Source organism: Exiguobacterium sp. UBA3968 (genome assembly GCF_002385115.1).
Lineage (GTDB): Bacteria > Bacillota > Bacilli > Exiguobacteriales > Exiguobacteriaceae > Exiguobacterium_A.
Map to the genome: position 1 here is coordinate 1 of NZ_DGCW01000008.1, position 57,671 is coordinate 57,671.

General features: G+C 46.6%; 55 protein-coding genes and 1 pseudogene (1 of these 56 running past the window's edge). 29 read left to right on the forward strand and 27 right to left on the reverse strand.

Annotated elements, in window-relative coordinates; all coding sequences use genetic code 11:
- Positions 1-255 precede the first annotated feature (255 nt).
- Positions 256-1,125, reverse strand: coding sequence for a nucleotidyltransferase-like protein (locus B3S86_RS13935; RefSeq protein ID WP_290753860.1), 870 nt, complete (start codon positions 1,123-1,125; stop codon positions 256-258).
- A gap of 114 nt (positions 1,126-1,239) precedes the next feature.
- On the opposite strand from B3S86_RS13935, the gene B3S86_RS13940 reads away from it, so the two are divergent.
- Positions 1,240-1,602: a DUF2614 family zinc ribbon-containing protein gene (locus B3S86_RS13940; RefSeq protein ID WP_029340912.1), complete on the forward strand. Its 363-nt coding sequence runs from the start codon at positions 1,240-1,242 to the stop codon at positions 1,600-1,602.
- Between the two features lie 14 nt (positions 1,603-1,616).
- On the opposite strand, the gene perR is transcribed toward B3S86_RS13940, so the two are convergent.
- Entirely contained in the window at positions 1,617-2,039 is a 423-nt protein-coding gene (gene perR, locus B3S86_RS13945; protein ID WP_369792039.1) for a peroxide-responsive transcriptional repressor PerR, read from the reverse strand.
- Between the two features lie 175 nt (positions 2,040-2,214).
- On the opposite strand from perR, the gene B3S86_RS13950 reads away from it, so the two are divergent.
- Positions 2,215-3,513, forward strand: a complete 1,299-nt coding sequence (locus B3S86_RS13950; protein WP_056063679.1) for a glutamate-1-semialdehyde 2,1-aminomutase — start codon at positions 2,215-2,217, stop codon at positions 3,511-3,513.
- 48 nt (positions 3,514-3,561) lie between these two features.
- Here B3S86_RS13950 and B3S86_RS13955 read toward each other — a convergent pair whose 3' ends face one another.
- The 4 genes from B3S86_RS13955 to mutY form a co-directional block, all read right to left on the reverse strand.
- Positions 3,562-5,295 carry an ABC transporter ATP-binding protein gene (locus B3S86_RS13955; protein ID WP_290754231.1) on the reverse strand — a complete coding sequence of 578 codons (1,734 nt, stop codon included), beginning with the start codon at positions 5,293-5,295 and terminating at the stop codon, positions 3,562-3,564.
- Positions 5,296-5,385: 90 nt separating this feature from the next.
- The gene (ntdP, locus tag B3S86_RS13960; protein ID WP_023467311.1) at positions 5,386-5,928 is read right to left on the reverse strand and encodes a nucleoside tri-diphosphate phosphatase; all 543 of its coding nucleotides are present in this window, start codon (positions 5,926-5,928) and stop codon (positions 5,386-5,388) included.
- A gap of 116 nt (positions 5,929-6,044) precedes the next feature.
- Positions 6,045-6,470 (reverse strand): hypothetical protein, encoded by a 426-nt coding sequence (locus tag B3S86_RS13965; RefSeq protein ID WP_290753867.1) that lies wholly within the window; start codon positions 6,468-6,470, stop codon positions 6,045-6,047.
- Complete coding sequence (mutY, locus tag B3S86_RS13970) at positions 6,470-7,486, reverse strand: A/G-specific adenine glycosylase (RefSeq protein WP_290753871.1); 1,017 nt, start codon at positions 7,484-7,486, stop codon at positions 6,470-6,472. The genes B3S86_RS13965 and mutY overlap by 1 nt, the downstream gene beginning before the upstream one ends.
- A gap of 103 nt (positions 7,487-7,589) precedes the next feature.
- Between mutY and B3S86_RS13975 the strand changes: the two genes are divergently transcribed.
- Complete coding sequence (locus tag B3S86_RS13975) at positions 7,590-8,573, forward strand: metal-dependent hydrolase (protein ID WP_035412727.1); 984 nt, start codon at positions 7,590-7,592, stop codon at positions 8,571-8,573.
- 45 nt (positions 8,574-8,618) lie between these two features.
- Here B3S86_RS13975 and B3S86_RS13980 read toward each other — a convergent pair whose 3' ends face one another.
- From B3S86_RS13980 to B3S86_RS14000, 5 genes are all read right to left on the reverse strand, one after another.
- Entirely contained in the window at positions 8,619-8,891 is a 273-nt protein-coding gene (locus tag B3S86_RS13980; protein WP_023467307.1) for a YfhJ family protein, read from the reverse strand.
- Positions 8,888-9,208, reverse strand: a complete 321-nt coding sequence (locus B3S86_RS13985; RefSeq protein ID WP_023467306.1) for a DUF1811 family protein — start codon at positions 9,206-9,208, stop codon at positions 8,888-8,890. Before B3S86_RS13985 ends, B3S86_RS13980 begins: the two co-directional genes overlap by 4 nt.
- 60 nt (positions 9,209-9,268) lie before the next feature.
- Positions 9,269-11,329, reverse strand: coding sequence for an ABC transporter ATP-binding protein (locus B3S86_RS13990; RefSeq protein WP_290753877.1), 2,061 nt, complete (start codon positions 11,327-11,329; stop codon positions 9,269-9,271).
- A gap of 14 nt (positions 11,330-11,343) precedes the next feature.
- A complete protein-coding gene (locus B3S86_RS13995; RefSeq protein WP_290753880.1) occupies positions 11,344-13,071 on the reverse strand; it encodes an ABC transporter ATP-binding protein in 1,728 nt (575 codons plus the stop codon).
- Positions 13,072-13,392: 321 nt separating this feature from the next.
- Positions 13,393-14,211, reverse strand: coding sequence for a RecX family transcriptional regulator (locus tag B3S86_RS14000; RefSeq protein ID WP_290753883.1), 819 nt, complete (start codon positions 14,209-14,211; stop codon positions 13,393-13,395).
- Positions 14,212-14,344: 133 nt separating this feature from the next.
- On the opposite strand from B3S86_RS14000, the gene B3S86_RS14005 reads away from it, so the two are divergent.
- The 7 genes from B3S86_RS14005 to B3S86_RS14035 all read left to right on the forward strand — a co-directional run bounded on the left by B3S86_RS14005 (position 14,345) and on the right by B3S86_RS14035 (position 20,876).
- Entirely contained in the window at positions 14,345-15,253 is a 909-nt protein-coding gene (locus B3S86_RS14005; RefSeq protein ID WP_290753886.1) for a TIGR01777 family oxidoreductase, read from the forward strand.
- Between the two features lie 18 nt (positions 15,254-15,271).
- Positions 15,272-16,411 (forward strand): amidohydrolase, encoded by a 1,140-nt coding sequence (locus tag B3S86_RS14010; RefSeq protein ID WP_290753889.1) that lies wholly within the window; start codon positions 15,272-15,274, stop codon positions 16,409-16,411.
- 230 nt (positions 16,412-16,641) lie between these two features.
- The gene (locus tag B3S86_RS14015; protein WP_023467300.1) at positions 16,642-17,202 is read left to right on the forward strand and encodes a GNAT family N-acetyltransferase; all 561 of its coding nucleotides are present in this window, start codon (positions 16,642-16,644) and stop codon (positions 17,200-17,202) included.
- 126 nt (positions 17,203-17,328) lie between these two features.
- A complete protein-coding gene (locus B3S86_RS14020; RefSeq protein ID WP_023467299.1) occupies positions 17,329-18,012 on the forward strand; it encodes a response regulator transcription factor in 684 nt (227 codons plus the stop codon).
- On the forward strand, positions 18,009-19,403 hold the full coding sequence (locus B3S86_RS14025) for a sensor histidine kinase (protein WP_290753892.1): 1,395 nt from the start codon (positions 18,009-18,011) through the stop codon (positions 19,401-19,403). The genes B3S86_RS14020 and B3S86_RS14025 overlap by 4 nt, the downstream gene beginning before the upstream one ends.
- On the forward strand, positions 19,403-19,966 hold the full coding sequence (locus B3S86_RS14030; RefSeq protein WP_290753895.1) for a TVP38/TMEM64 family protein: 564 nt from the start codon (positions 19,403-19,405) through the stop codon (positions 19,964-19,966). Before B3S86_RS14025 ends, B3S86_RS14030 begins: the two co-directional genes overlap by 1 nt.
- A gap of 31 nt (positions 19,967-19,997) precedes the next feature.
- A complete protein-coding gene (locus B3S86_RS14035) occupies positions 19,998-20,876 on the forward strand; it encodes an aldo/keto reductase (protein WP_290753899.1) in 879 nt (292 codons plus the stop codon).
- A 69-nt stretch (positions 20,877-20,945) separates the two neighbouring features.
- On the opposite strand, the gene rlmD is transcribed toward B3S86_RS14035, so the two are convergent.
- Positions 20,946-22,331, reverse strand: a complete 1,386-nt coding sequence (rlmD, locus tag B3S86_RS14040; protein ID WP_056063648.1) for a 23S rRNA (uracil(1939)-C(5))-methyltransferase RlmD — start codon at positions 22,329-22,331, stop codon at positions 20,946-20,948.
- 40 nt (positions 22,332-22,371) lie between these two features.
- Positions 22,372-22,584: an SE1561 family protein gene (locus tag B3S86_RS14045; protein ID WP_023467294.1), complete on the reverse strand. Its 213-nt coding sequence runs from the start codon at positions 22,582-22,584 to the stop codon at positions 22,372-22,374.
- A gap of 84 nt (positions 22,585-22,668) precedes the next feature.
- Between B3S86_RS14045 and yfkAB the strand changes: the two genes are divergently transcribed.
- From yfkAB to B3S86_RS14060, 3 genes and pseudogenes are all read left to right on the forward strand, one after another.
- A complete protein-coding gene (gene yfkAB / locus B3S86_RS14050; RefSeq protein ID WP_056063645.1) occupies positions 22,669-23,781 on the forward strand; it encodes a radical SAM/CxCxxxxC motif protein YfkAB in 1,113 nt (370 codons plus the stop codon).
- Between the two features lie 87 nt (positions 23,782-23,868).
- Positions 23,869-24,051 (forward strand): hypothetical protein, encoded by a 183-nt coding sequence (locus tag B3S86_RS14055; RefSeq protein WP_023467292.1) that lies wholly within the window; start codon positions 23,869-23,871, stop codon positions 24,049-24,051.
- Between the two features lie 71 nt (positions 24,052-24,122).
- Positions 24,123-25,274, forward strand: a pseudogene (locus B3S86_RS14060) (MFS transporter); the annotation flags it as partial.
- Between the two features lie 252 nt (positions 25,275-25,526).
- Here B3S86_RS14060 and B3S86_RS14065 read toward each other — a convergent pair.
- Both B3S86_RS14065 and B3S86_RS14070 read right to left on the reverse strand, forming a co-directional pair.
- Positions 25,527-25,814, reverse strand: coding sequence for a hypothetical protein (locus tag B3S86_RS14065; RefSeq protein ID WP_023467290.1), 288 nt, complete (start codon positions 25,812-25,814; stop codon positions 25,527-25,529).
- 163 nt (positions 25,815-25,977) lie between these two features.
- Positions 25,978-26,907, reverse strand: coding sequence for a DMT family transporter (locus B3S86_RS14070; RefSeq protein WP_290753907.1), 930 nt, complete (start codon positions 26,905-26,907; stop codon positions 25,978-25,980).
- Between the two features lie 188 nt (positions 26,908-27,095).
- Here B3S86_RS14070 and B3S86_RS14075 point away from each other — a divergent pair, with 188 nt between their 5' ends.
- Positions 27,096-29,042 (forward strand): heavy metal translocating P-type ATPase, encoded by a 1,947-nt coding sequence (locus tag B3S86_RS14075; RefSeq protein WP_396216272.1) that lies wholly within the window; start codon positions 27,096-27,098, stop codon positions 29,040-29,042.
- A gap of 52 nt (positions 29,043-29,094) precedes the next feature.
- On the opposite strand, the gene B3S86_RS14080 is transcribed toward B3S86_RS14075, so the two are convergent.
- The 4 genes from B3S86_RS14080 to B3S86_RS14095 all read right to left on the reverse strand — a co-directional run bounded on the left by B3S86_RS14080 (position 29,095) and on the right by B3S86_RS14095 (position 32,527).
- Entirely contained in the window at positions 29,095-30,003 is a 909-nt protein-coding gene (locus B3S86_RS14080) for a YihY/virulence factor BrkB family protein (protein WP_035412690.1), read from the reverse strand.
- Between the two features lie 86 nt (positions 30,004-30,089).
- Positions 30,090-30,518, reverse strand: coding sequence for an NUDIX hydrolase (locus B3S86_RS14085; protein WP_035412687.1), 429 nt, complete (start codon positions 30,516-30,518; stop codon positions 30,090-30,092).
- A gap of 25 nt (positions 30,519-30,543) precedes the next feature.
- Complete coding sequence (locus B3S86_RS14090; RefSeq protein ID WP_035412684.1) at positions 30,544-31,455, reverse strand: PfkB family carbohydrate kinase; 912 nt, start codon at positions 31,453-31,455, stop codon at positions 30,544-30,546.
- Between the two features lie 178 nt (positions 31,456-31,633).
- Positions 31,634-32,527: a 1,4-dihydroxy-2-naphthoate polyprenyltransferase gene (locus B3S86_RS14095; RefSeq protein ID WP_056063630.1), complete on the reverse strand. Its 894-nt coding sequence runs from the start codon at positions 32,525-32,527 to the stop codon at positions 31,634-31,636.
- Between the two features lie 159 nt (positions 32,528-32,686).
- On the opposite strand from B3S86_RS14095, the gene B3S86_RS14100 reads away from it, so the two are divergent.
- The 6 genes from B3S86_RS14100 (at position 32,687) to menC (ending at position 39,833) form a co-directional block, all read left to right on the forward strand.
- Entirely contained in the window at positions 32,687-34,072 is a 1,386-nt protein-coding gene (locus B3S86_RS14100) for an isochorismate synthase (protein WP_035412678.1), read from the forward strand.
- A complete protein-coding gene (gene menD / locus B3S86_RS14105) occupies positions 34,062-35,705 on the forward strand; it encodes a 2-succinyl-5-enolpyruvyl-6-hydroxy-3-cyclohexene-1-carboxylic-acid synthase (RefSeq protein WP_290753915.1) in 1,644 nt (547 codons plus the stop codon). Before B3S86_RS14100 ends, menD begins: the two co-directional genes overlap by 11 nt.
- Positions 35,702-36,478, forward strand: a complete 777-nt coding sequence (gene menH, locus B3S86_RS14110; protein WP_035412672.1) for a 2-succinyl-6-hydroxy-2,4-cyclohexadiene-1-carboxylate synthase — start codon at positions 35,702-35,704, stop codon at positions 36,476-36,478. The genes menD and menH overlap by 4 nt, the downstream gene beginning before the upstream one ends.
- An 18-nt stretch (positions 36,479-36,496) precedes the next feature.
- Positions 36,497-37,321 carry a 1,4-dihydroxy-2-naphthoyl-CoA synthase gene (menB, locus tag B3S86_RS14115; protein ID WP_023469886.1) on the forward strand — a complete coding sequence of 275 codons (825 nt, stop codon included), beginning with the start codon at positions 36,497-36,499 and terminating at the stop codon, positions 37,319-37,321.
- A gap of 62 nt (positions 37,322-37,383) precedes the next feature.
- Positions 37,384-38,766 carry an o-succinylbenzoate--CoA ligase gene (gene menE, locus B3S86_RS14120; RefSeq protein WP_290753918.1) on the forward strand — a complete coding sequence of 461 codons (1,383 nt, stop codon included), beginning with the start codon at positions 37,384-37,386 and terminating at the stop codon, positions 38,764-38,766.
- Positions 38,763-39,833: an o-succinylbenzoate synthase gene (gene menC, locus B3S86_RS14125; protein ID WP_290753920.1), complete on the forward strand. Its 1,071-nt coding sequence runs from the start codon at positions 38,763-38,765 to the stop codon at positions 39,831-39,833. The genes menE and menC overlap by 4 nt, the downstream gene beginning before the upstream one ends.
- A 76-nt stretch (positions 39,834-39,909) precedes the next feature.
- Here menC and map read toward each other — a convergent pair whose 3' ends face one another.
- The 5 genes from map to B3S86_RS14150 form a co-directional block, all read right to left on the reverse strand.
- On the reverse strand, positions 39,910-40,671 hold the full coding sequence (map, locus tag B3S86_RS14130; protein WP_023467279.1) for a type I methionyl aminopeptidase: 762 nt from the start codon (positions 40,669-40,671) through the stop codon (positions 39,910-39,912).
- 13 nt (positions 40,672-40,684) lie between these two features.
- Entirely contained in the window at positions 40,685-41,875 is a 1,191-nt protein-coding gene (locus B3S86_RS14135; protein ID WP_056063615.1) for an EAL-associated domain-containing protein, read from the reverse strand.
- Positions 41,876-41,947: 72 nt separating this feature from the next.
- Positions 41,948-42,214: a hypothetical protein gene (locus tag B3S86_RS14140; protein ID WP_035412663.1), complete on the reverse strand. Its 267-nt coding sequence runs from the start codon at positions 42,212-42,214 to the stop codon at positions 41,948-41,950.
- Positions 42,215-42,320: 106 nt separating this feature from the next.
- Positions 42,321-43,880, reverse strand: coding sequence for a DEAD/DEAH box helicase (locus B3S86_RS14145; RefSeq protein ID WP_035412660.1), 1,560 nt, complete (start codon positions 43,878-43,880; stop codon positions 42,321-42,323).
- Between the two features lie 332 nt (positions 43,881-44,212).
- The gene (locus B3S86_RS14150) at positions 44,213-45,067 is read right to left on the reverse strand and encodes a CvfB family protein (protein WP_214856486.1); all 855 of its coding nucleotides are present in this window, start codon (positions 45,065-45,067) and stop codon (positions 44,213-44,215) included.
- Positions 45,068-45,300: 233 nt separating this feature from the next.
- On the opposite strand from B3S86_RS14150, the gene B3S86_RS14155 reads away from it, so the two are divergent.
- The 7 genes from B3S86_RS14155 to B3S86_RS14185 all read left to right on the forward strand — a co-directional run bounded on the left by B3S86_RS14155 (position 45,301) and on the right by B3S86_RS14185 (position 52,687).
- Positions 45,301-45,468, forward strand: a complete 168-nt coding sequence (locus tag B3S86_RS14155) for a hypothetical protein (protein ID WP_023467274.1) — start codon at positions 45,301-45,303, stop codon at positions 45,466-45,468.
- Between the two features lie 125 nt (positions 45,469-45,593).
- Positions 45,594-45,899, forward strand: coding sequence for a hypothetical protein (locus B3S86_RS14160; protein ID WP_035412654.1), 306 nt, complete (start codon positions 45,594-45,596; stop codon positions 45,897-45,899).
- 38 nt (positions 45,900-45,937) lie between these two features.
- Positions 45,938-46,195: a hypothetical protein gene (locus B3S86_RS14165; RefSeq protein WP_023467272.1), complete on the forward strand. Its 258-nt coding sequence runs from the start codon at positions 45,938-45,940 to the stop codon at positions 46,193-46,195.
- A 78-nt stretch (positions 46,196-46,273) separates the two neighbouring features.
- Positions 46,274-46,972, forward strand: coding sequence for a lysophospholipid acyltransferase family protein (locus B3S86_RS14170; RefSeq protein WP_290753926.1), 699 nt, complete (start codon positions 46,274-46,276; stop codon positions 46,970-46,972).
- A 1-nt stretch (position 46,973) separates the two neighbouring features.
- Positions 46,974-48,875 (forward strand): ABC-F family ATP-binding cassette domain-containing protein, encoded by a 1,902-nt coding sequence (locus B3S86_RS14175; RefSeq protein ID WP_290753929.1) that lies wholly within the window; start codon positions 46,974-46,976, stop codon positions 48,873-48,875.
- Between the two features lie 181 nt (positions 48,876-49,056).
- Entirely contained in the window at positions 49,057-50,889 is a 1,833-nt protein-coding gene (locus B3S86_RS14180; protein ID WP_290754233.1) for a GGDEF domain-containing protein, read from the forward strand.
- Between the two features lie 10 nt (positions 50,890-50,899).
- Positions 50,900-52,687, forward strand: coding sequence for a GGDEF domain-containing protein (locus tag B3S86_RS14185; protein ID WP_290753932.1), 1,788 nt, complete (start codon positions 50,900-50,902; stop codon positions 52,685-52,687).
- A gap of 54 nt (positions 52,688-52,741) precedes the next feature.
- Here B3S86_RS14185 and B3S86_RS14190 read toward each other — a convergent pair whose 3' ends face one another.
- The 3 genes from B3S86_RS14190 to B3S86_RS14200 are packed head-to-tail and all read right to left on the reverse strand — an operon-like array spanning position 52,742 to position 55,012.
- The gene (locus tag B3S86_RS14190) at positions 52,742-53,386 is read right to left on the reverse strand and encodes a hypothetical protein (protein WP_035412639.1); all 645 of its coding nucleotides are present in this window, start codon (positions 53,384-53,386) and stop codon (positions 52,742-52,744) included.
- A complete protein-coding gene (locus B3S86_RS14195) occupies positions 53,383-54,555 on the reverse strand; it encodes a DEAD/DEAH box helicase (RefSeq protein WP_035412637.1) in 1,173 nt (390 codons plus the stop codon). The genes B3S86_RS14190 and B3S86_RS14195 overlap by 4 nt, the downstream gene beginning before the upstream one ends.
- A 28-nt stretch (positions 54,556-54,583) precedes the next feature.
- Positions 54,584-55,012, reverse strand: a complete 429-nt coding sequence (locus tag B3S86_RS14200; protein ID WP_035412635.1) for a hypothetical protein — start codon at positions 55,010-55,012, stop codon at positions 54,584-54,586.
- Between the two features lie 339 nt (positions 55,013-55,351).
- Between B3S86_RS14200 and pflB the strand changes: the two genes are divergently transcribed.
- Positions 55,352-57,601 (forward strand): formate C-acetyltransferase, encoded by a 2,250-nt coding sequence (pflB, locus tag B3S86_RS14205; protein ID WP_290753938.1) that lies wholly within the window; start codon positions 55,352-55,354, stop codon positions 57,599-57,601.
- Positions 57,602-57,635: 34 nt separating this feature from the next.
- On the forward strand, positions 57,636-57,671 hold the start of the coding sequence (pflA, locus tag B3S86_RS14210) for a pyruvate formate-lyase-activating protein (RefSeq protein ID WP_035412629.1). Its footprint extends 684 nt past the window's final position; 36 of the gene's 720 nt are visible here — the first part of the coding sequence; the start codon lies at positions 57,636-57,638; the stop codon falls past the right edge of the window.

Consider the following 57,671-nt stretch of genomic DNA (forward strand, 5'->3'; position numbering starts at 1 on the left):
TCATCGTTCAGTTTTCAAAGTTCGTCGTGTCGTTTTCAGCGACTTTAATAAGATATCATGGAATAACTTAAGCGTCAATCCTTTTTTGAAATCTTTTTTTCTTTCCTGTCACCGTCCAGCGCGTGTTGCCCTGTCGACATGTATTAATATACTATCTCGGTATAATACCGTCAATAGTTTTTCTAAAAAAACTTTTGAAATCTTTTTTCTTCTATATATAGCAAAAACAATTCTAAGAAAAAGTAAAGCCGATCGTCATACGACCGGCTCATACGTCACGAGTTCGACTCCCGCCCCTTTAGTCGTTTGATATGAGATACGAATCAAACCTTTTCGCATGAAGAAATCGATTAAGCTGCTCAAATCTACTTTAACTTCTTGCAATCGTTCTTCTTCCATCAATTCATACATCGTCCAAGGATCCGTCCGTTCACGCATAATTTCGAATAAATAGCGTCCTCCCGATAAAACCTTGGACTGCAAAAGGTGCTCAAGCCCAATCAAAGCAAGATGAATACGTTGATCTAGTGTCTCTTCACTCATCAATAATTGCTCGTATAGTTTATAGACATCCGGGTCATCGAGTCGCGCCTGTTCCCAAACGACCGTTTCAGGATGTTTTCCTTTTTCGAGGACGGATAACCGTGCCAGGTGATGCAACGCATGATGGACATGTGTATAGGCATCATAATGATGTCCGCGACTAAACAAGTTTCTTCCATCTTGGAAACGACGCAACAATTTAGCAAAGGAAATCGTCATCTGTAAATGTCGTTCCTCATCAGGAAAATCGAGTAGTTGTCTTTTTAAGTCAACTAAGTAATCGTTTCGTTCGAATACGATCGTCCCTTCAGCAATCCAGTGAATCGCGCGTCGATTGGCATTTAATAAAATCCAGCGTGATAACACATCTTCATGTACGAGGTGTAACGACACCTTTAGTATATTCAGTCGATAATGTTTGATCGTCCACTCGACTTCTGGGTCTCTCGTGATGACGACAAGAAGTGTATCAAATTGATCCGTCAGGGAATCCCGTGGTTGCCGTTTCTCAACAGCAATGATCCCTTGTGTTTCACGATAAGCCGCGTACTCCGAATAAATCGTTCGTGTTGCTTGTTCCATGTACTTCTCACCCTTCTATACGAACTCGTCGTTACCATTTTCGACAAAAAAACAAGCTTTCCTTCTTCAGGCAATCCCACTTCTTATGCTAGACTGACAACAGGGGGAATTCACTTGAAAAAACAACGTAAAAATAAAATAAACCGCGCGCGAAACTTAGCTATGTTTCTCGTCTTCGGTGGGATGCTCGTCATGTATGGCGGTCTATTACTCAAACAATTCGAGATCATCATGGTCTTACTCATGCTTCTCGGTTTCGTCATGGTTCTCGCCAGTACGGCACTCTATTTCTTGATTGGTCTGACATCAACGAAGGCAGCTGTCGTCACTTGTCCGAACTGTGGAAAAGAAACAAAAGTCCTTGGTCGCGTCGACTTATGTATGCATTGCGATGAACCACTGACGATGGATCCATCTCTTGAAGGTAAAGAATTCGATGAAAAATATAATAAACACAATAAACGAGCTCCCCGCTAAGGCAGCTCGTTTTTTTATTGGACATTCGATTGACAGTCCGGGCAAGTTCCGTACACTTCTAATCGGTGACGATCGACTTTAAAGCCTGTTAAGTGCGCCGCAACCGTTTCGACATCATCGAGCACAGGATAGTTGAAGTCAACGATCTTTCCGCAATTTTCACAGATCATGTGGTAATGGCGTGTCGTAACGAAGTCGAAGCGACTTGAAGCGTCTCCGTAATTCATTTCCTCAACGATTCCTTTTTCTCGAAACACGCGTAAGTTATTATATACAGTCGCCACACTCATGTTTGGAAAACGATGTTCGAGTGCACGATAAATCTCATCCGCTGTCGGATGCGTGTGTCCCGTCGTTAAATATTCCAAAATCGCGTGACGTTGTGGTGTCATTCGAACGCCTGATTCCCGAAGTGACTTCACGGCGTCATCCAGCATTTCGTTAGCCACGTCCATCCCCTCATTTCTATCTTTCATTGATTATCAGATTGTAATCTTTATAATTAGTCTACCTACAAATAGGCATTCCGTCAACGGCTCTGCACCGGATTTGACGTCCATGATACAATCATATCGTGATATTTTTCACGAATCATCGATTGGAGGAATCCTCATGTCTACCCACACTACTCGCCCTACTTCAGAGGCGTTATATGAAATCGCACAAGAGTGTATCGTTGGTGGCGTCAACAGTCCATCCCGTTCATTCAAAGCCGTCGGCGGTGGTGCACCTGTCTATATGGAAAGCGGAAAAGGTGCTTACTTTTATGATGTCGATGGCAATCGCTACATTGATTACTTAGCGGCCTACGGTCCGATCATCACAGGACACGGTCACCCCCACATTACGGAAGCGATCACACACGCTGCCCAGAACGGTCTTCTTTATGGCACGCCACACCGTCTAGAAATCGACTTTGCACATAAACTACAAAAAGCGATTCCTTCGCTTGAAAAAGTACGTTTTACGAACTCCGGAACGGAAGCCGTCATGACGACGATTCGCGTCGCACGAGCATATACAGGTCGTGAGCTTGTCGTGAAGTTCAGTGGCTGTTACCACGGTCACTCGGATTTGATGCTGATCGCAGCAGGAAGTGGTCCAGCGACACTTGGTTCTCCCGATTCAGCAGGTGTCACGAAAGCGACGGCAAAAGAAGTCATCACGACACCGTTCAATGATATTGAATCGTACCGTCAAATCATGGAGCAATGGGGCGATCAAGTCGCTTGTGTACTCGTTGAACCGATCGTCGGAAACTTCGGTATCGTCGAACCGCAACCTGGATTCCTTGCTGCAGTTAACGAAATTACGCATGCTCACGATGCACTTGTTATTTACGATGAAGTCATCACTGCATTCCGTTTCACGTACGGCAGTGCACAAGAGTTACTCGATATCCGCCCCGATATGACGGCGCTCGGCAAAATCATCGGTGGTGGTTTACCGATTGGTGCTTATGGCGGTCGCAAGGAAATCATGGAACACGTCGCGCCACTCGGTCCGGCTTATCAAGCGGGAACGATGGCAGGTAACCCAGCATCCATGGCTGCCGGTATCGCTTGTCTTGAATTACTTGAGCAGCCTGGTGTCTATGAAAAACTTGATCACCTCGGTGCCTTACTCGAACAAGGTGTACTGGAAGCAGCAAAACGTCATGACGTCACGATTACGATCAACCGTCTAAAAGGTGCCATGACGGTCTACTTCACGGATGAAACAGTCATCGATTACGATGGTGCAGAACGTGCAGATAGCGAGATGTTCGGACGTTTCTTCAAATTGATGCTAGAAGAAGGCGTCAACCTCGCTCCTTCGAAATACGAAGCGTGGTTCCTGACGACAGAACATACGGAAGCCGACATCAAGGAGACGATCGCAGCAGTCAATCGTGCCTTTGCTCGACTTTAAGTCTCTTCACTAAAAAAGCAGCGCCCTCGCAAGGGGCGCTGTTTTTTGTTATTCGACGAGTTCCAGATTTTGAATGGCATACAGTTCAAAATAAGCGCCTCGTTTTTGCATGAGAACTTCGTGTGTGCCAATTTCCGTAATCTGACCATTTTCAATGACGACGATCTTATCGGCATCGGTAATCGTTGATAAACGGTGCGCGACAGTAAACGTTGTCCGCCCTTTTGCAAGACGCGCTAACGAATCTTGAATCATCGCTTCGCTCTCTAAATCGAGCGCACTCGTCGCCTCATCCAAGATTAGAATCGGCGGATTCTTCAAGAAGACCCGCGCAATCGCAAGACGTTGTTTTTGACCACCCGATAGCTTAACGCCTCGTTCACCGACCGGCGTATGATAACCGTTCGGTAATCGTTCGATGAATTCGTGGGCATTCGCTGCTTTTGCTGCTGCGATGACTTCCTCGTCCGTCGCGTCCGGATTCCCCATCTTGATGTTCATTTGGACCGACTCACTAAATAGAATCGATTCCTGCATGACCATCCCGATCTGATCGCGAAGACCTCGCAACTTCAAGTCACGAATATCAACACCGTCAAGCGTGATCCGACCGGCAGACACATCATAAAAACGCGGAATCAAACTGACGAGCGTTGATTTCCCGCCACCCGACATCCCGACGAAAGCAATCCGTTCGCCTGCCTGAACGTCAAGCGTCAAGCGATCGATCGCCAGCTCGCCGCCTTCTTCATAAGCGAAACTGATGTTTTCAAATTGAACGTTTCCGCGGACATCTTTCGGTTCACGCGCATTCGGTTTTTCCGTGATGTCGTACGGCTCATCTAAAAACTCGAACATCCGGTCCATCGAGGCGATCGACTGTGTCAACGTCGTTGAGGAGTTGACGAGACGACCGAGCGGTGCATACAGACGGTCGATATAACCAATGAACGCGACCATCGTCCCAAGTGTCACATGTCCGTTCAAGACGAAGAACGCCGCCGTTCCGAAGATCAGGATTGGTGCGAAGTCCGTAATTGTCGAGACGACGACGTATGTCCGCGCATTCCAGTTCGTTTGACGAAGCGCTGCTTTTAAGAACCCATCATTTTGATGTTTGAACGCTTTGTTCTCGTGTGGTTCGAGTGCAAAACTACGAATGACTGCCATCCCATTGACCCGTTCCGTCAAATGACCTTGTAGTTCCGCAAGGGCTGCCGAACGTTCCCGTGTCAATCCGCGTAAACGCCCGTAAAAGAACTTAACGGCGAGAGCATAGAATGGTAATGGAATGATCGCGACGAGTGTCAACTGCGGATCAATCGTCCACATGATGGCGATCGCGATGAAAATCGTGATCATATCGAGCCACAGATTCATTAATCCCGTGACGACGAAGTCTTTCGTCTGCTCGACATCATTGATGATTCGCGAAATGACTTCCCCCGTTTTTGTGTTCGAATAAAAACGAAGCGATAATTTCTGAACATGATCAAATAATCGGTTCCGTACGTCAAATAAAATCTTCGACGCAGACCATTGCGCGAGGTACTGGCGAACATATTCGAGCGGCGGCTTGACGATCAAGAAGATGAAGACACCTGCTCCAATCAAATACGCCAATTGTTTACTTTTTTCCGCCATCGGCATCGTGTTTCCGGTTAGGATATGGTCGATGATGTACTTATACAACAACGGAAGTCCAAGTGGGATCGAGAACTTGATGATCCCGACGAAAACCGTCAGGAGAATCTGTTTTTGATATGGCTTGACGAACGCCATATAGCGGCGAATCGAGCCTTGTTTCTTACGTTTTGCTTGTGTTGCCACGTGTTTCACTTCCTTCAATTAAAAAAAGACGATGGCGAACCATCATCTCCGATATCTTGTTTCATATTCACGATACCACATATCCACGAAAGCCGGGTTAAATGGACCCTTGCGACTACGAATCCACTGAATCAGGATTTGAACATTATCCTTTAAAATACGATCAATCGCCTTCGGATAGTTCATTTCACGGCGATGTTTCTCATATTCGTCCTCATCGAGGATCATATAGGACATGTCCGGATACACTTTGATATCTAAATCATAATCAATGTACTTGACTGCTCGATCTTTCTCATCGAACGTAGAAGGTGACCCGAGGTTACAGTAGTAGTAAATGCCATCCTCCCGAATCATACAAATGACATTGAACCAGAGTTCTGTTGAAAAATAACAGATTGCAGGCTCTCGCGTTCGCCACTGACGACCATCCGATTCACTGACCATGATACGGTCATTGAACCCAATCAATTCTTCTTCCGTCGATTTCAGCACGAGCGTTTCTTCCCAAACTCTGTGTAAGCTCCCGTTATGTTTGAAACTTTGAATCTCAATCTTGCTACTTTCTTTTGGGAATCGACTCATGTGCTACTCCTTTCTAAAGCGTTTTTCTTCCATTCTGTTATACTCTCGTGCTTATTATACCCATTTTCAGAACGCATGAAAAACGAAAGGGTATTTTTTCAGAAAAATGACGGAATTCAGCCTTGAAAGTGATTTAAAATCGCATTTTTTCGCTGTTTGAACATCGGTTTCAAGATGAATGCTTCGATGACGAAGGCAGGTAAGAAGGATGCATACGTCACTTCATCCACAAAATAGACACCCGACGGACGTTCTTCGACCCGGTGGACATGACACCATGCGCGAAACGGATACGGGACTTTTGTGCCGACATCAACGAAGACATATTCTTCTACGAAAGGAATCCAAGACGTCCATGAGACAAATAGTGGAGAAACTCCGACACGTAGACGAATCGTATTTCCCGCTCGCGTCCGTGTATCACCCGACGTTTTCACTTGCGGAAATACCGTCAATCGACTCAATGCCTTGGCGTCACTTAAAAAATCCCACGCTTGCTTCTTTGATGCATCAACACGTGTCTCAAAACGAAAAGTACGCATTAAATCTCCCCCTTCAATAATCGATCAATCTTCATTTGCGCGACAGAAATCGGATGCGTCGCATACGTTTTCTGATCGACGAGTATTGTCTGATCCGGCTGTTCCGTCACGCGATAGACGGCGATCTCCCAAATCCGGTGTGAGAAGATATGTCGGACGTGCCCGACAAGCGTTCCCTCACGCTCTTCTTCCGCTTCTCGAAGTGGATATTGCCACATACCTGCAAGCAAACCGGTCTCCCCCCGTTGTTCAATTGCGATTTTTCCGTCTGCTTCATAAACAAGAGCGTCATAAGGAATTATTTGCGTCTTCCCTTTCTTCGTCTTCACAGGCAGTTCTTCCTGTGCGTTTCGGTCATATGCAAAACAAACGTCTTGAACAGGACAAAGTCCACACATCGGTGACTTCGGCGTACAGACCATCGCGCCAAGTTCCATCAACCCCTGATTGAAACTGGACGGATCAGCCGGATCAATCAATTGATGCACCGCCGCTTCAAACAATTTCCGCGTCTTCGGTGCAGCGATATCCTCATAGATTCCAAGCACACGCGAAAGAACGCGCATCACATTTCCGTCTACTGCTGGTTCTGCTTGTCCATAAGCAATCGATAGAACCGCTCCTGTCGTGTATGGACCGACGCCTTTCAGCTGACTGAACAATTCCTTTTCATCGGGCACGATTCCATCATATTTTTCAACAACTTCCTGAACCGCGATTTGAAGGTTCTTGACACGGGAATAGTACCCTAAGCCCTCCCAGTGCTTCAGGACTTCACTTTGATCCGCTTCTGCTAAGTCATGCGGTGTCGGAAAACGTTTCGTGAAGCGCTCATAATACGGAATGACTGTATCGACGCGCGTTTGTTGGAGCATGATTTCACTAATCCAGATATGATACGGGTTTTTGGTTCTTCGCCACGGGAGATCCCGCTGTTCACGAAGGAACCAGGCAATCAGTTCTGTGGTAAATTGTGTTTTATTAAAGTTTGTGAAATATTCTTGAACGACAGTCAAAAGGTTACCTCTTTTCTCTTAAATACGATATATTAATTAAAAATTACTCGGCAGAACCACGATGGATTCACCATCACGATTTCATAGAAGGAGCGAATTCGCATTGGATACTGGTACGCATATCGGCATGGGACTTTGTCTCGCCGCCATCTCGACGCTACACCCTGACGTCGCAGCGAGCACGACGCTGTTTGCTGCCGTGACGACGACAGCGCTCGTCGGCTCACACGCACCGGACTTCGATACTGTCTTTAAATTTAAAGGAAACAGCGCCTACTTGCGCCAACACCGCGGAAAATCACACGGTTTGATCGCTTTGCTCGCTTGGCCATTATTACTTTCGATCGTCATCGGCACGTTATTCGGTGTACCTCCGACTTCATTATGGCTGATGGCACAGATCGCTGTCGCTCTTCATGTCTTCGTCGATCTGTTTAACGCTTACGGCACACAAGCCTTACACCCGTTCAAAAAATCCTGGATCGGTTGGGGTGTCATCAATACATTTGATCCATATCTGTTCACGATGTATTATGCCGCGTTCGGGATTTGGCTACTAACGCGAGCGACGATCGTCATCTTCCCGATTTTGATTGCTATCGTCATCATCTACTACGCTGTTCAATTCAAGTTACGAAACGATGCCCTCGCGACCGCAGCCCGCTATTATCGCGGTGCGCATAAACTGTTCATCTCCCCTGGCATGAAATGGGATGAATGGCATGTCGCGGCACGTTTACGCGATGAGTATTCCGTCGTTAAGATCAACAGTGGAACCGTCGTCGAATGCGGAAACTTCCGGATCAAGGACGAACCACACGGTGACGCCTTGTACGAAATCGTCAAACAAAACGCGGACTTGCAAGCGTTTCTTGAGTTTTCGAAGATTCATACGTATACGGTCTCACGAAAGGATGGCATTGTCGAATACCGCTTCACCAACCTGCGTTACTTCACGAAGGAAGTCTATCCATTCGTTGCCGTCGTCAGAATCGACGCTGCCACACAAGAGATCGTCAGCTCCTATACCGGCTGGGTGTTTAGCGAACGGACCTTGCAGAAAAAACTGTTCATCCCTGCATTATAAAGACAAAGCTCCGCGCAACGGAAATCCCGATGTGCGGAGCTTTTTTCATTCGACGTTTCGACCTGTCATCAAATGCTTGAATTTTTCGTTCGTCGTATTAAACCGGTGTAACATCGCCCCGTGCTGTTTGATCTGCTGCTCGACGAAATGAACCGCAACGGCTTCACCTTGATATTTCTCACCTGCGCGCGCGAGTGTCGCTTCGAAATCTTCCCACAGCACTTCGACCCACGTCAGTGCTTCTTCCGGTGTCAGTACTTCATTCACTTGTAATAATTCTTCAGCCAGTTGCTGAAGGGCTTGTTCTCGATTCGTCATGTCTGTTCTCCCTCTCCTGTGAATAACGCGAGCGGAATCGCGACTTCCTGAGCCGTTCCTTCAAAATGTCCCCAACCCATGACGCCATTGACGAAGTGTAACTCAAATCGTGCCTCTTCTCCTTCGATTCGGTAAAAGGCTCCCCGTTCGAATCGTGCCGGATCGATCAAATAACTTTTCGCAATGGCGATTTTTCGCGTCACGACCTCCACTTCGCTGACGTTCCCGTGTTGCTCCGCTTTTCGTTTTTGTTCACTTAATTTCGTGATCAACATCTCAAGCTCGTATTTCGATAATTGACTCATCCGTGTCTCCATTCCAAAAACTCCCCCTCTTCGTTTTTCAGTATAAACGAAAAGGAGGAGAAACTGGATGGATTAGCTTGATTTCAATTCAAGATTCCGTTTACTTTGTAACGCATACATTTTCGCATAAATCCCGGACGTTGCAAGGAGCACATCATGGGATCCTCGCTCGACGATCCGACCATGATCGAGAACAAGAATCTCATCCGCATCCTTGATCGTCGACAAGCGATGGGCGATGATGAACGTCGTTCGTCCTTTCGTTAACGTTAACAAGGCATCTTGAATGACCGCTTCCGTTTCCGAGTCAACACTCGCTGTCGCTTCGTCAAGAACTAGGATTGCAGGATCAAACGCTAACGCACGGGCAAAACTGATCAACTGTCGTTCCCCCGCTGATAACGTGGCACCTTTTTCGATGACTGGTTCATCGAGCCCGTTCGGTAAACGATCAATGAACCGATTCGCGCCGACGGCTTCGATCGCTTGTCGTACTCGTTCTTCGGAAATATCAGGATTGCCGAGTGTGATGTTCGAGCGAATCGTTCCTGTGAAGAGGAACGGATCCTGTAAGACGATCCCCATATGCTCACGAACCGCTTGTTTCGGTAAAGTCGTCACGTCCTGTCCGTCAATCAACAACTGTCCCTTTGACGGATCATAAAAACGCATCAATAAATTCATGATTGAACTTTTCCCGCTACCCGTATGACCGACGAGGGCAATCGTCGCGCCAGGACGAGCATCGATTTGAATTTCACGTAATACGGGATTTCCCGCTTCGTAACTGAATTCGACGTCTTTGAAGGATACCGCTCCTTTAAACCGAGCAACGCGCCCTTGTTCGACCGGCTCGCCCTTTTCGTCGAGCAACTGGAACATTCGGTCCGCTGACACGAGCGCTTGTTGTAGCGGTGACAGCTGATTCATGATTTGAGTGACCGGTTCGAATAAACGGGACACGTAATCGATATACGCATATAAGATCCCGAGTGATAAAAACGATCCATTCGTCAGACTTTTTCCGCCGACGACCCAAATCAACAAGGCGAGCGTCAAGTTTTTCAAAAAGTAGGATAAGTTGTGTGACATCAAGGCATCAAGTCGTAACAACTTTGCCCGTGTCTGATAGTTCTCTTCATTCTTTTGTTCGAATTCAGCAAGAACTTCCTTCTCACGTGCATAAGCCTGAATGATCGGCATCGTCTGGATGTTCTCATTCAGTTGACCATTCATGTCGGCAACGAGTGAACGGACCTTGAAGTTATTCTTCGTCGCGAGTTTCTGGAACAGCTGAATCCAGAAATAGACGATCGGAATAATGATTAGCGAGACGAGTCCTAAGCGATAATCGAGGAAGAACATCGCGACGAGAATCCCTGCCATCGTGATGATCCCTGAGAAGACTCGGGCGAGCACACCGAGATATAAATCGCGAATCGTTTCCGTATCATTCGTGACGCGACTAACGATTTTCCCGATTGGCGTCTGATCGAAATAACGGACCGGTAACCGTTGCAGATGCGTAAAGACATCAAGCCGCATCCGTTTGATGATTTTATGAGCAGATCGCTGGAGCAAGATTTGTTGAATCCAGTTCAAACCAGCTGCTGCAAGTAGCAAAAGGACGTAGATCAATGATAACCAGCCAATCGCTTTTAAGTCCTTTGAATAAAAATCATAGACCTGTCCTTGTGTCAGTTTTTGAATATTATCATACGTGTACACATTGTCTCCACGCGTGACCGTCATCGTATTTCCACTGATTTTCCGCTCTCCCCCACTGACGACTTGTTTTGGTACGAAAAAGTAGCCGTTGGTCGTTTGGACGATCGAGACGGATCGAACGATCTCACTTTTAGATACGTCTTGTGCTTTGGCGAACTGACGACCGTCATACGTGACCGCACCGTCTGCTTTAACTTCGACCCAGTCCTTTTCAATCGCTACGATATGTTCATCGATAATGACTTTGGCGATATACGGACCTGTCAATTCCGCACCGACTGCCAGTACGAGTAGAAACAATCCTAAGAAGATCGCTTGTTTCTCATGCATCGCATAGCGGATCAACGAACGGATCGTCGTCTTCCGACGTGCCGGATCGAGTTGATATAATTCCAATTCATTCATGCAAAGGCACCTCCTTACATTTCTTCACTTTGTCGCTCGAATTGTTGAGCGTACCAGCCATTTTGTGCCATCAGGCTGTCATGTGTTCCTCGTTCAGAAATCATTCCGTCTTGCAAGACGATGATTTCGTCCGCATGTGCCACTGCCGATAAGCGATGGGCAACAATTAATGTCGTCGATTGGTGGCGATTCGATCGAATTGAATCGATGATATGTGATTCCGTTTTCGCGTCTACCGCTGATAATGAATCATCCAGCAACAGCAACTCTGGTTTTTTTAACATCGCCCGCGCGATTGACAGACGTTGCTTTTGTCCTCCCGACAATGTAACGCCACGTTCACCGACCATCGTCTCAAGTCCTTGCTCCAGCGTCTCGATATCTTTTTCGAACGATGCGAGACGAATCGCTTCCTGCAATTCTTCTTCTGTCGCTTCACCTGCACCGAATAGAATATTGTCCCGGACGGATTTTGAGAACAGTAAATGTTCTTGTGAGACGTAACCTGTCCAACCGCGAACCGTCTCTAGCGCAACATCTTCATACGGTACGCCGTTGACTGTCAACATGTCCCGTCCGATTGGATACTCACGTAAGAATTGACGCAAGAACGTCGTTTTCCCGGATCCCGTTGGTCCGACGATACCGATCGTTGTTCCTTGTTCAATCGTCACATTCAAATCTCGTAAGACCGGATGGGCCGTCTCTGGATACGTAAACGTCAAATCGTTCATCTCGATCCGTTCAGGGCGATCGACGTGTTTCCGCGGTGTCGAAGCAATCAACGGTTTGACTCGCATCGTTGCTTCTAAGCGATCAAGACTTGCTGTTCCGCGCTGGATGACATTGATCAATTCACCAAAAGCGTACATCGGCCAGATCAGCATCCCGAGATAGATGTTAAAGGCGACCAATTGTCCGAGCGTGATGTCGTTCGTAAAGACGAGATATGTCCCGAACGATAAGCCGATCAAGTAACTGAACCCTACGAGCAACTTGATGATCGGTTCAAATAAGACATCGATTTTTGCGACATGCATGTTTTTCTCAAAAACATCCGTCGTGACATCGTCGAACCGTTTAACGTCGACTGGTTCTTGGACGAACGAGCGAATGACACGCAGTCCGGAAATCGACTCGACGACCTGATCATTCATCGTTCCGAACGAATCCTGGGCCGTGATGAAACGCCCGTGAATCTGACTTCCGAGCTTATTCATCGCGTAGGCGAGAAGCGGCATCGGTAACAAGGCAGCGAGCGTCAGCTTCCAATCGATCGCCACCCCCATGACGACGAGGGTGATCGCTGTCATGTTCAACGAATCGACGAGCGTCAAGACACCAAATCCAGCTGTCCGCTCGACCGCCTTCAAGTCGTTCGTCGCGAGCGCCATCAAGTCTCCCGTCCGATTCTTTTGGTAGAACGTCGGCGTCAGTTTCAATAAGTGCGTAAAGAAGCGACTCCGAAGTGTCCGTTCTAATAAAAATGCCGTTCCGAATAATTTCGCTAACCACAGATACGTCAAGATGAAGGAAACGATGGAAATGACTGTTAATCCGATGACGTATTGCAAGAGCGTCGCCTGGTCCATCGATCCCGACCGCAATCCGTCGATGACCTTACCGATTAGCCATGGCGGCGTTAAATCGATGAAGCCGGTGATGATCAATAAGACGACTGCTACGAGATACGATGATTTGTGTTCTTTTAGAAACCAACTCAATTGCCGAAATAAACGCATGAGGGTCCCCCCTTTACTGTGAAATGAAGTACTTTTTCCGAGCACGCAAAAAGGCATACGGATTTCCGGATGCAGTCCGAGAATCAGTATGCCTTGAAATGGGCATGATGCATTCTTGTTCGTCTGCGCGCTCGGGAGACGAATCCCCTTGCTCGCACATGAAATGAATTACTTATACGTGCTCAAGAGTCTCCGTCGTATTCAGCTGTTGGATATGAGTGAAACCAATTGGCTTTTTCATAGGACGGTTCCTCCTTTTCTTAGTCTGTGCGTAGAATAGCACAATTGTCGGATAATTGTCAATTTTTCGTCTTGCTTTTATTACTCCGCCTCTTCTTCTTCTTTGACTTGTTCGAGGACTTGAGCGGCTAGACCGTATGGAAATCCTTTTCGGACGAGTGCTTGCTTGACTTTTTGTTCGCGTTCGAACGGTTCAAGTTGTCGGTATTTCGGATAATACTTGCGCGCTTGATAAAGGGCCGCTTGTTCTTCTTCGTCACCTTCTTCAGCTCGGAACACCTCTTCGATACCCGCCTTGATCAAGTCGGACGAGAAACCGCGTTGCATGAGTGTCATCTGTAGCTTTTGTGTCAGTTCCCGCACGGAACGCCGTTGCAGCTCTTTTTGCTTTTGCCGCAAAAACTTCAGGACTTTTTCGTATTCCTCTTCATCCGTAAACGTCACGATCGCTTCATCAATCGCTGTCTTCGGTATCTTCAATGCCTCAAGGTCGCGGCGAATCCGTCCCGGACCTTGAGGTGTCGTCGCTTTTTTCGTTGCCGTATAAGCAAGTGCGAACTGTTGATCATCCAAATAGCGTTGCTCCGTCAATCGATCGATTGCATGTTTGATCGCATGCTCCGGTGTCTCTTTCTCTGTTAAATAGGCGACGACTTCACTCGTCGCCCGCATGCGGTATGATAAATGATTCAACGAGAGACGATACGCTTTTTGCTGTTCTTCAGCCGTCAACACTTCCTTGACGAAGTCGTCATCCAGTTCCTTATCGCGTTGTAGATTGTATTTAATTAAGATATCGACGTCTACGGCAAAGGCATATTCCTCTTTGCCATCACGCTCGACATAGATGTTGAATCGTTCGCTGTTCTTTTTCTGCGTCGAGATTCGTTTGATCTTCATTTCGTTCCCTCCCCTAACCTGATTCGGTAGTTCTACGATATCATGAACAGGCAGGTCTATGTTTGAGTGAAACCATGGAACGGGAACAAATGGAAAGAAGCTACTTTTACTTATCTCAGGGAGGATGGATTACATGAACATTGCGATTACCGGTGGAACCGGTATGATTGGTCAAGCCTTGACGAAACGTTTACTCGAGCAAGGACATCACATCTTCATATTGACGCGTCATCCGAAAGCAAATGACGCGCATGTCACATATATCAAGTGGATGACAGAAGACGCAAAACCGGAACAGCACTTAGAAGGCGTCGATGCCTTTATTCATCTTGCTGGTGCTTCGATCAACGACGGACGTTGGACAGATGAACGCAAACGCGTCATTCTCGACAGTCGCGTCAGTACAACGAAGGAACTCGTCCGGATCGTTGAAGCACTCGATCAAAAGCCAAATGTCGTCTTATCTGCTTCTGCGGTTGGCATTTACGGACAGGATCGGCATCAGACCTTCTCCGAAGATCAACCACTTCCACCGACCGCTGACTTCCTAAGTCATGTCTGTGTCGCATGGGAAGACCTTGCTCGTCCGATTGCTGACGCTGGCATTCGACTCGTCCATCCACGAATTGGTGTCGTCTTGACGAAATCCGGTGGCGCTTATCCGTTAATGCGTCTCCCTTATGTCTTGTTTGGCGGTGGGACGATGGGCGACGGTAAACAATGGGTCTCCTGGGTCCACATCGATGATCTAGTCGAGTTATTCCTATTCGCGCTCGAGACCCCGACAGTCGAAGGACCGCTGAACATCACTGCTCCTCATCCGGAAACGATGCGTCGTTTCGGACAGACGATCGGAAAAGTCTTACATCGCCCACACTGGCTCCCGGCGCCACGCTTCGCGTTAGAACTCGCACTTGGTGAAAAGAGTACGATTGTACTAGAAGGAGCTCGTGTCGTTCCGAAAAAAGCGCTCGAAAACGGATACAAGTTTCGGTATGCTGAACTAAAGGATGCGTTACGAGCAATCGAGCATTCAAACTAGTACAGGGGTGGACGATACTTGAATATCTTAATTCGAAATGCACATATCTATCCGATTACTTCGGACAGTTTTTACGGGGACATCCGCATTCGTGATGGGAAAATCATTGAAATCGGCGAATTACTGGATCATTTAGAAAGCGATCAAGTCATTGAAGCAGAAGGTCACTTTTTATTGCCCGGTTTCATCGATGCCCATACACACCTTGGATTATATGACGAAGGTACCGGAACAGTCGGAAATGATGCGAATGAGACGATTTTTGCAATGACACCGCATCTGCGTGCCATTGATGGCGTCTATCCGCTTGATGAAGGCTTTAAGGAAGCCGTTCAACATGGTATCACGACCGTTCAAGTCATGCCAGGCAGCATGAACATCATCGGCGGCGTCACGAGTGTCATCAAGACACACGGACGGTTCATCGATGATATGATTCTTCGAAAGTATGCGGGTCTGAAGGTGGCACTTGGTGAAAACCCAAAGCGTGTCCATAGTGCTGGTCGTGCCGGTGAACTGACACGGATGGGCATCATGGGGATGTTGCGCGAAGCTTTTCTTGAAGTTCGAACGCAACCGGTTTCCGAAACGTTCGCCCATCAAATGATCAAACGGGTCCTCGATCACAAGATGCCGCTCCGTGTACACGCACATCGAGCAGATGACATCCTTTCCGCCATTCGTTTTGCGGAAGAGTTTGATCTTGATTTACGCATCGAACATTGTACGGAAGGTCATCTCGTCGCAAAAGAGATGGAACAATTACCGATCGAAAAAGTGACGGTCGGACCAACCTTTACGCGAAAGTCTAAAATCGAACTGAAGAATAAGACATGGGAAACGTACCGGATTCTTCACGAACATGGTCTTGAAATCTCGATTACGACCGATCATCCATACACGCCTGTCCAATACTTGAACCTCTGTGCTGGTCTTGCCGCACGAGAAGGTCTACCGGTCGATGTCGCCTTACGCGCGATCACGATCCATCCAGCCCGTTCGCTTGGTGTGGACGATCGGGTCGGATCGATCGAGGTCGGAAAAGACGCGGATCTCGTCCTGTGGAGTCACTTCCCACTCGACTATTTAGCGAAGCCGCTCATGACGATGATCGATGGAAAAATCATTTTCGAACACGCTCAACTGAACTTGATTTAAGCCCACCCCCGCCAGGTGTTTTTTGCACCTTTCGGGGGTTTTAGACGCTTACGGAAAACATCTTGTTTTTGTATCTTTTTTCACAAAAATTATTTTCTTGCAATTTTAAAAAAAGAAGGTAATATTATCTTATCCGACAACTGAAGAAGGCATACCATGCGCGGTTCAAACGAGTCAGACAGGTAGCTTTCGACAATCATTCTTGCGGTCCTAAAAGGAGGAATGGAAGTATGCTCAAGCAACGGGAGCTGAGCGACTGCGCTGATTTGTTCGAACTGATGCAGCATCAAGACGTATATCCGTACGTCCGCCAAAAAACACGGTACTTTGATGAATTTCTGTTTACTACAAAGCAGGCAATCGAAGAGGAAGAACGTGGTGAAATCGTATCACGTACCATCCTAGATGAATTCGATCAACCGATTGGTACGATTAGTTTACTCGATATCGAAGGACAATATGGGTTTCTCGGTACATGGTTAGGTAAACCGTATCATGGTAAAGGATACAATCATTTAGCGAAAGAAGCCTTCTTCTCTGAGCTGTTCTTCGAGCTCGGATATGAGAGTGTCTTCATGAAAATTCGCAAAAGCAATATTCGGTCACAAAAAGCAGCTGAAAAATTGCCGTATGCGTTCTGTGCGGATGAGTTGCGCCCTGCGCTTCTTGAGCAATTGAATGCTGGCGAAACACAGTTCACGCTGTATGAAGTCTCAAAATCTAGTTTCCACATGTACATTCATGGTCGGGAACTCGAAACACTATACGATCACCAACAACTCGAAGCATGAGGGCCTTGTCTCTCATGCTTTTTTGTGTCCACGCATGCGTTTCTAAAGTTTGAAATGGTATGATAAATAAGAAACTCATCTTTATGGAAGAAACCTTTTCTTCTACAGGAAATGGAGCGAAGACTAATGCCAGAATCGTTTAACATTCTCGTAGTAGATGACGAAGCACAAATGCGTGACCTTCTCGTCTCGAATCTCGAAAAAGAACACTACACGACGATGACAGCTTCTAACGGACAAGAAGCCATCCATCTCATTCAACAAAATACATTCCATCTCGTTCTACTCGATGTCATGATGCCGGAAATGGACGGCTTGACAGCCTGTATGCGCATCCGTGAATTCTCAAATGTTCCGATCATCATGCTGACGGCACGTTCAGACGAACTCGACCGCATCCACGGTCTGAAAATCGGAGCTGATGACTATATTACAAAACCATTCAGCCCACGCGAACTACTTGCTCGCATCGAAGCGACGCTTCGTCGTTCTCACCGCTTTACAGTTGATCAATCGGCTACTTTAACGCTCGGTATGCTTGAACTCGACACGGAAAGTCGGAGTGTCCATGTCAATGGCAAGCCGGTCAGTCTGACGCGTAAGGAATTTGATTTGTTGCATCTGTTTGCTCAAAACAATGATAAGGTCTTTTCTCGCGAACAGTTACTCGATCAAATTTGGGGTGCGGATTATATCGGTAACTTACGGACGGTCGATACGCATATTAAAACACTTCGCTTAAAGCTCGGGGAAGCCGGTGGCTCGATTCAAACAGTTTGGGGCATCGGTTATAAATTCGAGGAAGTATGATTAAGCGCTATACGATCCGGCGCCGGATTTGGATTACGATTTGGTTCACGAGCGTTTTTTCTGCCATTTTATTTGTCCTGCTGACGTTTTATCTCTACGACCGGTTCTATCTTCAGACGCAAGAAGATATCTTATTGAACCGTGGGGAAAAGCTAATCAACATTTACAAGTCCGAAGGCTTATCTGGTGCTTTTTACGATGGGATGACTTATACGAATGAATTGACGGAATCGAAAGTCTTCTTCATCGATTTTCTGAAGAAAAATCCGGCAGGACTCCGTTTTTTGACGAATGCGGACATCGAACAGCTTCGTAATGGCGAGACGGTCGTCTCGAGCCGGACCCATCCGATAGAAGGAACGGACATTCTAATGACTGGATTTCCGATCATCGAAAACAATCGACTGGTCGGTACATTGATTTTATATCTAGAACTCGGTCAAATCAGTGAACCATTCCGCCCACTCCGCCTGATGATCTTCTTCATGATCGGACTGATCGTCTTGAATCTCGTCATCTTCGGACGACAAATCATCGATACGATCATCCGTCCGTTGATCGACATGAAGCGCGCCTCGACTGTTTATGCACAAGGTGACTTTGATTACCGGATTCCGATTCAATCGGACGATGAAATCGGAGAACTCGCAGAAACATTGAACAAGATGGCGGAATCGCTCGGTGAGGTCGACGAGCAGCGGAAGGAGTTCCTCGCAAACGTCAGTCATGAATTGCGGACACCTCTCTCCTACATTCGTGGCTATACGGAGATGATGCAGGATGATTCGCTCGAGGAAGAAAAGCGTGCGCAGTATTACCAAATCATTGAGCGGGAAACGGAGCGTCTGCAACGTCTCGTCAATGATCTGCTCGATCTCGCTCAACTTGAACGCGATTCCTATCCGATGTCGAAACAACCACTTGTCTTCAGTCAAGTACTTGAAGATGTCATTTACCGGATGGAACCGATCGCCCAGTCAAAAGGAGTCACGTTCGTGATGAATCTCGATCCGGATCAAATTGTCTTAGGCGATACAGACCGTCTCGAGCAAGTCTTCGGCAATTTACTCGATAACGCTTTACGATACACACCGCCCGGCAAACAGATCTTCTTATCGACTGAAACGATCGGCGATCGGACGCATTGTCTTATCCGGGACGAAGGAGAAGGCATTCCGGAAGAACATCTCGATCGACTGACGAAACGTTTTTACCGCGTCGATAAATCACGGACGCGGAAAGATGGCGGAACCGGTCTTGGTCTTGCGATCACAAAACACATCATCGATCGTCATGATGGGATGATCCGGTTCGACTCCGTTCTTGGAGAAGGAACGACCGTCCACATCGAGTTACCGCTTCTTCCGGATGAAGAGGATGAATTCGAATAATGGAACAACATGTCATCCAAACCTTTGAACTCTTCGGACCGTTCGCTCCATTCGTTAGTGTCTTGGTCGGTGTCGTCGTCAGTGTGCTTGGTGTCCTACCAAGTACGTTTGTCACCGCTGCGAATCTCGTCTATTTCGGTCTATGGATGGGCACATTGCTCTCCTTCATCGGTGAAGTCTTAGGTGCGGTTTGTGCGTTTCTACTATACCAAAAAGGACTGCGCTATGCCCTTCGTCGCCCACTTCCCGATCGATTCGCTCGTTTGCAACAAAAACTACAAGCACAACAAGGACATGAAGCGTTTTGGACGATCATATTACTACGGCTGTTGCCGTTCGTCCCGTCTGGCATCGTCAACATCATCAGTGCTGCTAGTAGTATCTCCGTCCTACTTTTCCTGACTGCGAGTACGATCGGAAAAATTCCAGCCATGTTAGTCGAAGTGCTCGCCGTCCATCAGTTCATGCAATCCTCGTCCATCGTTCAATGGTCGATTGCAGGTGTGGCACTCGTTGGTTATCTGATCTATCGCATTCATCAAAAACGAACACCATCGATTTAAAACTACAGGCATCTGAAAGGAAGTATTGTTCGTGGAGTTAAGGCGTTTTGGAACATCTGATTTATTCGTGTCCCCGCTTGGATTCGGAGCCGGTCACATCGGTGCAGAACAGATGACGGACCGGGAAGCAGTTTATTTACTCGAACAAGCACGTGATCTCGGCATCAACCTGATCGATACGGCACGCGGCTACGGCTTATCGGAGCAACGCGTCGGACAATTTCTAAAGAATCGTCGGCCCGACGTCATTCTGTCGACGAAAGTCGGCTATGATGTTCCCGGTGCGCAGGACTGGACCTTTGAAGCCGTCCGTGGTGGCATCGATCAAGCCTTACAGACGATGCAAACGGATCATCTCGACATCGTACACTTACATTCTTGTAGTCAAGAAATCCTCGCCCAAGGAGATGTCATCGACGCGCTTGAACAAGCAAAACAAGCTGGAAAAGTGCGCGTCATCGCCTATTCAGGCGATCGGGAAGACTTAGTATATGCGATCGAAACGAACCGCTTCGACAGTTTCCAAACGTCGTTCAATCTGTTTGATCAACGTGTCGATGAAGTCCTGCCCACTCTTCTAGATCACGGAGTCATCGCCAAGCGTCCGATCGGCAACGCCCCGTGGCGCTTCACGGAGCGTCCGGTCGGACAGTATGTCGAACCATATTGGGAACGTGCGCAACAACTCGCTTATCCACTAGAGGAATCCAGTTGGCTTGAAACTGCGCTTCGTTTTACAGTCTTTGAACCAGGAATCACGACGGCCATCATTGGCACGTCTCGACCCGAACATCTCGCGTTGAATCAGCAACTGATTGAGCGCGGTCCACTCCCCGCTGACCGCGTCAGTCAATTGAAGGAACGTTTTTCCGAATGTGATGCCACGTTCGATTATGTTTCGCAAACGTAAGTGAGCAGTCACAGAAAAAAAGCCCGTATGTTCACTCGTTCAAGGAGTGCATACGGGCTTATTTCGCGCTTAGAACTTTTTCTTTTTCTTCTTTTCGAGCACGACGATCGCTTCAACGTGCGCCGTTTGTGGGAACATATCATACGGTTGAATGTACGATACCTTATATCCCGCTTTCATCAAATGATCGCAATCACGTGCAAGCGTCTGCGGGTTACACGAGACATAGATGATTTTTTTCGCCTTAGACGAAATCATTGCGTTCAATAACTGCGTATCACAACCTGAACGGGGGGGATCGACGATGAAGACGTCTGGAATCCAGCCTTCCTTCACCCAACGTGGAATCCATGCTTCTGCCTTACCGACGACATAATGCGCATGGTCAAAGCCATATTGCTTCATATGCGCATTCGCATCTTCAACTGCTTCTTCGATGATTTCCATACCACGGACTTCTTTTGCACCCTTAGCAATCCAAAGTCCGATTGAACCGACACCTGCGTAAGCATCAACGACACGTTCTTCGCCTGTCAAAGCAGCAGCACGGGCAATTTCCTCATACATCCGTTCTGCCTGTTCCGGGTTCAACTGGAAGAAGGCGCGTGGCGACAGTTGATACGTGAACTCGCCCATCTCTTCTTCAATCCGTTCGACACCGCGCAAGACTTCCGTCTCTTCTCCAAAGACACGTGACGTCAACTTATCATTGATGTTCAGCGCGACCGAGACGACACCTGGAATGTCCATGATATCGCGCGACAAACCCTCTAGATCACGGAAGCCGTCTTTAAAGGCAACGAGCACGACTTGAATTTCACCCGTTTTGATTCCTGTCCGGACGACGATATGGCGCATGACACCGTCTTGTTTTGCTGCATGGTAAACAGGTACTTTATAATCGTTGAGTAATTTCGTGACAGCTTGGTTGACACGAAGCGTATCCTTATTTTGGACGACACAATCATCGATTGCGACCAGACGATTCGAATTCGCAGAATAGAGACCACTAACGATTTCATTGCCTTGTTTCCCGACGACGAATTGTGATTTATTGCGGTAACCCCACTCCTTCGAACCAATCGTCGGACGGATATCGGCCTTTTCGACATTCAATTTCGTTGATTTTAAGAACGCATTGCGAAGCATCTCTTCCTTATAACGCAATTGCCCATCGTAACTCATATGTTGTAATTGACAGCCACCACAGACACTATAGACTGGGCAAAGTGGTGTCACGCGGTCTGGTGAACGATCGTCACGCTTTAAGATCTTTGCATTCGCATAGTTCGCATGGATTTCCGTGATCTCGATTTGCGCCGTCTCACCTACAAGCAATCCTGGGATGAAGACGATTTGTCGCTCGAGCGTCGCGATCCCTTCACCGTTGATGCCCATCCGTAGACAAGTGACCGAACGGACCTCACCTGTCTGTAATTTGATTTTTGTTGCCATTGATTTCATCCTTTCTCTTTACGCAAATGAAAAAGCGGTCTCAATCTACCGCTTTTTTCGTTTCTTCTTGTTCTTTCATATCCTTCGCATACCGAACGACTTTCGCCTTGAGTTGATCTAGTGATACGATCAGTCGTTCCAAATCTTCGATATCTGATGATTCATCGAGTGAATCGATTGTATGACAGAGAAGCTGCATTCTTGATTTTAGCACATTCATTTGACCAAGTTTATCAGTTCTTGCTTTTCCCATTATTCAGACTTCCTTTCTTCCGCTGGATTCCGACGTTATTTTAGCATACGATACGAAGTGGAGCACTAAAAAGGAGGAGTATCTATGTCACATTCATCACCCATCACGATCGCGAACGATCCGTGGGAAGCTTATCGCGACATTGAACAATACGGCACGGTCCGTTTGACGAACATTGAAGTCACGACGACAAAACTGTGTAACATGCGCTGCGAACATTGTGCCGTCGGTTACATGTTATCCAGTAGCGAGTCACCTGAAATCCCTGTCGAACTGCTTATTCAACGTCTGGATGAAATCGAACACCTACGCGCCTTTTCCATTACAGGCGGCGAACCGATGCTTTCAATGAAGTCCGTCAAGGAGTACGTCGTCCCTTTACTTAAGTATGCCCACGAACGTGGCGCTAAAACCCAAATCAACTCAAATTTAACACTTCCATTATCTCGTTATGAATTAATTATCCCTTATCTCGATGTCTTGCATATCTCACATAACTGGGGAACAGCCGATGATTTCATCGATGGTGGCTTTGCGATGATGGAGCGAAAACCGTCACGTGAAGCACGAACGAAACTATTTGAAACGATGAAAGAGAATGCTCGTGTCTTGAATGCACGTGGTGTCATCGTGTCTGCCGAAACGATGATCAATAAACGGACGTTGCCACATCTTGAAGCGATCCATAAAGAAATCGTCGATATGGGCTGTGTCCGTCACGAAGTGCATCCAATGTACCCAGCTGACTTCGCGTCGATGATCGAAGCCGCTAGCTTATCCGAAATTCGCAATGGAATCCATCGTTTGCTTGACGTCCGGGATCCGAACGTCTGGATGTTGTTCGGAACACTCCCCTTCTATGCTTGTTCAATGGAGGAGGCAGATTTAGAACTGCATCGTCGCTTGCGTCAGGAGAAAAACGTATCGGTCCGAAATGACCCAGATGGTCGTTCCCGTCTCAACGTCAACATCTTCGACGGTGAAATCATCGTAACCGATTTCGGTGACGAACTCGCTTCGCTCGGTACGATTCACGAGACATCTTTCAATGATGCGTATGCTCAGTGGCAAGAGACAGAACTGAATAAAAGCTTGTCATGTCACTGTCCTGCGGTACAGTGCCTTGGACCGAACGCACTTGTGAAGAACGCATATTACCCTGAGATTGATTTCACAAAACAATCGAGTCGGCTTTAAGAATGAAAAATAGGTTTTGAACGATGGCGTCCCGGGAAAAATGTCACAAAGTAGACACATTCTGTTTTTTAAAAAGGGGTGACCGGGATGGAATGGCTCGTAGGTATTGTCGCAATCATCGGTACGTTCAGTATGGTCTTGTTCGTCATGATGGTTGGTATTCGTGCTTCACACAGTATCGAACATGATGAAGTGTTCGATCAGACAGATTGGGATGAACATCTGCTGCACATGCCGCGTCCGACACGTTTTGAACAAGAAAATAAATGAAGCACGCCCCAGTCTCCCGTTTTAGAGACTGGGGCGTGTTATGCTAAAAGAAAAAAGAAAGGTCGTCGTTACTTGTGTCACGCCGTTTTGCTCTCATTTTATCAATCGTCTTCATTTCCGGTTTCACCCAAGGATTGCTGATTCCATTGCTATCCATTTTACTTGAACGCCAAGGGACACCCGCCTTCATCAACGGTCTCAGTGCTGCCGTTCTATACATTGGTGTCATCGTCGCTGCCCCGCTCATGGAAGGTCCACTGCGACGACGTGGTTATATTCCCGTCATTTCGTTCGGACTCGCTCTTGTTGCAGTGGCGGTCTTCTTGTTCCCACTCCTTCCGAGTGTCATTGCTTGGATGATCTTACGATTTCTCGTCGGATTCGGTGATCAGACGTTACACTATGGATCACAGGTTTGGGTGACGTCCATTACCCCAAATGAACGGTTAGGGCGAACGATGTCGTTATACGGAATGGCATTCGGTCTCGGTTTTGCCTTAGGTCCTCTTGCGGCACCTCTGGTTGACGTTATCGATTGGTTACCGTTCGTGTTAACAGGGACTTTAACTGTCATCGTTCTAATTTTACTATTCCGTATACCGAACGAAAAACCATCGTCCGTCATGCCAGAGGAACTACAAAGTGCTGCTTCACGGTATCGACTCGTCCTATCGACTGCTTGGTTTACATTACTTCCTGGCTTTACATATGGTTTTCTCGAAGCCACACTGAATGCCAGTTTTCCCGTTTTTGCGACGCGTAACGGGTACGGTCTATCTGAGACAAGTACCTTGATCACGACATTCGTCGTCAGCTCGTTGATCATGCAACTTCCACTTGGACGACTTGCGGATCACTTCGGAAAACGTCGGACGTTAGTAACTGTTCTTTCGATTGGTTCTGTCGCTTTCCTGATTGCTTGCTTCGTCTTCGAACGTTACGGTTGGTTGTTCGCGATTTTTGCCGTCAGTGGGATGGCACTCGGCTCGACCTATTCGCTCGGTGTTGCCTATATGACAGAACAGTTACCACGTCATCTTTTACCAACCGGTAACTTACTTGCAGGGATTGCCTTCAGTCTTGGTTCGATTCTCGGACCGATTGCCGGCAGCTTGTTCGTTCTGCTTCCAGCTATACTTTATTTCAGTCTATTCGTTCTGGTTCTAGCGACACTTGCATTTCTCTTACGATACGCAAAACGTCACGAATCATCCCGGATCTAAAACAAAGAGGCTGACCCTAAAAAGAATGACGCGTCTTTTCACACCCGTTCCTCAGGCGAGACACAAGCCAGTTTTCCTGCTTCATTTCAGCAGGAAAGCGGGTCTTGTTTGTCTCTGACAGCGCAAATGCGCTTTTTCCTGTAGGAGTGGCGTGAAACGCGTCATTCTTTTTGTTATGAGATAAGGGTGGCAGAATGATAATCTGCCACCCCTACCTTTGTGGAAACTAACTTTTAAGTCATTCCCTTTGTTTTATTTCACGATTCCTTCTTGCCGAAAACTCCGCCAGAGCTTATCGTCGATCGCATACGGCTGTTCCTTTGCACGCTTCAGCTCTTCTGTCTCGAGCAGCACGACGACCTCTCGACCGTTGATTGACCACACTGAATCGTAACCTCTCTCCGCCTCGATGATTTCCACATCCACATCTCCATGGGTTTCCTTCAATTGTTGACTGACGCACGTTACGACGAACCGGGCAAACTCATCACGTGGACGACGAGTGGCAATGATCTTTCGAACGATCTCATTCCGTTCCATTCGTTTTCATCTCCTTCCGTTTTATAGTCGCACTAGCCTTTCAGACAAGGCCGAATCGGTCTTCACTTGACCGTACAGAAAAAAGCCGAACGGGTCGGCTTGAGCAACGAACGATTGGGAGTTACTTTGATTGAAACTATTTTTGCACGATTCTGAATCTTCGTCAACCTCGCTTTTGAAACCATACAGGAAGGTATGTCGAGACTAAGATACCACTGACGACGAAGAGTAATCCAAGCAACGCTTGCGGTGGAATCGTCTCGCCGAGAATCAAGGCCGATAAACTGACACCATAGATCGGTACGAAGAACATGAACAACGACACTTTACTGACTGGATTATATTTCATTAGTAAGTTCCAAAGTGTAAATCCAGTCGCTGATAAGAAGGCAAGATACACGAGCATCCAAGCACTTGTCGTTGAAAAGGTGAATGGTGCGACGTGACCATCGAGAATGACTCCTGCGATAAAGAGACCGATTGATCCAATGACCATCGCCCATCCTGTCATCGGTGCCACCGGATAACGTGCTGAGTATTCTTTCGCGATCAAGTTACCGAATGCTCCGGAAACCATTGCCGCAATCAATAATCCTTCTCCAAGACCAAATGAGACACCTTGCCCACCTTGCGGCCAGTTGGCCAAGATGACACCTGTAAACCCAAGGAATAAGGCAAGTCCTTTGAATCGATTCAATCGATCGTCCTCGTACCGGAAATGAGCAAGTAACATTTGGAAGAACGAAGTCGAGCCGGCAATGATTGATCCTTGCACACCGGTTGATAAAGAGAGACCAATATAGAAAAAGACATACTGCAAGAACGTCAAAAAGAAACCAAGACGGCTATAGGCATAGGTCCGATTCTTCAGTGTAATCGTTTGTTTAAAGACGAATACACTGACGACAAGTAGCAACACCCCTGCTAAAAAGAAGCGATAGCTCGCAAACAATAGTTGCTCCCCGTATTCAGAAGACGTGATCTGTAATAATTCATAACTTTTCTTAATGAAGGGAAACGCACTTCCCCACAAAAAGGTCGTCAATAATGCAAAGACGACGAGACCAATCCGATGGGTTAAATTTTTTTGCATCTTTCTGGTTCCTTTCCTGTTCCTTTTCACTGAAGCATGGTATAGTAATTCTACAGATAATAATAATTATAATCTAGAGACAATGAAACTCATTATCAATCAGTTAAACTCATTGATATATCACATTCTCATTCTCTTTCTATAATGATTTCATTTCTCATTTACATTTTGAAAGGAGTTTTAATATGATGACTTCCACTACTACCGATGTTCAACAGCGTTCCGTATTCCGTCATGCTTGGGATGAGCATCACGAATTGATTCTAGCATTGTTTAGCGGAATATTGATTTTAGTTGCTTATGGACTCGAAAAATTCAATACGGCGTCTGCCGTTTATGTCACGTTGTACTTATCAGCATATGTGATTGGAGGATATGCGAAAGCAAAGGAAGGCTTGACGGAGACGTATCAAGAAAAAACGTTGAACGTCGAATTGTTGATGATTTTAGCTGCCATCGGTGCCGCTGCCATCGGCTACTGGATGGAAGGTGCGATCCTTATCTTCATCTTCGCGTTATCCGGTGCTCTTGAAACCTATACGATGAATAAAAATGAACGGGCGTTACAAAGTTTAATGTCCTTACAGCCAGAGGAAGCAACGCGTCTGAATGCAAACGGACAACTTGAAGTCGTTGGAATCGAGCAACTAGTAATCGGTAACCTCGTCTATGTTCGTCCCGGGGAACGCATTCCGGTCGATGGTGTCATCGTTCGTGGTCAAGCAGCAATCGAAGAAGCATCGATTACAGGCGAATCGATTCCTGTTGAAAAACAAACGGGCGATACCGTCTATAACTCGACCGTCAACATGAATGGCGTTTTGACGATTGAAATGACGAAAGCCGCTGATGAATCATTGTTCCAAAAAATCATTCATATGGTCCAAAACGCACAAAGTGAGCAGTCTCCCTCTGCTCAGTTCATCGAACGATTTGAAAGTCGTTATGTCAAAATCGTCCTCCTCGTCGTTGCCCTGATGATGGTCCTTCCTCATTACGTCGTCGGCTGGACATTCGAGACAAGCATTTATCGGGCGATGATTTTACTCGTTGTTGCTTCGCCTTGTGCGCTTGTCGCGTCGATTACCCCTGCGGCCTTGTCCGCAATCGCCGCATCTGCGAAAAATGGCGTTCTCTTCAAAGGTGGAGCACATATCGAGACACTCGGACAAGTCGACACGATCGTCTTCGATAAAACAGGGACTCTGACAACAGGTAAACCCGTCGTTACTGAAAGTCGGTACGCGGAAGGTATCGATATCCGAGCCGTCGAACAAGCGGTTGCTTCCATTGAAGCCCAGTCGAATCACCCGCTCGCACAAGCAATCGTTGATCACTTAAAAACCGATGTTCGCGAACCGTCAACGTTCAAAGATGTGACAGGATACGGGATTGAAGCAACTGTCGATGGCGTCACGTATCGCATTGGCAAGCGAGCATTCCACGAAGGTCTAGACGATCCATTCGTCACGATTGAACAGTCACTGAAAGAACAAGGGCATACAATCGTTTATGTCAGCAATGGATCACAAATCGTAGCACTTTATGCATTACGTGATACGATTCGTCCGGAAGCTAAAACAGCAATCGCCGCTTTAAACGATCTCGGCATCGCGACGATCATGTTGACAGGTGATAATCCGGTCACGGCAGCAGCCATCTCGCGTGAAGCGGGTTTAACGGACTTCGTCGCTGAATGCTTACCGGAAGATAAAGTGCGCTATATTAAGCAATACCAAACAGAAGGTCGGACCGTTGCGATGGTCGGTGATGGTATCAATGATGCTCCGGCGCTCGCACTGGCACATGTCGGGATTGCAATGGGTGAAGGAACGGATGCTGCGCTTGAGACTGCTGACGTTGTCTTGATGAAAAACGATTTAGGTCGTCTTGCCTACGCCGTGCATAAAGCCCGGAAGATGAACCGGATCGTCAAACAAAACATCACGCTTGCGATCGGTGTCATCCTTCTATTGATCGCATCCAACTTGTCACAGTTCCTAATCATGCCGTTCGCTGTCGTCGGACACGAAGGATCGACGATTCTTGTCATCCTGAATGGCTTACGTCTTCTTCAACAGGATGCTTTACCAACTCTCCCACAGCGTGTATCCGAAAAACGATTAGCCGCTTAATCATTAAAAAAACGTCTGACTGCCGCATGGCAATCAGACGTTTTTCGTCTCTTCATCCGAACGTATTCGTCGGAATCGAATCGAGTTCTGCTTGTTCCTTCAAGCGCTTTTCTTCCATCTTCTTCGGATCCGCTTTTTTCATGAATCGTTCCCATGACGCGTTCAATTCAGAACCAAGTAAGATGATCAATCCTGTGAAATAAAGCCATAATAACAAGATAACGACACTACCGAGTGAACCGTACGTCTGATTGTAGTTTGAGAAGTTCGAGACGTAGAATCCAAATCCGACCGATAGTAATTGCCAGACGATGACACCAAAGACGGCTCCTGGGATCGCTTCCTTAAAGGTAATCGGGCGCTTTGGTGCGACGCGGTAAAAGATCGACAGTATACCAATCAATAGAATCGTTGAAACGACGTAACGCAAGACCGTTAATAAGATTTTTTGCCCCATATCGATCGGGAGAACGAAATTCGCAAGATACGTGATGATTGGACCACCAAGAACGTTCAAGACAATTAATAATAACATCCCGATTCCGAGAACAATCGTGAGTAGTAAAGCAATCCCGCGTGCTGCGACAAAACCACGTGGCGAGAAATCACCATAGGCATGGTTCGCTGTCGTGATCAAGCGATCGACACCTTTTGAAGCGGACCAGATGGCAAGAATCGCACCAATCGATAACAATCCCCCCTGCGGATCCTTGATGGCTTGAAAAATCGTATCCGTGAATGTATTGACGGCCCCACCCGGTGCTAAGTCCCGGATTTGCGACTCAAGTGTCTGACGATCAATATCAAAGAACGACAAGACGGAAATGACGAAAATGATACCTGGGAAAATAGATAAAAACCAGTAATAGGCGAGTGTCCCTGCATAATCCGTAATGTTGTGATCGGACATTCGCTGCTTTAAGTTCAAGGCAAGCCCTTTAGGATCGCGTGAATGCGCCATCGTCATCTCTCCTTCATGAAAAAGAGGCAGTCAAAGACCACCTCATTGTTTTAATATACTTTTCCCATTTTATTTCAACTAAAACCTCATTCGTTTTCAGAAAGAATCAATTTATAGAACGGTTCTGTCATTTCTGCCAATTGTTTGGCAAGAGACGGTGGACGAATCGGCAATGACGGCAACTCGGATCGTTTAATCCAGACTGGTGTATAACCAGACCCTTCCTCTTCGAATTCTTCACCCATACCTGTTCCAAAGCGACCGCCAATTGCTTTCGCCCAAAAATAAGGGTTATCGAATCCGTTAAAACGGACGATGGCAGCAATGCCATTCAACTCCACGTCGACACCAAGTTCTTCATGTGCTTCACGAATCGCTGTCTCTTCTAGTGATTCTCCATCATCTTTTCCACCGCCTGGAAAGACATAATACGTTTCGTTCGGTTTATCCCGTCGAATCAACGCAATTTCATCCTGTTCATTTCGTAAAATGATCGCACTTCGTTGAATCGGCATGACGCCACCCCTTTTCAAAATTAATTCATTGAATGGCATCCAGCATTTCTGGAACCAATCCGTTTTCTGTCGAAGCGATGACTTCTGCCGCGATTTTCATGCCAAGCTTTAATGCCTCTTCTGCTGGTTTTTCTTTTGTCAATTCAGATAAGACAGCAGAGAAGAAGGAATCGCCTGCTCCCGTTGAGTCGACGACTTTTACTTTTTTCGTTCCAACATGACCTGACGTCGCCGTACGACGATCGACGTAGACCGCCCCTAGTTCACTCATCGTCACGACCGTGAATGGAGCACCTTTTTTCGCTAGCTCATTTGCTACATGAATCGCATCTTCTACCGTCACGATTGACAGATCAGACAAAATTTCTGCTTCTTCGCGACTGCAAATGAATCCAGTGAATCCTTGTAACAGATGACGATTCCGTTCAATGACGCTCAAGTGACCACAAACACCAAACAATGGCAACTCCATTTTGCGACATAGATGAATCAAACGTTCCAAGACTGTAACAGACAAATCAAGATCGATGGCAACGGCATCGACTCCATCGAGCGCATAGATTGATTGACGTAAAATCGCCTCTTCGAGCAACTTCGCATCCGGTTGTTTCGAGATTGAGGTTTGCAAGTCACCTTCGTTATCCATGACCGCTAGCCACATACCCATTCCATGATCTTCTAACATTTCGACATGATCCACATTCGCACCGTAAGATTTCAGCTCATCGAGCACTCCCACGCCAATCTGATCATTCGTAACCGTCGAGATAAAGCGAACTTCATTCCCGAGGACGGCTAAGTTTTGTGCTACGTTGCGTCCTGTTCCTCCATTCGAAAACGTGATGTCTCCTACGTTTTTCGCATCCTTGTGCAAAGGAGCGAACGAAGTTCCTTTTATGTCGACGAATACTTTTCCGATTACCGCGATTTTATTCATTCCAGTTCCACCTCTAACCATATTTCCTGATTCCCGATCCTTGAATTGATCTTTCAGGCACATTGCTTCAATTATAGTAAAATTTTAAATCAGTGACAACCGAAGCACTTTTTTTCTAACTGTTCGCTATCTTCTCATAAAAAAACAGCAAGCGAATCGCCTGCTGCTTTGTTTGAATTTAGATGTTCGCAATCACGAGACTGATTGCGAGTAATAATCCGAAAATCGTATTTACTTTGCCAGTCTGCGCCATACCAGGCATCAGTTGTTCTGGTGGCAAGTCCTCCCAGAAGAGACGGACCGTTTTAATCATGAGCGGAATACTTAACAACGCAAGTAAGGCAAACCAAGAGACTTCGAATGCCAGTACAGCAATGATGAGTGACAGGACAGCTGCCGCAAAAAATCCGATCAAAACGTACACGGCACGGCGATGCCCTACAAGACAGGCAATCGTTTTTCGTCCGTTGACCTTGTCATTATCCAAGTCCCGAATGTTATTTGCAAGCAGGATTGAACCGATCAAGATGGCAACAGGTATCGAAATCGCAATGGCTTCCGTTGGTACATAACCAATTTGCAAGTAGGCGGAGATCGCAATGATGATATATCCCATGAAAAAGCCAGCAACCACTTCCCCAAACGGTGTATACGCGATCGGTAGTGGTCCTCCGGTGTAAATATATCCGACGAACATCGAAATGAGTCCTACGACAAGCAACCACCACGAAGTCTCGATGCATAGATACACACCGAGTAGTGCGGAAATGCCATACAACGTAAGTGCAAATGCAAGAATCGTACCTGGCTTGAACCCATCACGTACGATTGATCCACCGATTCCGACCGATTCCTCTGTATCTAAACCACGTTTGTAATCGTAGTATTCATTGAACAGATTCGTTGCGATTTGAATCAACATCGATGCGATTAACATCGCTACGAACAAATCCAAGCGTATCGATTCCACACGTGGTGCGACAACTGCCGTACCGACGACGACCGGAACAAAACTTGCTGTCAGTGTATGCGGCCGTGTCATTCGCCAATAGACAGCGATTGATTTATTCATATAATAACCCCTTTCCTGTCTAAGTGTAGCGGGTTTCGTTTTTTGATGTCAATGTTCAATCCAAGATAGCTTATTCCTTCTTTTTTGTCCGCAAAAAGTTTACACTTAGAATAAGTGAAACATATCACAGTATCTACAGACTAGGGGGCAATGAGCGGTATGGCTTACGCTCAACAAGAGCTAAAACAGTGTATCGAACAGGCCGTCAGTCAGGCGAATGCCTCACAACGACCTATACTTGCTTCGTATTCATGGGAAATCGAAGCAACTGACATGCGTTCTCTCGAACAGGGTATCGAGGAACGATTTTATTTCGCGACACCTGATCGCTCGATGCGGGCCATTGGGTTTGGTATCGTACAACAACTTCAGGCTTCAGGAACGGATCGTTTTTTACGAATTCAATCGCAATGGACAAATGTGAATCGCGACCATGTCGGTCATGATTTGTTTGCGTTCAGCGGATTCTCTTTCACTGAACTTAACCAACCGGATTATCGCTGGTCTTCCTTTGGAGACGCTTCGATGACGATTCCGAAGTTTTTATTCTTAGAGCAAGATGGTAAGACACGCGTGACGATCTTTGCCCGTGTTGAACCGATGGATCAAGTCGATTCAATCTTAAATCAGCTCGCACTTGATTTCGCCAAAGTTAATCAACCGCAAACACCGACTTCGACAGGCGTCACGCGTTTACGTCTATCTCGGGATGGAAATGAAGCCTTTGAAGCCTCGTTTCAACAAGCGATGCATTACTTGGAGACAACACTTGAAAAAATCGTTTTGGCGCGGGAAGTCGTCTACGAACTGGACCGCCCACTTGATGTAGCCGCCGTCGTTGCTGAACTCGAAGATACGCAGCCCGGTAGCTATGTCTTCTGCTTCCAGCCGAATCCGGAAGAGGCCTTTATCGGAGCCACACCGGAACGACTCGTCCAAAAACGTGGACGTCGCCTTGAGACAGCAGCCGTCGCCGGTTCTGCACCGCGCCACGCGACGGATGAGATGGATGAGGCACTCGGTCAATCGTTATTACAAGATCAAAAGAACCGAATGGAGCACGGGATTGTCGCTGATTCGATCGAACGGACGTTATCTGCTTTTTCAGAGCAACTGGATTGTCCGGATACCCCGATTCTCTTAAAAAATCGTCATATCCAACATCTCTATACACCGATCACAGCGCGTTTAAAAGCAGATGTCACGTTATTCCAACTGATTGAGAAACTTCATCCGACACCTGCACTTGGTGGCGAGCCAAAGCAATTAGCGGTCGATGCGATCCAAGAGATTGAAACGTTCGAACGGGGTTGGTACGGTTCACCCGTCGGTTGGATGAACGGACAGGATGATGGGGAATTCATTGTTGCCATTCGCTCTGGATTATTTACGGAACGAGCTGTCATTCTTTATGCCGGTTGCGGTCTTGTTGAAGGTTCTCATTTCGACAGCGAGCTAGCAGAGACGGAAACTAAACTATCACCGATGTTACAAGCTCTTTCACACATTGGTTCGATTGAAAAGGATGATATTTATGTTGACTAAGTGGATGCACACGTTAATTGATACGCTCGTTGCGTCTGGTGTCCGGGACTTCGTCATCAGTCCCGGTTCCCGCTCGACACCACTTGCTATTGCAGCTTTTCTGCATCCGTCTAGCCGTACCCACGTCCTTGTTGACGAACGGTCGGCTAGTTTTTTTGCTTTAGGTTTAACACGGACGGAAGAGCGTGTTCGTCCCGTTGCGCTAATTTGTACAAGCGGTACCGCTGCGACGAACTATTATTCAGCAGTAACCGAAGCTAATATTTTTGAACTTCCATTGATCGTTTTGACTGCCGATCGACCTCATGAATTACGTAATGTCGGGGCACCTCAAGCCATCGATCAGGTCGGACTATACGGCAAGCAGGTTCGTCATGCATTTGATCTTCCCTTAGCGGAAGAAGCGAGTCTTCCTTACGTCGCTCATGTCGCACAACGTGCAACCCTGCTCTCCCTGACGGAACCGGCGGGACCAGTTCAAATCAACGTTCCATTACGTGAACCACTCGTGCCTGAACTCGATCTTTTACGAACAGGTCGTCCTGTCGGCGTTTTACCTGAACCGACATCGGGAGTAAATAACGCCTTAGCGATCGTGCTTCAGAAAGAGCGCCTTCTTTTTGTACTTGGACCACAACTTGCTGCCGCGGACAGTCAGATTGTCATCTCGTATGCAAAACAAGCAGGGATTCCGGTCTTAGCAGATCCACTCAGTCAAGGGCGGCAATCGCATGATGATCACGTCTTTGCCTACTACGATACATGGCTAAAACATCCGGCCACCGCTCAGCACGTCCGACCGGATCGAATCATTCGTTTCGGCGCCATGCCGACGTCAAAACCTTATCTGCTTTGGTCTCGGGATATTCCGACGACAGTCGTTGGTCATCCAGGGAATTGGCGCGATCCCCAACTCCATTCGGATTTCGTGATTGGTCACGCGCGACAACTCGAACATCATGAGCCCGTTCCGCATGACCCTACGTACCTCAATCTGTTACAACAGGCAGAGCGACGCGTCACCGATGCCTTTACGACGATCGATCAAGAGGAGATGACGGAGTATAACGTCGTCCGCGCGTTAACGACGTTACAAGAAGGAAGCCTATTCGTTTCGAACAGTATGCCAATCCGAGATATTGATTCGTTCTTGCCTACAGGAACACCCCTTCGTCTACTCGCGAACCGTGGAGCAAATGGGATTGACGGTATCCTCTCGAGTGCTCTCGGGGCAACGTTTGATGCCAAACACCGCTATTTACTCGTTGGTGACTTGGCATTCATTCATGATATCAACGGGCTGATGACAGCGCGCACACTTCCGTTAACGATCATTCTCGTCAACAATGCGGGTGGCGGCATCTTTAGCTTCTTACCGCAACAGCAACTCGAGCAAGCGGTGTTCGAGCCACTATTCGGTACACCGCAGCATCTCGACTTCGACTCCCTTGCCTCCGGCTACGGTGTGACCTATCAGGCGATTGATTCGATTGCTGCGTTACGTCAAGCACTTGCGGAAGAGACGAATGTCACTCGGATACTTGAAGTCAAGACAACACGAATCGAAAACGTACAGATGCATCGTTCGATTTGGGACGTGACGAATCAAGCGTTAGCCGAGGTATTCCGATGATTTTACGCGGTCATCCCTATCATGTGAAAATCGAGGGAGCTGGTCCACCGCTCTTATTACTCCACGGTTTTACAGGCTCCCTCTCGACGTGGGACATGCTAAGTGAGCATTTATCGACTCACTTCACCGTCTACCGCCTCGATTTGATGGGACATGGAGAAACGATACCAGCGTCTAATCAACGAATGCGTTTGACACAACAAGTCAAGGATCTTGAGGCGCTGCTCGCTACACGATCCGAGCCATGGATTGTCCTCGGTTATTCGATGGGCGGACGAATCGCCTTAATGTTGAGTGTCGTCTCTGAGCAAATCGCTCGAACAATCGCTGTTAGTACAACACCAGGTATCAAGACGGCAGTGGAGCGAAAAGTACGTCGTGCATCCGATCGTATGTTAGCGGAGCGACTCGAAAAGGATGGACTCGAAGCTTTCATTGATCATTGGGAGACACTTGGATTATTTAAACCTCAAGCGCTTCTCAAAGAACAACAACGCACGCGACTGCGTCAGGAGCGTATGTCTCAAACGGTTGAAGGTCTGAGTGCTTCGCTTCGAGCACAAGGTACAGGAAGCATGCCCTCTCTTTGGTCATGCCTTCCGAAAGAGATTGATTGGATCGTCGGGGAAGAGGATGAAAAATTCCGCGCCATCGCCTTACGAGCGGCATCACCTGAAAAAATTCACGTGATTTTGCATGCTTCGCATGCCCCACATATCGACCAACCGCAAAAGTTTGTTACAATGGTAAAGAATCTACTTATTCATCACTAACATATTGGGGGAATTCAAATGAAATACGCTCCGGAATGGGTATCAGCCCGTAGCTATGAAGACATCAAATATGAACAATGGAACGGGATCGCAAAAATCACGATCAACCGTCCAGAAGTTCGCAATGCGTTCCGACCACACACGGTCCATGAACTCATCGACGCATTTTCACGTGCACGTGACGATCAAAACGTCGGCGTCATCATCTTAACAGGTGAAGGCGATCTCGCATTCTGCTCTGGTGGAGACCAAAAGGTACGCGGACATGGTGGATATGTCGGCGACGATGAAATCCCACGTTTAAACGTCCTTGATCTTCAACGTTTGATTCGTGTCATCCCGAAACCAGTCATCGCTATGGTCGCAGGTTATGCGATTGGTGGCGGACACGTCCTTCACCTCGTGTGTGACTTGACGATCGCTGCAGACAACGCCCGCTTCGGACAAACAGGTCCAAAAGTCGGTTCATTCGATGCTGGATATGGCTCTGGTTACCTCGCGCGCGTCGTTGGACACAAGAAAGCGCGTGAAATCTGGTACCTCTGCCGTCAATATGACGCACAGCAAGCACTTGATATGGGACTCGTCAACACGGTCGTTCCACTCGCGGATCTCGAGCAAGAAACGATTCAATGGTGTGCTGAAATTCTTCAACATTCACCAACGGCTCTTCGTTTCCTCAAAGCGGCATTCAACGCCGATTCAGATGGTCTCGCAGGGATTCAGCAGCTCGCAGGAGATGCAACATTACTGTACTACACGACTGACGAAGCAAAAGAAGGACGCGATGCGTTCAAAGAAAAACGCAATCCTGACTTCGGACAGTTTCCGCGTTTCCCATAATGAAAAAAAGGTTCAATCGTCTTATGACATTGAACCTTTTTCGTATATTCATCAAAAAGGAAGTGACTATTTTGTATCCTTGGATCTATACACGGGCAAAAGAGCAACCGGATGACATCGCGCTCATTACGGAAACGGAGCGTTGGACGTGGTCTGAACTATATGCACGCGCGCATCGTTTGGCGAGTACGTGGGCGACGATCGTGACACGCGGAGACCGGATTGCTCTTTACGGTCCATCCAGTGCACAGTATATCGTCGCTCTTCACGCTGCTCAATTGCTTGAATTAACCGTCGTCCCGATCAACACTCGACTAACGCAAACGGAAGTGCTACGCCAATTCAAACAGGCAGATGTGCGGCTCGTCGTAACAGACCGGATACTCGATACAGCGATTCCGTGTCGAGCTTTCTCTTATGAAAAAGAAGCGCCCGATCTGTTAATACGCCATATGCCTAAACAATACGTCCAATCAATGCTCTTTACGAGTGGTACGACCGGACATCCGAAAGCTGTGGAACAAACGATGTTGAATCATTTCTCGAGTGCGACGAATGCCGCTCGTCATATCGGATCACTGCCAGAGGATCGTTTTTTGATTGTCACACCACTGTTTCATATGAGTGGGTTAGCCGTCGTCTATCGAGCGGTCATCTATGGAGTACCGATCATTCTCGAGCCACATTTTTCACCAGAACGCGCCTTACACTGGATTACGACGGAAAAAATTACACATGTCTCACTCGTCTCAGTCATGCTTGATCGGTTGCTCGACGCTGGACTACGTCGTCACGCGCTTCGCGTCGTACTGACAGGGGGTGGTCCTGTTCCATTACCGATTCTGACGCGTGCACTCGACCGCAATATTCCTGTCATGCAGACATATGGGATGACGGAAACAGCTTCTCAAATCGCGACTCTTCTGCCTGAGGATGCCTTACGAAAAATCGGATCAGCTGGACAAGCCATTTATCCGACGCAAATCCGCATCACGCGCCACCAAGAAATCGAAGTCAAAGGACCGACAATCATGAAAGGCTATTTTCATGATGAAGAGAAAACGGCAGACGCCTTTACAGCAGACGGTTTTTTCAAGACTGGTGACTTAGGACGTTTGGACGCCGATGGATACCTATATGTCCTCGATCGTCGAAGTGATCTCATCATCTCAGGTGGGGAAAATATTTACCCAGCTGAGGTCGAATCAGCACTTCTCTCGATTGATGGGATTCAAGAAGCAGGTGTCGTCGGACGATTCGATGCTAAATGGGGACAAGTTCCGGTTGCCTTCATCGTTAGTTCACTCGATGAAGCCATCATCCGAACGGAAATCAGTCAATTGCTCGCCAAATATAAATGTCCGGTTGATTACATCTATCATAGCGTTTTGCCACGCAATGCGAACGGTAAACTATTGCGGAAACAACTGAAGGAGTCGTTATGAGCATCACCCTCCGGTCTGCCGAATTGTTCGATGTACCGCTCGTCTTTCGTCGTCCGATGCAAACAGCACTCTCGACGTTAACGATACGCAGGACGACGATTTTGCGCCTGACCGATTCGGAAGGACGAATGGGTTACGGGGAAGGAGTCGCGTTTGATACACCGTGGTATACGTCCGAAACACAACATTCTCTGCAAGGAATCGCTTTACTGCTGTACCAGTTACTTGACCAACCGCTCCATCATCCAGCAGATGTCACGCACCGTTTCCGCATCGTGCAAGGCAATCCGATGGCAAAAGCGATGTTTGAAGGAGCAATTTATGAATTATTCGCAGCAGCTGCCGGACAATCGCTCGCTACGTATCTCGGAGGTGATGAATCATCCCTCGTACCTTGCGGGAAAGCACTCGGACGGGCTTCTGCAGCGCAGACCGTCGAAGCCGTCGGACAAGCGATCGCCTCCGGATATGGACGGATCAAGCTGAAGCTCGCTCCGACGGATACCGTCGTTCTTGAGCAAGTACGTGCCGCTTTCCCTGATGCGCCCTTGATGTTTGACGCTAACGGCAGCTTCACAGAAGCAGACTTTCCTTTATTACAGCATTGGGATTCATTCGGTCTCGTTATGATGGAACAACCGCTCGTAGCGTCGGATTGGTCCGGACTTCAACGTCTCGCTAAACTCTTGCAGACACCGATTTGTCTAGATGAATCCATCGTCGCTCCAGCGGATGCCGATTTGATGAAGACGCTTCACGCTGGTCAGATTCTGAACATCAAACCGGCACGTGTCGGTGGGCTGACGAACGCTTTGTCCCTTCGAACAAAAGCGCCCTACTGGCTCGGAGGGATGTTCGAGAGCGGCATCGGACGTCGTCAGACCCTTGCTTTCGCGACACTTCCAGGGCTCGCTTATCCGATCGATATGGCAAGTACTGCGGATTATTTTGAAGAAGATTTGCTCGAGACCCCGTATCATGTCGAACACGGACACATTCGCTATTTTGCTCCAGCCGTATCCGAGTCCCAATTAAACAAATTGGCAACCTCCCGGATCTCTTTGTAACAAGAACACCACGACGAAAAAGAGGCAATGGATTGACTTCCATTGCCTCTTTTTGTGTTTTATTATGCGAACTTTTTTAGAACGATTCTTTGCCTTCGACTTTCGTCAAAATCTCATACCCGTCCTTTAAGACGACGACAGTGTGCTCAAACTGTGAGACAAGGCTCCGATTTGGTGTGTATAACGTCCAGCCATCCCGCTCATCTTCGATACAGAACTCGTCTCCTGTTGAAATGAACGTCTCGACAGCAATGACTTGCCCTTCCTTCAGCAGATCGTTTTCTTCACGATTGAAGTAGTTCGAGATGGATTCCGGCTCACCATGAAGTGTCTTCCCGAGACCATGCCCCGCTAAGTTACGGATGACGGTGAAACCACTCTTACGCGTTTCAGCATAGATCGCTTTTCCGATCTGATTGACCTTCGTTCCGGCTTTGACCTTCTCGAGTCCTTTTTCAAGCGCCGTCAATGATACTTCAACGAGTCGGACATCTTCCGGACGTTTTGCTTCTCCTGCGATGACTGTTTTCCCCGTATCCGAATAGTAGCCATTCTTCACAGCTGAGACATCGACATTAACAATATCGCCTTCTTGAATGACATATTTACCGGGAATACCGTGTGCTGCGATATCGTTGACACTGATACATGTCGCTCCCGGAAAATCATACATGACGATCGGGGCAGATTCTGCTCCCTGCTCCTTCAGAATACGTGCTCCGATGTCATCAAGTTCCTTTGTCGTGATTCCTGGTTTGACGGCATCCGCCATCTCGTCGCGCGCCATCGCGACGATGCGTCCAATTTCTCGTAATGCTTCATAATCATAATCTAACACTTTCATTTCCTCCTCATTCACTCAATCGTTCTTGATATAGATAATCTGCGGAGATATCCGCAAATAAGAACATGCCATTGCTGAGCGGCATACTAAACGTCCGCGTTTGTTCACTCGAGCTGAAGTCGACGTACCGTTCCGACAGATATCCGCTATGCCGTCTCTCCATTGCTACCGTCGTCCGGATAAAGTAAGGACGAAAACTCCAGTTGTATCCCTTGTAGAAGGAATACAGTTTCCACTCGCCACTCTTTTTACTGACATTCGAAGACTGTTGGAAGCCATTCGCGTCCGTGATGTAAAACCGGATGAATTCCGGCTCCATCTTCCGGGCGAGCATTAGCAGCCATTGATCGAGATCTTGCTCCGACTTCAAGGACTGACAATACTCATTAAATCGGACTGTCCAGTCTTGCTCCAGTTGGAACAGGCGATTCATCTGTTCCCGATCATATTTATAGAACATCGGGACTTCATGGATCAAGACCTCCATTCCAGGACAAGTCATGACCCATTCCGGCGCAGCCTCTCCTAAAAGATTCCCCATGTAATAGCGTCCACCATGCTGCCACGCATATCGAAGTTGACCAAGATGACTGATGTTTTTATACAAAAGTGGCGCTCCAAGCTGATCACAAAGGTGCTCCATCGTCTGTAAGAGATGCGGATACGATGCTGAGACGGTCTTTTTCTCAATCATTGAAGATAGATCGACGATCAACATATCCGGCGACATCGAAAAGACGCGTTCGAGACTCGTTGCTTCCGCGCGATCCAGCGCTACCTTCAGTCCAGAATTCTGATAGTAAGCGACGATCCGGCCCAGACGATCAAAATCATCGACTTGAACATCCGTCAAAGTAACATACATCCGTTCTTTTGGAAACGACGAGTCGACCGTACGTAAAACATGCAAGAAATCTTCCCCACCGTTCTCAAACAACCAAGCCGGACGACAACGGATCAGGATGAACGCTTGTGTATCGGAGGGTACTTTTTGGAATGCTTGACGGACGACATGTCCCATGACTTCGAGCTGATACTCGATCGGAACATCATCTTCCTGAAAAAATGGTTTTAACGGTTCTCCACGAAAATGGGACTGGATTTCATACCCTTCCACCTTAAAAGGGGCAGCGCCTACGATCGGTTGAAACCACGCCTCTATCTCTTCGGGATGAACGATGACATCTAATGCGTCCATTCTATTCCCCCCTTGTACTCTTGTTCTATCTTAACAAAAAAGGAGCCTCTCTGTAACGAGAGAGCCCCTGTTTTACGATAACGTCGTATCTTTCCGCATAGCGATATACAAATACACACCGAATGTCGCCGTCAAGTAGATGATACTCAGGACACCGTATTGAATCCCAACAGCTCCGCCCTTACCAATGGCCAGCACAAGAAAGATGATGCCACCAAATAATAAGGTCGCTAACGGAATATAACGAAAATGTCCTTTTGTCGTCCGCTCACAAATCTTTTTCGTCGCGACGATCAGTGCAACGAGACAGACGGATGCTGCTACATAAATGGTATACACGAATGATTCAGCCCTCTCCCTATCGTTCATGGCTCATTTTATCATGACCGCTTAGATAAATCATAAAAAAGAACCGACTTGTCTGTGACAAATCGGTTCGAATCGTTTACTTTTCAAAGCGTGGTTTGCGTCCACCACGGTTACGATCGCTTTCGCTACGGTTGCTACGTCCAGCATAACCGCCTTCACGACGATCTGATGAAGAAGATGAACGACCACCTTCACGACGATCGCCACCACGCGGGTTGTTTCCACGGTATCCGCCACTGCGGTTGCCGCTTCCACTTCCACCTTTGTTTCCGTAAGGACGACGGTTTCCACCACCGTTGCTACCGAAACGTTTCACGCGGATTGGTTCGATTGAAGAGATTTGGACTGGTGTTGCATCCGGCTCTTTCGTCAATCCTTTAAGTGCTGCTGAAAGAAGTTCCACTGCTTCGTACTCTTCTAAGAGTTCTTGTGCAAGTGTCGTATATTCTTTTGAGTCTTTTGCTTCAACACGTTTAATGAGTTCTTGTGCAGCAAGCTTCAAGTTGCCTTCTAAGATTTCATCAAGTGTTGGTGCATGACGACGTGACATTTTTTTGTTCGTGACACGTTCGATTGTTTTAATTTGACCGAATTCACGTGGTGTAACAAATGTGACAGCCGATCCTGTTTTACCAGCACGACCTGTACGACCGATCCGGTGAACGTAGCTTTCTGGATCTTGTGGGACGTCGAAGTTGTAGACGTGTGTGACACCAGAGATGTCAAGACCACGTGCTGCAACGTCTGTCGCTACGAGGATATCGATCGTTCCTTTTTTGAAACGACGGATGACTTGGTCACGTTTTGCTTGTGTTAAGTCACCATGTAAACCGTCAGCTGTGTATCCGCGTTGGATCAAGCCTTCTGTCATCTCGTCAACACGTTTTTTCGTACGACCGAAGATGATTGAAAGTTCTGGAGAATCTGTGTCGATCAAACGGCAAAGAACGTCGAATTTTTGGCTTTCTTTCAATTCGATGAATGACTGGTCGATGTTTTCAACTGTCATTTCTTTTGCTTTGACTTTGATGTGCGTCGGAGTCGTCATGAAACGATCTGCGATTTTACGAATTTGTGGTGGCATCGTTGCTGAGAACAAGAGTGTTTGACGTGTTTCAGGAAGTGCACCGAGGATTTTCTCGATATCTTCGACGAATCCCATGTTCAACATCTCATCTGCCTCGTCAAGGATGACCGTTTGAACGTGATCGAGGTTCAACGTCTTACGGTTCATGTGGTCCATCAAACGTCCTGGTGTCGCAACGACGATTTGTGGATTTTTGCGAAGTGCACGGATTTGACGATCGATTTGCTGACCGCCGTAAACAGGAAGTGCATGAACGCGTTTTACTTCACCGATCCGGTTCAATTCTTCAGCTACTTGGATTGCAAGCTCACGTGTCGGAGCAAGGATCAACGCTTGGATGTTGCGTGATTTTGCGTCAAGACGCTCGATTGTTGGGATACCGAATGCTGCAGTTTTACCAGTACCTGTTTGTGCTTGACCAATTAAGTCAACGCCGCTGAGTCCGACTGGAATTGTTTCTGCTTGGATTGGTGTTGCTTCTTCAAAGCCCATTTTTAGGACACCTTTGATAAGTGCCTCACTAAGATTTAATTCACGAAATGTTGTCAATGCTAAATACTCTCCTTTGTCATATGAAAAGCGTCTGCCACTAAACAGACGCTACCGTAACGAATACAATCGACTACCTATTATAACAGAATCTATCCCATAAAGATAGAGTGGTTTCTCTCATAATAATGTTTAGGGAAGTCACCATCATAATCGTTGCCATAAGGGCGAGGGAAAGGCGAAGTGCCCGGACCGTGCGATGAACGTCATCGCGTGCCCCCACTAGTGATGGGGTATATTCAGTAAATGGTCGCCGGTAATCAAACCAGCCGCAACCACCAAAATGATGAATTCCTTACTATCTATTCGAAACGCAGGCTTACTCGGTTTGATTATTGCGTCAACCGAATACCCGTTTCATTTTTTTCTATTTTTTTATCTTTCAACAGGCGACCGAGCGCTCGTTTGAATGCTGCCTTACTGAGACCGAATACTTCATCGATCGTCTCGGGAGCTGTCTTATCACCATACGGCATCTGACCATCATGTTCAAGTAGATGGTTCAGAATCAACTCCGCGTCTGTATCAATGGCTTCAAAGGCACGTGGTCGTGCTGAAAGTAATACTGTACCATCTGGTTTTACATTTGTCACTCGTAATTTCAAGACTTCTCCAAGACGCGGCCAACGTTCCATCTCGCGTTCATGCAAGAATCCGATTGACTGATCGTTGACCCAGACATTGACGCCTGGTTCGCGTTGTGAGAAGACGAGACCTTCGACGTCCATGTTGTTCCATTCTTCTGGAGCTGGCTTCGCTCGTAAGTTGAAGTAAGCATATGGTGCAGGGTCTCCGAGTAAACGAAGCTTTTGATCATGTTTTAGACGAATGAAAAGTTGATCGCCTTCTTCCGGCCAGAACATCCGACGTTGCGGCAAATCGTCAAGTGAGACAAGAACATCTTTTTGAATCCCGATATTCGCGAACACTCCTGTGTTATAGCGTGTCCCATTGATCGTCGTCTTGACGTAGTCTTCAAATGAAGCTTCTGGAATCGTCATCGATGATGCCAAACGTCCTTCATTATCTTGATACAAGAAGACTTCTACTTCATCATCAAGAGCTACTTTTTGTGTCTGTTCATTGTTATGCAACAACACATCTTCATTTCCATCTGTCAAAAACACTCCGAACTCTGCTTCACGTTCTACTTTTAATGTGACAACCTGTCCTGCGCGTAATCCCATTTCGGGTCATCTCCTCTCTCTATTTGAATTGGTTCAAGTTCATTCTTACCATCCTTCTGTTCTTTCCCTACCATACTATACTCTTTTTCTGTTCACCTCTGAAATCGACCCCACGATGACAGTTGTGACATATTTGTGAACGAAACACATTTGCGTGATTTTTTTGAAAAAAAGATATATGATTAAATAACAGGAAAAAGAAGGTTTAGTTTAGGTAAATATGGGGGATAAAAATGTTTCATAATATTCAATCGCGTTCGTTCGCTCGACGCTTCACGAAAACATTGGTTTTTGCATTTTTTGCTTTCCTTGCTACGATTGGAATCGTTTTTGCAGAAGGATCAAACAGTACAGATATGACTCCGAAGACACCAGCGCTTCAGCAAATCGATCGCCCTTAAAATCTACACCTTCCGTGTGGATTTTTTTATTTTTTCCGGACATTTACAGGACGATAAAGGAAAATCAAGTTCAACCTCGAATTAGATGAACACACCTATATTTTAATTTTGAGGAGGAAACGGACGTGCTCTTCTACTTATTCACGACGATTGCGGGTCTCATCACTACATACTTAAGTTTTGTTACCGGTTATTATACAAGTTCGATTGGTGTTTTCGTCTTTACGTTAGCGATTTGCCTATCGTTATCATCGATTCGACAGTTACTCCGTACGTCCTATCTGACTTACATTGAATACATTCAATACCGTCGCGTCAAAAAACAGTACGAACGCATGAAAAAACGAGAACAGTCTTATCAAATTGCCTATCCTAATCGAGATTCGAGTACACCACTTGCATTCTCTGGGACAGACCAGCATGATAAATAAAGAACACGATTTCATCACCTAGGAGGAACAGATTCATTATGAACGAAATCCCTTTATCAAACGGTTGGACACTCCGCTACTCACCTGTCATCGATTTATGGTTGAAGGAAGATGGCGTACTGCTCGTAGATCACGAAGATAAGGTCCGCTTGACTCTCATCTTGGATGAAGAGACGATGGAAATCAAACAGATCGACAACACGAACGCTACGTTCTCCGTTGATCCGACGACACGTCGCCTCACTTTCGAACTTGGAGAAAGCGAAGAGGAATCTGAGCCTCGTTACTGGGAATAATCATGGAGACCGGGTGCGACACCTGGTCTTTTTTTGTACAATAACATCAGCAATGAAAAAAGGAGTTGTCACTTTACCATGATCCGTACTGTCATTTGGTTCATTTATTTTGGACTTGTCTTACCCTGTACCTTACCGTTTTTACCAACCGCAAAACGTCGAACGCATCTCGCGCGCTATGCATTCGTTCAGCGTGTAGCGAGCGCCTGGGCGAACTCTCTCCTCCGACTCGCTGGCGTTCGTGTCCATGTGACGGGGCATGAACATATCCCGGCAAATGAACCTGTCGTGTTCATCTCGAATCACCAAGGAAACTTCGATGTTCCGATTCTACTTGGAAAAATCGATAAACCAAAAGCATTCATCTCAAAAATCGAAGTGAATAAAATTCCAATCGTTAATGTCTGGATGAATCTGATGGGGTGTGTCATGATTGACCGAAAAGACCGACGCCAATCACTAAAAGCGATCCGCTCTGGTGTCGACACGATCAAGGATGGACAATCAATGATCATCTTCCCAGAAGGAACACGTTCAAAAGGCGGACCGATGGCGGAATTCAAAGCAGGAAGTTTTACCCTTGCGACATCAAGTGGCGCACGCGTCGTACCAGTCGCGATTTCAGGTAGTTATCGTGTCATGGAGGAAACGGGTAAGATCCGTCCGGCTACAGTCGAAGTCACGATTTTGCCGTCGATTGACCCGAGCGCGATGACACAGAAAGAACTCGTCCAGACGGTCGAACATCAAATCAAACAGATTGTAGAAGGTGTCTAATATGTTAATGAAAGTAGAAAATCTCAAAAAAGAATTTGCCGATAAAATTGTCTTCGAAGATGTCACGTTTTCTGTCTCTCCTGGTGACCGGATCGGTATCATTGGCGTCAACGGTACCGGTAAATCGACCCTCCTGCACATTCTAGCAGGCAAAGAAACAGCAGATGCTGGTACGATCCATCATCCAAATGATTATCGGATCCGTTTGCTATCGCAAACGACCGATTATCCGGAAGATCGGACTGTCATGGAAGTACTCCTGTCGGGTGACACACCAACGATCAACGCGTTGCGCCACTACGAAACGGCACGACTAGCGCTCGAACAGGATCCGACAAGTGAGACGTTACTCAACCGCTTCATCACGGCGCAAACCGAGGTTGATGCCGCGCAAGCGTGGGACACGGAATCGCGTTTAAAGATGATCTTAAACAAACTCGGCATCCTCGACTTGAACGCGTTGATCGGCTCTCTTTCCGGAGGACAACGTAAGCGTGTCGGACTCGCTGAAGCCTTACTCGATGAAGCTGATCTCCTCCTGCTTGATGAGCCGACGAACGAACTTGATGCCGAGACGATCAGCTGGCTTGAGACTCAAATCAAGGAATACCGTGGTGCGATTCTACTGATCACTCATGATCGCTATTTCTTGAATCGTGTCACGAATCATATGATGGAGATCGCAAATGGAACAGCTTATTTCTATGTCGGAAACTATGAATCGTTTCTTGAAAAACGTGCCGAACGTCGTGAACGGACGGCTTCTATGGAGGAAAAACGTCAAAACATCCTCCGTCGCGAACTCGCTTGGTTGCGTCGCGGAGCAAAAGCACGGACGACGAAACAAAAAGCCCGGATCCAGCGCGTGGATGCTTTACAAGACCTTTCTTACGAGGAAGAAGAAGCGACACTTGAAGTACAGGTCGGTTCGACCCGCCTCGGCAAGAAAGTCATTGAAGCATATGACGTCTCGCACCGATTTGGTGAACGGACACTTTTTGAATCGTTTGACGCTCTGATCGGACGCAAAGAGCGGTATGGCATCGTTGGTCGAAACGGTAGTGGAAAATCGACACTTCTTTCAATTCTCGCGAAACGCTTAGAGCCAACAACGGGTGAGATCATTCACGGCGAAACGGTGAAGATCGGTTTTTACGGTCAATTCGCCGAATTCACGCATCCCGAACGCCGCGTCATCGATGAGGTCGAACGGATCGCAAAAGTCATTACGACACTCGCCGGTGAGGAGATCACAGCAAGTCAGATGCTCGAACAATTTCTCTTTAAACCGGAAGCACAATATAAACAAATCGGCAAGCTTTCTGGTGGCGAAAAGCGACGTCTGAAATTGTTAACGATTTTGATGGAAGAACCGAACGTCCTCTTCCTTGATGAGCCAACGAACGACTTGGATACCGAGACCTTATCCGTACTAGAAGATTATTTAGAATCATTCCCAGGTACTGTCATCACAGTCAGTCATGATCGCTACTTCCTCGATCGGGTCGTCGATCGCCTGATTGCATTTGAAGATGGAAACATCATTTTTTATTACGGACAATATACAGACTATCTTGAGCAAATGGCAGCACCCGTTCCCTCAATCGTCGTTGAAAAAACGGCAGAGGTTGCTACAGCACCAAAAACAGAGACGCCAAAGAAACTAAGTTATCAGGAACAACAAGATTGGGCTATCATTGAGCAACAAATTGAAGAGAGTGAAGTTGAACTAGAGCAATTAGAGGCTGATCTCGCTTCAGCAGGAAGTGATCTCGGAAAGGTCAATGAATTGTATCAAGCCATCGAAAAGACCAAAGCGACGCTTGACGAGCGAATGGAATATTGGACATATCTTTCTGAAAAAATCGAGGTATTTGAAAACCATCGCCAATCTAATCAGTAAATCCGATAAGCGGAGTTCTTCACTTAGAAGAGTTCCGCTTTTTTTTATGAAATAGAAAACATCTCTTACTTTTATTTTTAATTATGAAAATAAATGTGAATTCATATTAGATATCGGGTAATGTTATAGCATATTTCGTTTTGGAGGAAGGCTTGCGAAAGGAGGAGTTCTAGTGAAACGGATGGTTCAAAACATCTACCCTATCGTCGCATTCTACTTAGTCATTACTTACATACTGCTCTGGCTATTGCCACAAGACCTTTCGTTACAACTCTCGGCAGTCATTAGTTTAAGCGGTTCTTTCATGATTTTCTTATTTAGTCGGTCGACGGCTTTCAAACAACCTTCCCTTCCGTACAAGTGGTTATCCATCGCCTTCTTCTCTTATTTTTTGGGCGATTTCCTGAATATGATTGGACGTTTCTTTCAATGGAACGATGTCAATTTGAACGTCTTGCTGGATTTACCTTATACGATTCATTTGACAATGATGGTCCTTTTCTTTTTCCGACAATTAGATTTGACATTATTCAAAAAACAAAAGTTATTGATTCTTGATTCCTTGACTTTATTCGCTGTTTCAATGATTGCTGGATATATCGCTATTTTCCGCTTTGTTCCCTCTTATACGCGAACGACACTCGAGCAAATCAGTTGGACATTTTATGCCTTCTTGACAATTTTGTTGACGCTTTTCTTTTTTTTACTCTATGCGTCTGGGTTAAGACGGAACGTATCACGATCAGGATTTATCTTTCTTGTCCTCGGAACATTCATTCTCGGCATGACGAACTTCGTGTTTTATACCTTGTTATTAAACGGTGAACCGCAAATATCGGGTCTATTGCTTCCGCTATATCCACTTAGCGGTCTGTTCCTCATCGCCTTTCTGAACACACGTACACTTCCCATTAGTCGTGAGGAGCAAGCAAATCTCATTCGAGTCGAGACACTTACGCGTTCACTGTTGGTTTACATCTTATTATCTGCGCTGATTCTTTATATTACGTTTTTTCCTGTCTCTCGAACCTTCTTCTTGTTGTCTATTGGTATTACGTTTTTATTATTTTTAACACGGCAGCTTTTTTCATACCGGGAAAATCTTCGGTTGTTACAGGAAACAACGGCATTACAAACGAATCTAGAAGACATCGTTCATCAAAAAACAGAGTTGCTACAGTTGCGTGAAAAAGAACTGACGTCACTTTTTTTGTCTTATCCAGAAATCGTTTTTGAAATCGATGACATGTATCAGATTCGATCCGTCAATCCAGCCGCTGCAGAAGCAGGATGGAATGATTTACCGCTCGGACCGAGTCAACGTCGTCAACTTGATCGGCTCATCCCGTTGCTTCAACAAAAGCAGTCGACCTATCCTGCTCACCTCCTACATGTACCTGCTACGGACGAACATCCAGAAACCTTTTTGAATACGACAATCATCGATATTCCACATCAGCAACGCTATTTCGTCGTCTTAGCGGATGTCACAGAAGACTATCAACAGGAAGTATGGCTAGAACGTATGGGATACCATGACTCACTCACTCGTTTACCAAACCGGCGTTACTTCGAGGAGCAACTCTATCTAACTCTGCCAACGCTAGATTATGGCTCCTTATTATTCATAGATTTGGACGGATTCAAACAAATCAATGACACCTATGGACATGATGTCGGTGATTTACTGCTACAAGAAACAGCAACGCGTCTTCAATCAATGACGACGCCAACTGATCTCGTCGCACGCCTTGGTGGAGATGAATTCTTGATCTTCATTCAGGCATCTGCCTCGGAAACTCGACAGTTTGCCGAACACGTTCTCGAAATCCTAAATTATCCATTCTATATCAACACGTATATGCTTCATATCACACCATCTATCGGAATTTCCTTATACCCTGAAGACGGTAAGAGTTCAGAACAGTTATTGATTCGGGCAGACGAAGCCATGTACCAGATCAAGAAGAACGAGAAAAATAACTATATGTTCGCTGTCCACATCAAACGTTAGGAGGGATCCCGTGCTTAAATCAAACTACTTCATCCGTTGGTTCCCTGCCATGCTCGTAATCTCTTTTATTCTAATGATCCTTACTACATGGACTCCTTCCATCTCTAATGGGATTGTCGAACAGGTACTTCAGTATGTATCACTTGGGTTGATCGCTTACTTCATTCTTACGGCTTATCGTAAGGAACAAATATTAGTCGTACCCAGACGAAATTTCTGGCTGATTGCTTTAGGATCACTGGTTTTATCCTATATCGGTTCCATTTTTGAGACGTTACGTTTTGTCTATTCAGACTTTCCAATTCCATCTATTTATAGCCTGATTTTATTTTCAATATCCCATTACGTATTCTTATACGCGATTTTTTACCGAATCATCACAAAACGAACACTCGGACAACATGTACTTGCTTTCGTTGATGCCGCGATTATCGTCATTTTCATTGGACTTGTCGCATTCCATGTCCTCAATGAACTGACGAACCCTGGGCTTCAGACTGTTCCTTATGCCATCATCGTCATTACGAACACATCACTCGGTTTGTTCGTTTTTTTCTATTTTACGTTCATCCAAGAAACACATTGGGTATCACGGATGGCCTTATTTCTATTATTCTTATCCATTTTCATTCGTGGTATCTATGAAGTCTCTAGTGTCTACTTCCCTGATTTTTCAGCGAATTATCTGGTGTTCTTCCCGATATTGATTCGTTTGGCGCAAAGCGCAGCTATTCTATGGCATGTTGATCATATTGAAGAAGGAACTGCTCGAACGACGGTCATTCCCCGTTCGTGGCTTCCTTTACTGGCCATCCCTTTGTTCATCCACTACATGGTGGAACAAGAAGGTGGAAAACTCGACATCTTTATCATCTTATTCCTACTAATCGTTCGACAAATCTTGATTGCCCGTCAACATGGGTTGATTGTCGCACAATTACACGAACGAAATGAACAACTCGCTTCACGCATTGAACATCGAAAACAACAAATCCAAGATAGTGAACAACAGGTCATTCCACTCTTCCTCGGTCATCCTGATCCGATGATTCGACTCGATCAGTCCGGCACTGCGCTGTACGCGAATTTAGCTGCCCAACGTCTGTTTCATTTGCCAGATATGACGATTGAACATGTTCCTCGTACGATGCGTCATATGTTAGAAATGCTCGAAACGAACGTTGATGAGTATGAGGATGAACAAAGTCGACGCTATGAAATCATTGATATTCCGATTCAAATTGCCGCTACCTCGATGGGACGATTCACGATTTTACATGATGTCACGGAAAGCAAAATTCGTCAAAAGAGAATCGAATACCATGCCTATCATGATGCTTTGACTAATATCGGAAACCGTCGTTCCTTAGAACGAGATTTCTCAAATCGACTCTCCGATAAGAATTATCTTGCCTTAGTCGATTTAGATGGATTTAAGCAAGTCAATGATACGTATGGTCACGAGGCAGGAGATTATGTATTAATTGAAGTTGCGAAGCGATTGAGCGAACATACAAGTTCTTCGGAATCCGTGTATCGCCTCGGTGGAGATGAATTCGCGATCCTTTTACAAGCCGATGATGAACTCTCCTTACGCCGAAAATGTAAATCCTTTTTACAATTTTTAAGACGTCCCTATGTCTACAAAGGACAATCTTTATTCGTTTCCGCAAGCATCGGAGTGACAGCGTGTCATGAGGCCGATCTTGAAACATGTTTAAAGCAAGCCGATCTTGCCATGTATCGCGTGAAACATCGGGATAAGAATGATGTCGCTTTATATCGAGCGGACCCATGAAAAAAACCTAGGACATATGACTTTTTGTAGTCAACGTGTCCTAGGTTTTTTGAGTTATTCTTCTGGTCTTGGTGCAATGTTACCTTCTTCGATATCGAGGAGCAAGTCGATTAATTCCGCACAAAACTCTGGATATTGACGAAGTAACGCGTCTTCTCCCACTTCATCCACGAAGTCCGTCAACAAAGCGAGGACTTCTGGTACTAATGCGCGCGCTACCTTCATGTAGGCAATCGCAAAGCGCCACTTCCCAGAAATATAGAGCAGTTTCCCAATCAACAGATCCCCCGGTTCGACTTCGATCTCAGCCAAATCCGTTTGATACGTCTGTTTCGACATTAAATCAACAACACCATCTGCATCGACTTGAAACAGCGACGGCATCGGGTCAGCTAATCCACGCAAGGCGCGATAGAGACTAGGTGATAGCTCGTCTTTTATCTGCTCGAGAAAACGACCGTGCGGTGTTTTTCCTTGATCATCCGTTTCATAGAAGATCGCCCAGTCAACGAATAAGTCCCGGAACAATTCAGCATCTTTTAAATACCAACGTCCTTCTGTCGCAATCTCTTCAATGAAAGCGACCCAGTCCGTACTGCGTGCTGTTGCTGCTTCCTGATACATTTTCTTCAAGGCTGCATTCATTTCCGCTTCAGAAACCGTCGTCGGAAATGGAATTACTTTTCGATCGTTCTTCATTTCGATCGCCCTTTCCGGTGAGGAGTAGCCGGTCGCTTAATCGTCTGAGGAGCTGTGAATTCACGTTTCGGAATGACTTCTCCGCGGTAAATTTCCATTGGCTCCATCTCGACGCCCATTTGCTTTGCAAGTGTTTTTAAGTGTTTTAAATCTTGATCCGTGACAAGTGCAAGTACCATCCCGTTTGCGTTTCCGCGTCCCGTCCGACCTGAACGGTGTACGAAATCGTCAAGCGACTCCGGTAAATCGTAATGGACGACGTGTGTGACCGCTTCGATATCAAGCCCACGCGCCGCAAGACCTGTCGTGACGAGTAAAGGAAACTCTCCCTTTTTATAAGAACGCAAGGTCTCCATCCGCTCTCGTTTTCCTTTTTCAGCATCTAAAATCCGGTATTTCAGTGAGAATTTACTCAACTCGCCATTCAATGGTCCAAGGAATGAGCGATTGTTGATGAATGTCAGCACTTTTGATCCTTGCATGTTCGCCAGACGACGTAACAATTCCGGTTTCTGACGACGTGAAGTCTCCAAATAACCGAATGTCACTTGTGTGCTGACGGCACGCTCAACACGAATCGTCTCAGGATCATTCGCAAGCGTCCGTCCCCATTCTGCTGTCCGTTCCGGCAATGTCGCTGAGACAAATGCCAGTTGTCGATCGCGTAGCGCACTATTTGCGATTCGCGTCGCCGAGTCACTCATGCCACTTTCATAAATTTGATCCGCTTCATCTAAAACAATCAATTTCACCTTATGCATCTTCAGCTTCTTCGAATCAATCAACTCGACGAGACGTCCCGGTGTTCCGACGATGATTTGCGGCTTTTTCTTCAATCGTTCATATTGTCGCTTTAATTCAACACCACCAATGAATGCACCGGATTTGATACCACTTCCTTGAGCAAATAATTGAATGACTTGATGAATTTGCATGACGAGTTCCCGTGTTGGTGCCGTGATGACGACTTGCACGTGTGGCTCTTCCACTTCAATCTTTTCTAAAGCTGGAATGACATAAGCAAGCGTCTTCCCTGTTCCTGTCGGCGCTTCAGCTAGGACATCTTTTCCTTCGCGCAACAACGGAATCGCTTGTTCTTGAACAGGCATCAACTCTGTAAAGCGCGCCCGTTCCCATGCTTCCTGTAAAAATGGTTTTGTAAAGTTCATAACGATTTCTCCTACTCTCTTAATTCCATCATGCCGTTACGTATTCGACATGATCTCCTGATGCATCACGGTATCCCCGTAATGTCTGTGTATATTCATTTCCTGCGTCGAGCAATCGGATGTGGAACCGGACTTCTTCTTCACCAGCTTCTTCCTTTAAAATCTCGAAGCCTTGGATGACACGATCCTGTAATTCTGCAGCGAGTGCCGGATACACGGCAAGACTCGCATACGTCGCTTTTACGTCCACGGGACGGCGAACAAGCGCAATCCAGTACGATTCATCATAGCCGATAAAGTCTTCATAATCAAAATCATCTTCAAACCGAATCCAGAATCCATCACCTTCAAATTCTGTGATCATCCCAGTTCGCGTCGAACCTTCCGATCCGATTTTCAGCGAGACCCAGTCTCCCGACTGATAATCTCCTTGTTGCGTTAATGACACATACTCCATTTGGCACACCTCCACGTTCTATGTTCCCTTTTTCATTGTCAACGATACGTCCTAAAAACACAAGATACCGTAACGTGACATTCCTCACAGTTTCAACTGTGCTAGTGGATCTTTTTCAAATCAGCTCATACAGTTTCGTGAAACTCTTGATTTACCAGACTTCAACTGTTTTTTAATCTTCACTCTTTCATAAGTACAGAAATAAGGAAAGCCCGTCATATCAACGTTTGTTCACTTGTTAAAATATTCACATGAACGTAAAGGGAATCTCTACCTCCTTTTGTTACACTATTCACATAAGGAACTGATCATTAGCTCAATTTTAAAGGAGTGGTATCCATGTTATTAGAAAAAACGAGTGCCTGGGCAAACTTTACGTCTGGCGAATGGATCAAGACAATCGATGTTGCAGACTTCATCCGGCTCAATCGCACGGAATATACAGGTGATGATCACTTTTTAGTCGATCCGACGCAAGCGACGCAACGGCTTTGGCAACAAATTCTACAGTTGACGAATGAAGAACGACAACGTGGTGGTGTGTATGCCGTCGATGCCAAGACACCATCAACGATTCTCTCGCATGATGCAGGGTATCTGGATCCCTCTCTTGAAAAAATCGTCGGCTTACAGACGGATGAACCGTTCAAACGTTCAATTCATCCGAACGGCGGGATTCGGATGGTGAATGATGCCTTAGCTGCGTATGGCTTTGAAGCAGACGAGACCGTCACGAAAATTTTCAGCGATTACCGAAAAACACACAACCAAGGGGTTTTTGATGCTTATACTCCAGAGATGCGCGCCGCGCGTAAAGCCGGTATCATCACAGGATTACCAGACGCCTATGGACGTGGGCGGATCATTGGCGACTATCGTCGTGTCGCTTTGTACGGAACAGCACGTTTGATTGAAGAACGTAAGCGAGACTTGAAGGCACGTGGCGGCTTCCTCTCTGAATCGATGATCCGCGACCGCGAAGAAATGAATGAACAATTGCGCGCATTAACGGAATTGACCGAGCTTGGAACTCGCTATGGTTTTGATCTCTCCCGCCCTGCAGAAACAGCACAAGAAGCATTCCAGTGGGTCTATCTTGCTTATCTTGCTGCGATCAAAGAACAAAATGGTGCAGCTATGTCACTCGGTCGAGTCTCGACGTTCCTCGATATTTATGTCGAACGTGATCTTGCGACCGGCCGCTTGACGGAAGAAACAGCACAAGAGCTCGTCGATCATTTTGTCATGAAACTTCGGATCGTCAAATTCTTACGAACACCGGACTATAACGATCTCTTCTCTGGCGACCCGACGTGGGTAACGGAATCGATTGGCGGGATGAGTGAAGATGGTCGATCAAATGTCACGAAAAGTTCATTCCGCTTCTTACACACGCTCTCGACACTCGGTCCGGCACCTGAACCGAATCTAACTGTTCTCTGGTCCACTCAGCTTCCACGCGGATTCAAGGAATTCTGCGCGAAGATGTCGATCATATCAAGCTCGATTCAGTATGAGAACGATGATTTGATGTTGCCGGTTTATGGGGATGATTACGGCATCGCTTGTTGTGTCTCCGCGATGCGGATCGGGAAACAGATGCAGTTCTTCGGTGCTCGAGCAAACCTTGCAAAAGCATTACTTTATACAATCAATGGCGGAATGGACGAGAAGCTCAAAATTCAAGTCGCCCCAGCCACACCATTGATGCTCGACGAAGTACTCGATTACGAGACAGTCATGGCGGCTTACGATCGTCAACTCGATTGGCTCGCAGAACTGTACGTCAACACACTGAATGTCATCCACTACATGCATGATAAGTACAGTTACGAACGGATTGAAATGGCTTTACATGATCCGGAAATCTTACGGACGATGGCATGCGGCATCGCTGGTTTATCGGTCGTCGCTGACAGTCTATCCGCTATTCGTTATGCAACAGTCCGCCCGATCCGAGATGCGGATGGGATTGCAGTTGATTTCAAGATCGAAGGTGAGTTTCCAAAGTTCGGGAATAACGATGAACGAGTCGATCAGATGGCGGTTGATCTCGTGACGCTGTTCATGGAGAAAATCCGTAAACATCCAACGTATCGAAATGCGCTCCCGACACAGTCTGTCCTGACGATTACTTCAAACGTCGTCTACGGTAAGAAAACAGGAAATACACCCGATGGACGCCGTGCGGGTGAACCATTTGCACCCGGTGCTAACCCGATGCATGGACGTGATACCCGTGGTGCTATCGCTGCTCTGACGTCTGTCGGGAAACTACCATATGAACATGCGCTCGATGGTATCTCCTACACGTTCTCGATCGTTCCAAAAGCACTTGGTAAGGAGGAAGCAACACGTATTCGCAATACGGTCGGATTACTTGACGGATATATGGGTGGTACGACTTCAAAAGGTCATCACTTGAATGTCAACGTCTTCGACCGTGAGACGTTACTCGATGCCATGGAGCATCCAGAACAGTATCCACAGTTAACGATTCGGGTTTCCGGTTATGCCGTCAACTTCATTAAACTGACGCGTGAACAACAGATTGATGTCATCAATCGTACGTTCCACGGTTCTCTCTAAAATGATGTGTAGTATGTGAAAGGAAGTGAGCAGAATGACCTATGGTATGATCCATTCCGTTGAATCATGT

Coding starts and splice junctions, on each gene's coding strand:
- B3S86_RS13935 (WP_290753860.1), bottom strand. CDS start 1,125: ATGGAACAAGCAACACGAACGATTTATTCGGAGTACGCGGCTTATCGT.
- perR (WP_369792039.1), bottom strand. CDS start 2,039: ATGCTGGATGACGCCGTGAAGTCACTTCGGGAATCAGGCGTTCGAATG.
- B3S86_RS13950 (WP_056063679.1), top strand. CDS start 2,215: ATGTCTACCCACACTACTCGCCCTACTTCAGAGGCGTTATATGAAATC.
- B3S86_RS13955 (WP_290754231.1), bottom strand. CDS start 5,295: ATGGCGTTCGTCAAGCCATATCAAAAACAGATTCTCCTGACGGTTTTC.
- ntdP (WP_023467311.1), bottom strand. CDS start 5,928: ATGAGTCGATTCCCAAAAGAAAGTAGCAAGATTGAGATTCAAAGTTTC.
- B3S86_RS13965 (WP_290753867.1), bottom strand. CDS start 6,470: ATGCGTACTTTTCGTTTTGAGACACGTGTTGATGCATCAAAGAAGCAA.
- B3S86_RS13980 (WP_023467307.1), bottom strand. CDS start 8,891: ATGACGAATCGAGAACAAGCCCTTCAGCAACTGGCTGAAGAATTATTA.
- B3S86_RS13985 (WP_023467306.1), bottom strand. CDS start 9,208: ATGGAGACACGGATGAGTCAATTATCGAAATACGAGCTTGAGATGTTG.
- B3S86_RS13990 (WP_290753877.1), bottom strand. CDS start 11,329: ATGAATGAATTGGAATTATATCAACTCGATCCGGCACGTCGGAAGACG.
- B3S86_RS13995 (WP_290753880.1), bottom strand. CDS start 13,071: ATGCGTTTATTTCGGCAATTGAGTTGGTTTCTAAAAGAACACAAATCA.
- B3S86_RS14000 (WP_290753883.1), bottom strand. CDS start 14,211: ATGAAGATCAAACGAATCTCGACGCAGAAAAAGAACAGCGAACGATTC.
- B3S86_RS14005 (WP_290753886.1), top strand. CDS start 14,345: ATGAACATTGCGATTACCGGTGGAACCGGTATGATTGGTCAAGCCTTG.
- B3S86_RS14015 (WP_023467300.1), top strand. CDS start 16,642: ATGCTCAAGCAACGGGAGCTGAGCGACTGCGCTGATTTGTTCGAACTG.
- B3S86_RS14020 (WP_023467299.1), top strand. CDS start 17,329: ATGCCAGAATCGTTTAACATTCTCGTAGTAGATGACGAAGCACAAATG.
- B3S86_RS14025 (WP_290753892.1), top strand. CDS start 18,009: ATGATTAAGCGCTATACGATCCGGCGCCGGATTTGGATTACGATTTGG.
- B3S86_RS14030 (WP_290753895.1), top strand. CDS start 19,403: ATGGAACAACATGTCATCCAAACCTTTGAACTCTTCGGACCGTTCGCT.
- rlmD (WP_056063648.1), bottom strand. CDS start 22,331: ATGGCAACAAAAATCAAATTACAGACAGGTGAGGTCCGTTCGGTCACT.
- B3S86_RS14045 (WP_023467294.1), bottom strand. CDS start 22,584: ATGGGAAAAGCAAGAACTGATAAACTTGGTCAAATGAATGTGCTAAAA.
- yfkAB (WP_056063645.1), top strand. CDS start 22,669: ATGTCACATTCATCACCCATCACGATCGCGAACGATCCGTGGGAAGCT.
- B3S86_RS14055 (WP_023467292.1), top strand. CDS start 23,869: ATGGAATGGCTCGTAGGTATTGTCGCAATCATCGGTACGTTCAGTATG.
- B3S86_RS14065 (WP_023467290.1), bottom strand. CDS start 25,814: ATGGAACGGAATGAGATCGTTCGAAAGATCATTGCCACTCGTCGTCCA.
- B3S86_RS14070 (WP_290753907.1), bottom strand. CDS start 26,907: ATGCAAAAAAATTTAACCCATCGGATTGGTCTCGTCGTCTTTGCATTA.
- B3S86_RS14075 (WP_396216272.1), top strand. CDS start 27,096: ATGACTTCCACTACTACCGATGTTCAACAGCGTTCCGTATTCCGTCAT.
- B3S86_RS14080 (WP_035412690.1), bottom strand. CDS start 30,003: ATGGCGCATTCACGCGATCCTAAAGGGCTTGCCTTGAACTTAAAGCAG.
- B3S86_RS14085 (WP_035412687.1), bottom strand. CDS start 30,518: ATGCCGATTCAACGAAGTGCGATCATTTTACGAAATGAACAGGATGAA.
- B3S86_RS14090 (WP_035412684.1), bottom strand. CDS start 31,455: ATGAATAAAATCGCGGTAATCGGAAAAGTATTCGTCGACATAAAAGGA.
- B3S86_RS14095 (WP_056063630.1), bottom strand. CDS start 32,527: ATGAATAAATCAATCGCTGTCTATTGGCGAATGACACGGCCGCATACA.
- B3S86_RS14100 (WP_035412678.1), top strand. CDS start 32,687: ATGGCTTACGCTCAACAAGAGCTAAAACAGTGTATCGAACAGGCCGTC.
- menD (WP_290753915.1), top strand. CDS start 34,062: ATGTTGACTAAGTGGATGCACACGTTAATTGATACGCTCGTTGCGTCT.
- menH (WP_035412672.1), top strand. CDS start 35,702: ATGATTTTACGCGGTCATCCCTATCATGTGAAAATCGAGGGAGCTGGT.
- menB (WP_023469886.1), top strand. CDS start 36,497: ATGAAATACGCTCCGGAATGGGTATCAGCCCGTAGCTATGAAGACATC.
- menC (WP_290753920.1), top strand. CDS start 38,763: ATGAGCATCACCCTCCGGTCTGCCGAATTGTTCGATGTACCGCTCGTC.
- B3S86_RS14135 (WP_056063615.1), bottom strand. CDS start 41,875: ATGGACGCATTAGATGTCATCGTTCATCCCGAAGAGATAGAGGCGTGG.
- B3S86_RS14150 (WP_214856486.1), bottom strand. CDS start 45,067: ATGGGATTACGCGCAGGACAGGTTGTCACATTAAAAGTAGAACGTGAA.
- B3S86_RS14155 (WP_023467274.1), top strand. CDS start 45,301: ATGTTTCATAATATTCAATCGCGTTCGTTCGCTCGACGCTTCACGAAA.
- B3S86_RS14165 (WP_023467272.1), top strand. CDS start 45,938: ATGAACGAAATCCCTTTATCAAACGGTTGGACACTCCGCTACTCACCT.
- B3S86_RS14170 (WP_290753926.1), top strand. CDS start 46,274: ATGATCCGTACTGTCATTTGGTTCATTTATTTTGGACTTGTCTTACCC.
- B3S86_RS14175 (WP_290753929.1), top strand. CDS start 46,974: ATGTTAATGAAAGTAGAAAATCTCAAAAAAGAATTTGCCGATAAAATT.
- B3S86_RS14180 (WP_290754233.1), top strand. CDS start 49,057: ATGGTTCAAAACATCTACCCTATCGTCGCATTCTACTTAGTCATTACT.
- B3S86_RS14190 (WP_035412639.1), bottom strand. CDS start 53,386: ATGAAGAACGATCGAAAAGTAATTCCATTTCCGACGACGGTTTCTGAA.
- B3S86_RS14195 (WP_035412637.1), bottom strand. CDS start 54,555: ATGAACTTTACAAAACCATTTTTACAGGAAGCATGGGAACGGGCGCGC.
- B3S86_RS14200 (WP_035412635.1), bottom strand. CDS start 55,012: ATGGAGTATGTGTCATTAACGCAACAAGGAGATTATCAGTCGGGAGAC.
- pflB (WP_290753938.1), top strand. CDS start 55,352: ATGTTATTAGAAAAAACGAGTGCCTGGGCAAACTTTACGTCTGGCGAA.